At 76.1% G+C, this 57363-nt stretch carries 56 protein-coding genes and 1 pseudogene (1 of these 57 cut by a window edge); 27 read left to right on the top strand and 30 right to left on the bottom strand.

Features of this window, described 5'->3' with window-relative positions; all coding sequences use genetic code 11:
- The 6 genes from MN205_RS17970 to MN205_RS17945 all read right to left on the bottom strand — a co-directional run.
- A protein-coding gene (locus tag MN205_RS17970; RefSeq protein WP_242129716.1) for a YihY/virulence factor BrkB family protein crosses the window boundary here: on the bottom strand, positions 1–667 show its 5' portion. 332 nt of this gene lie to the left of the window's left edge; 667 of the gene's 999 nt are visible here — the first part of the coding sequence; the start codon lies at positions 665–667; its stop codon lies off the left edge, out of view.
- 66 nt (positions 668–733) lie between these two features.
- The gene (locus MN205_RS17965) at positions 734–880 is read right to left on the bottom strand and encodes a hypothetical protein (RefSeq protein WP_242129714.1); all 147 of its coding nucleotides are present in this window, start codon (positions 878–880) and stop codon (positions 734–736) included.
- Between the two features lie 70 nt (positions 881–950).
- Positions 951–1781, bottom strand: coding sequence for a DUF3618 domain-containing protein (locus MN205_RS17960; protein ID WP_242129712.1), 831 nt, complete (start codon positions 1779–1781; stop codon positions 951–953).
- Entirely contained in the window at positions 1757–2179 is a 423-nt protein-coding gene (locus MN205_RS17955; protein ID WP_242129710.1) for a phage holin family protein, read from the bottom strand. Before MN205_RS17955 ends, MN205_RS17960 begins: the two co-directional genes overlap by 25 nt.
- Complete coding sequence (locus MN205_RS17950) at positions 2176–3144, bottom strand: hypothetical protein (protein WP_242129708.1); 969 nt, start codon at positions 3142–3144, stop codon at positions 2176–2178. Before MN205_RS17950 ends, MN205_RS17955 begins: the two co-directional genes overlap by 4 nt.
- A gap of 50 nt (positions 3145–3194) precedes the next feature.
- A complete protein-coding gene (locus MN205_RS17945) occupies positions 3195–3371 on the bottom strand; it encodes an antitoxin (RefSeq protein WP_242129706.1) in 177 nt (58 codons plus the stop codon).
- Positions 3372–3514: 143 nt separating this feature from the next.
- Between MN205_RS17945 and MN205_RS17940 the strand changes: the two genes are divergently transcribed.
- From MN205_RS17940 to MN205_RS17905, 8 genes are all read left to right on the top strand, one after another.
- Positions 3515–4711 (top strand): zinc-dependent alcohol dehydrogenase, encoded by a 1197-nt coding sequence (locus tag MN205_RS17940; RefSeq protein ID WP_242129705.1) that lies wholly within the window; start codon positions 3515–3517, stop codon positions 4709–4711.
- A gap of 2 nt (positions 4712–4713) precedes the next feature.
- Positions 4714–5925, top strand: coding sequence for an aromatic acid exporter family protein (locus tag MN205_RS17935; protein ID WP_242129704.1), 1212 nt, complete (start codon positions 4714–4716; stop codon positions 5923–5925).
- Between the two features lie 92 nt (positions 5926–6017).
- Positions 6018–6236 (top strand): hypothetical protein, encoded by a 219-nt coding sequence (locus tag MN205_RS17930; RefSeq protein WP_242129703.1) that lies wholly within the window; start codon positions 6018–6020, stop codon positions 6234–6236.
- 54 nt (positions 6237–6290) lie between these two features.
- The gene (locus tag MN205_RS17925; protein WP_242129702.1) at positions 6291–7217 is read left to right on the top strand and encodes a manganese catalase family protein; all 927 of its coding nucleotides are present in this window, start codon (positions 6291–6293) and stop codon (positions 7215–7217) included.
- A 178-nt stretch (positions 7218–7395) separates the two neighbouring features.
- Positions 7396–8247, top strand: coding sequence for an EamA family transporter (locus MN205_RS17920; protein ID WP_242129701.1), 852 nt, complete (start codon positions 7396–7398; stop codon positions 8245–8247).
- Positions 8248–8345: 98 nt separating this feature from the next.
- Positions 8346–10682, top strand: coding sequence for a bifunctional diguanylate cyclase/phosphodiesterase (locus MN205_RS17915; RefSeq protein WP_308220304.1), 2337 nt, complete (start codon positions 8346–8348; stop codon positions 10680–10682).
- A complete protein-coding gene (locus MN205_RS22105) occupies positions 10679–11743 on the top strand; it encodes a GNAT family N-acetyltransferase (RefSeq protein ID WP_242129700.1) in 1065 nt (354 codons plus the stop codon). The genes MN205_RS17915 and MN205_RS22105 overlap by 4 nt, the downstream gene beginning before the upstream one ends.
- A 76-nt stretch (positions 11744–11819) precedes the next feature.
- On the top strand, positions 11820–12893 hold the full coding sequence (locus MN205_RS17905; protein ID WP_242129699.1) for an LLM class flavin-dependent oxidoreductase: 1074 nt from the start codon (positions 11820–11822) through the stop codon (positions 12891–12893).
- Here MN205_RS17905 and MN205_RS17900 read toward each other — a convergent pair.
- From MN205_RS17900 to MN205_RS17890, 3 genes are read right to left on the bottom strand one after another with little or no spacing between them, the layout of a single operon-like run.
- Positions 12836–13405 (bottom strand): metallophosphoesterase, encoded by a 570-nt coding sequence (locus tag MN205_RS17900; protein ID WP_242129698.1) that lies wholly within the window; start codon positions 13403–13405, stop codon positions 12836–12838. The two genes, MN205_RS17905 and MN205_RS17900, sit on opposite strands and share 58 nt — an antisense overlap.
- A gap of 13 nt (positions 13406–13418) precedes the next feature.
- A complete protein-coding gene (serA, locus tag MN205_RS17895) occupies positions 13419–14645 on the bottom strand; it encodes a phosphoglycerate dehydrogenase (RefSeq protein ID WP_242129697.1) in 1227 nt (408 codons plus the stop codon).
- A 33-nt stretch (positions 14646–14678) separates the two neighbouring features.
- Positions 14679–15398, bottom strand: a complete 720-nt coding sequence (locus tag MN205_RS17890) for an NAD(P)H-binding protein (RefSeq protein WP_242129695.1) — start codon at positions 15396–15398, stop codon at positions 14679–14681.
- Positions 15399–15470: 72 nt separating this feature from the next.
- On the opposite strand from MN205_RS17890, the gene MN205_RS22100 reads away from it, so the two are divergent.
- The gene (locus MN205_RS22100) at positions 15471–16292 is read left to right on the top strand and encodes a transglutaminase family protein (RefSeq protein ID WP_242129693.1); all 822 of its coding nucleotides are present in this window, start codon (positions 15471–15473) and stop codon (positions 16290–16292) included.
- A gap of 37 nt (positions 16293–16329) precedes the next feature.
- Here MN205_RS22100 and MN205_RS17880 read toward each other — a convergent pair whose 3' ends face one another.
- Positions 16330–16665, bottom strand: coding sequence for a hypothetical protein (locus MN205_RS17880; RefSeq protein ID WP_242129691.1), 336 nt, complete (start codon positions 16663–16665; stop codon positions 16330–16332).
- 111 nt (positions 16666–16776) lie between these two features.
- Between MN205_RS17880 and MN205_RS17875 the strand changes: the two genes are divergently transcribed.
- Positions 16777–17799: an NADP-dependent oxidoreductase gene (locus tag MN205_RS17875; protein ID WP_242129689.1), complete on the top strand. Its 1023-nt coding sequence runs from the start codon at positions 16777–16779 to the stop codon at positions 17797–17799.
- A 46-nt stretch (positions 17800–17845) separates the two neighbouring features.
- Positions 17846–18307: a pilus assembly protein CpaE gene (locus MN205_RS17870; protein WP_242129687.1), complete on the top strand. Its 462-nt coding sequence runs from the start codon at positions 17846–17848 to the stop codon at positions 18305–18307.
- Between the two features lie 48 nt (positions 18308–18355).
- On the opposite strand, the gene MN205_RS17865 is transcribed toward MN205_RS17870, so the two are convergent.
- The 3 genes from MN205_RS17865 to MN205_RS22095 form a co-directional block, all read right to left on the bottom strand.
- Positions 18356–19261, bottom strand: coding sequence for a proteasome assembly chaperone family protein (locus tag MN205_RS17865; protein WP_242129685.1), 906 nt, complete (start codon positions 19259–19261; stop codon positions 18356–18358).
- Positions 19262–19336: 75 nt separating this feature from the next.
- Complete coding sequence (nrdR, locus tag MN205_RS17860; protein ID WP_308220303.1) at positions 19337–19810, bottom strand: transcriptional regulator NrdR; 474 nt, start codon at positions 19808–19810, stop codon at positions 19337–19339.
- Between the two features lie 189 nt (positions 19811–19999).
- Complete coding sequence (locus MN205_RS22095; protein WP_242129680.1) at positions 20000–20473, bottom strand: LysM peptidoglycan-binding domain-containing protein; 474 nt, start codon at positions 20471–20473, stop codon at positions 20000–20002.
- A 282-nt stretch (positions 20474–20755) separates the two neighbouring features.
- Between MN205_RS22095 and lexA the strand changes: the two genes are divergently transcribed.
- Positions 20756–21487 carry a transcriptional repressor LexA gene (lexA, locus tag MN205_RS17850; protein ID WP_242129679.1) on the top strand — a complete coding sequence of 244 codons (732 nt, stop codon included), beginning with the start codon at positions 20756–20758 and terminating at the stop codon, positions 21485–21487.
- Positions 21488–21531: 44 nt separating this feature from the next.
- On the opposite strand, the gene MN205_RS17845 is transcribed toward lexA, so the two are convergent.
- From MN205_RS17845 to hflX, 4 genes are all read right to left on the bottom strand, one after another.
- Positions 21532–21960, bottom strand: coding sequence for a hypothetical protein (locus tag MN205_RS17845; RefSeq protein ID WP_242129677.1), 429 nt, complete (start codon positions 21958–21960; stop codon positions 21532–21534).
- A 160-nt stretch (positions 21961–22120) separates the two neighbouring features.
- Positions 22121–22789 carry an aspartate/glutamate racemase family protein gene (locus MN205_RS17840; RefSeq protein WP_242129675.1) on the bottom strand — a complete coding sequence of 223 codons (669 nt, stop codon included), beginning with the start codon at positions 22787–22789 and terminating at the stop codon, positions 22121–22123.
- 62 nt (positions 22790–22851) lie between these two features.
- Positions 22852–24951 (bottom strand): ATP-dependent DNA helicase, encoded by a 2100-nt coding sequence (locus MN205_RS17835; protein ID WP_242129674.1) that lies wholly within the window; start codon positions 24949–24951, stop codon positions 22852–22854.
- A 94-nt stretch (positions 24952–25045) separates the two neighbouring features.
- Positions 25046–26635: a GTPase HflX gene (hflX, locus tag MN205_RS17830; protein ID WP_242129673.1), complete on the bottom strand. Its 1590-nt coding sequence runs from the start codon at positions 26633–26635 to the stop codon at positions 25046–25048.
- 132 nt (positions 26636–26767) lie between these two features.
- On the opposite strand from hflX, the gene MN205_RS17825 reads away from it, so the two are divergent.
- Positions 26768–27409, top strand: a complete 642-nt coding sequence (locus MN205_RS17825) for a class I SAM-dependent methyltransferase (RefSeq protein WP_242129672.1) — start codon at positions 26768–26770, stop codon at positions 27407–27409.
- A 48-nt stretch (positions 27410–27457) separates the two neighbouring features.
- Here the strand turns inward: MN205_RS17825 and dapF are convergent, their stop codons facing one another.
- Positions 27458–28435, bottom strand: coding sequence for a diaminopimelate epimerase (gene dapF, locus MN205_RS17820; RefSeq protein ID WP_242129671.1), 978 nt, complete (start codon positions 28433–28435; stop codon positions 27458–27460).
- Positions 28432–29352, bottom strand: coding sequence for a tRNA (adenosine(37)-N6)-dimethylallyltransferase MiaA (gene miaA / locus MN205_RS17815; protein WP_374115981.1), 921 nt, complete (start codon positions 29350–29352; stop codon positions 28432–28434). The genes dapF and miaA overlap by 4 nt, the downstream gene beginning before the upstream one ends.
- 128 nt (positions 29353–29480) lie before the next feature.
- On the opposite strand from miaA, the gene MN205_RS17810 reads away from it, so the two are divergent.
- Complete coding sequence (locus MN205_RS17810) at positions 29481–29804, top strand: antitoxin (protein ID WP_242129669.1); 324 nt, start codon at positions 29481–29483, stop codon at positions 29802–29804.
- 284 nt (positions 29805–30088) lie between these two features.
- Here MN205_RS17810 and miaB read toward each other — a convergent pair whose 3' ends face one another.
- Positions 30089–31636: a tRNA (N6-isopentenyl adenosine(37)-C2)-methylthiotransferase MiaB gene (miaB, locus tag MN205_RS17805; RefSeq protein WP_242129668.1), complete on the bottom strand. Its 1548-nt coding sequence runs from the start codon at positions 31634–31636 to the stop codon at positions 30089–30091.
- Between the two features lie 108 nt (positions 31637–31744).
- Here miaB and MN205_RS17800 point away from each other — a divergent pair, with 108 nt between their 5' ends.
- The 4 genes from MN205_RS17800 to MN205_RS17785 all read left to right on the top strand — a co-directional run bounded on the left by MN205_RS17800 (position 31745) and on the right by MN205_RS17785 (position 35178).
- Positions 31745–32530, top strand: a complete 786-nt coding sequence (locus MN205_RS17800; protein WP_374115971.1) for an amino acid ABC transporter ATP-binding protein — start codon at positions 31745–31747, stop codon at positions 32528–32530.
- 67 nt (positions 32531–32597) lie between these two features.
- The gene (locus MN205_RS17795) at positions 32598–33506 is read left to right on the top strand and encodes a glutamate ABC transporter substrate-binding protein (protein WP_242129666.1); all 909 of its coding nucleotides are present in this window, start codon (positions 32598–32600) and stop codon (positions 33504–33506) included.
- A 104-nt stretch (positions 33507–33610) separates the two neighbouring features.
- Entirely contained in the window at positions 33611–34261 is a 651-nt protein-coding gene (locus MN205_RS17790; protein WP_242129664.1) for an amino acid ABC transporter permease, read from the top strand.
- The gene (locus MN205_RS17785; RefSeq protein WP_242129662.1) at positions 34258–35178 is read left to right on the top strand and encodes an amino acid ABC transporter permease; all 921 of its coding nucleotides are present in this window, start codon (positions 34258–34260) and stop codon (positions 35176–35178) included. The genes MN205_RS17790 and MN205_RS17785 overlap by 4 nt, the downstream gene beginning before the upstream one ends.
- An 81-nt stretch (positions 35179–35259) precedes the next feature.
- On the opposite strand, the gene MN205_RS17780 is transcribed toward MN205_RS17785, so the two are convergent.
- The 3 genes from MN205_RS17780 to recA all read right to left on the bottom strand — a co-directional run bounded on the left by MN205_RS17780 (position 35260) and on the right by recA (position 37210).
- On the bottom strand, positions 35260–35556 hold the full coding sequence (locus tag MN205_RS17780) for an antibiotic biosynthesis monooxygenase family protein (protein ID WP_242129661.1): 297 nt from the start codon (positions 35554–35556) through the stop codon (positions 35260–35262).
- Between the two features lie 62 nt (positions 35557–35618).
- Positions 35619–36080: a regulatory protein RecX gene (locus MN205_RS17775; RefSeq protein ID WP_374115980.1), complete on the bottom strand. Its 462-nt coding sequence runs from the start codon at positions 36078–36080 to the stop codon at positions 35619–35621.
- An 83-nt stretch (positions 36081–36163) separates the two neighbouring features.
- Positions 36164–37210 (bottom strand): recombinase RecA, encoded by a 1047-nt coding sequence (gene recA, locus MN205_RS17770; RefSeq protein WP_242129659.1) that lies wholly within the window; start codon positions 37208–37210, stop codon positions 36164–36166.
- 284 nt (positions 37211–37494) lie between these two features.
- On the opposite strand from recA, the gene MN205_RS17765 reads away from it, so the two are divergent.
- Positions 37495–38475, top strand: coding sequence for an SMP-30/gluconolactonase/LRE family protein (locus MN205_RS17765; RefSeq protein WP_242129658.1), 981 nt, complete (start codon positions 37495–37497; stop codon positions 38473–38475).
- A 39-nt stretch (positions 38476–38514) separates the two neighbouring features.
- Here the strand turns inward: MN205_RS17765 and MN205_RS22090 are convergent, their stop codons facing one another.
- Positions 38515–38736, bottom strand: a complete 222-nt coding sequence (locus tag MN205_RS22090) for a DUF3046 domain-containing protein (protein WP_242129657.1) — start codon at positions 38734–38736, stop codon at positions 38515–38517.
- 196 nt (positions 38737–38932) lie between these two features.
- Here MN205_RS22090 and MN205_RS17755 point away from each other — a divergent pair, with 196 nt between their 5' ends.
- The 7 genes from MN205_RS17755 (at position 38933) to MN205_RS17725 (ending at position 48875) form a co-directional block, all read left to right on the top strand.
- On the top strand, positions 38933–43690 hold the full coding sequence (locus MN205_RS17755; RefSeq protein WP_255820619.1) for an ATP-dependent helicase: 4758 nt from the start codon (positions 38933–38935) through the stop codon (positions 43688–43690).
- A gap of 27 nt (positions 43691–43717) precedes the next feature.
- Positions 43718–44617: a DNA-formamidopyrimidine glycosylase family protein gene (locus MN205_RS17750; RefSeq protein WP_242740423.1), complete on the top strand. Its 900-nt coding sequence runs from the start codon at positions 43718–43720 to the stop codon at positions 44615–44617.
- 187 nt (positions 44618–44804) lie between these two features.
- Entirely contained in the window at positions 44805–45395 is a 591-nt protein-coding gene (locus MN205_RS17745; RefSeq protein WP_242129653.1) for a hypothetical protein, read from the top strand.
- Between the two features lie 118 nt (positions 45396–45513).
- The gene (locus MN205_RS17740) at positions 45514–46191 is read left to right on the top strand and encodes a response regulator transcription factor (protein ID WP_308220302.1); all 678 of its coding nucleotides are present in this window, start codon (positions 45514–45516) and stop codon (positions 46189–46191) included.
- Complete coding sequence (locus MN205_RS22085; protein ID WP_242129652.1) at positions 46188–47603, top strand: HAMP domain-containing sensor histidine kinase; 1416 nt, start codon at positions 46188–46190, stop codon at positions 47601–47603. The genes MN205_RS17740 and MN205_RS22085 overlap by 4 nt, the downstream gene beginning before the upstream one ends.
- Positions 47600–48157 carry a GerMN domain-containing protein gene (locus MN205_RS17730; protein WP_242129651.1) on the top strand — a complete coding sequence of 186 codons (558 nt, stop codon included), beginning with the start codon at positions 47600–47602 and terminating at the stop codon, positions 48155–48157. Before MN205_RS22085 ends, MN205_RS17730 begins: the two co-directional genes overlap by 4 nt.
- A 196-nt stretch (positions 48158–48353) precedes the next feature.
- On the top strand, positions 48354–48875 hold the full coding sequence (locus MN205_RS17725; RefSeq protein ID WP_242129650.1) for a hypothetical protein: 522 nt from the start codon (positions 48354–48356) through the stop codon (positions 48873–48875).
- Between the two features lie 358 nt (positions 48876–49233).
- Here MN205_RS17725 and MN205_RS22080 read toward each other — a convergent pair.
- The 6 genes and pseudogenes from MN205_RS22080 to MN205_RS17695 form a co-directional block, all read right to left on the bottom strand.
- Positions 49234–49470 (bottom strand): annotated as a pseudogene (locus tag MN205_RS22080) (helix-turn-helix domain-containing protein); the annotation flags it as partial.
- A gap of 203 nt (positions 49471–49673) precedes the next feature.
- Positions 49674–50180 carry a CinA family protein gene (locus tag MN205_RS17715; RefSeq protein ID WP_242129649.1) on the bottom strand — a complete coding sequence of 169 codons (507 nt, stop codon included), beginning with the start codon at positions 50178–50180 and terminating at the stop codon, positions 49674–49676.
- Positions 50177–50761: a CDP-diacylglycerol--glycerol-3-phosphate 3-phosphatidyltransferase gene (pgsA, locus tag MN205_RS17710; RefSeq protein ID WP_242129648.1), complete on the bottom strand. Its 585-nt coding sequence runs from the start codon at positions 50759–50761 to the stop codon at positions 50177–50179. The genes MN205_RS17715 and pgsA overlap by 4 nt, the downstream gene beginning before the upstream one ends.
- Complete coding sequence (rimO, locus tag MN205_RS17705; protein ID WP_242129647.1) at positions 50758–52230, bottom strand: 30S ribosomal protein S12 methylthiotransferase RimO; 1473 nt, start codon at positions 52228–52230, stop codon at positions 50758–50760. Before rimO ends, pgsA begins: the two co-directional genes overlap by 4 nt.
- 54 nt (positions 52231–52284) lie before the next feature.
- The gene (locus MN205_RS17700) at positions 52285–53166 is read right to left on the bottom strand and encodes an NYN domain-containing protein (protein ID WP_242129646.1); all 882 of its coding nucleotides are present in this window, start codon (positions 53164–53166) and stop codon (positions 52285–52287) included.
- A 117-nt stretch (positions 53167–53283) separates the two neighbouring features.
- Positions 53284–55851, bottom strand: a complete 2568-nt coding sequence (locus MN205_RS17695) for a DNA translocase FtsK (protein ID WP_242129866.1) — start codon at positions 55849–55851, stop codon at positions 53284–53286.
- Positions 55852–56232: 381 nt separating this feature from the next.
- Between MN205_RS17695 and MN205_RS17690 the strand changes: the two genes are divergently transcribed.
- On the top strand, positions 56233–57363 hold a 1131-nt coding region (locus tag MN205_RS17690), incomplete at its 3' end, for a heparan-alpha-glucosaminide N-acetyltransferase domain-containing protein (RefSeq protein ID WP_242129864.1).

The raw sequence follows: 57363 nt of genomic DNA, 5'->3' as shown, positions 1-57363 counted from the left end.
ACACCACGGCCAGTGCCACCAGCACCAGGCCCAGCAGCAGCACCCAGCGCAGGACGCTGACGACGACGTTCACGACACCGCTGGCGCCGAGCGCGTTGACCAGGACCGGCGCGACGGCGATGAACCCGATGGCCAGCAGCATGAAGACGATCGCGCCGAGCGTCAGCAGCAGGGCCACGCCCTTGCGCTTGACGAAACCGCGGGTCTCGTCCTCGTCGTAGGCCATGTTCGTGGCGGCCATGAGGTTCTGCACGCCGCTGGAAGCGCTCCACAGCGCCAGCACGATGGCCAGGGCGGCGCTCCACCCGGCACTGGCCTTGTTCTCGCTGACGTGCTCGACCTGGCTGGTCACCAGGTCGCGGGCCTCCTGCGGGATCGCGGAGATCTGGTCGATCTGGTTCGTGATCTGGTCGGGGTTGCCGAACAGGCTCCACAGCAGGAACGCCGCGGTCAGCGCCGGGAAGATGGCCAGGAACGCCTTGAACGCGACGCCCGCCGCCAGCAGCGGCACCTGGTCGTCGCTGGCCTCGCCCCAGGCCCGCTTGGAGACCTGCAGCCAGCCCTTCGCGGGGATCTGCTGGGGGGACTGGGCCTTCTCGCCGTGGTCGTCGTGCTGCACGGACAGCTCGTCGCTGCCCGCGCTGTCGCGCTGCGTCGTCCTGCTCATGGTCTCCACTCTCCCGTCCCCCGCACCGGGGCGCGCGCCGAGCACGTCGGCGTCGCGCAGTGCTGCTCAGGGGATGTGCGTGCCGCCGCGGGGTTCGGACGGCGCGTCGGCGTCGTCGGTGTCCAGCGCCTCGTCGACGAGGTCGTCCGTGCTCTCCTGCACGGCGTCCTGCTCGCCCCGAGGGCGGGTGTTCTCGTCCGGTCCGGTGCTCACACGTCCTCCTCGTCCACGGCCCCGCCCCCCGGAGGGGGCGGGGCCGTCGTCGGGTCCTGCCGGGTCCAGATCAGCTGCGGGCGGTGCCGCGGACCTCGCCGGCCGCGGACTGGCCCTGGCCCTTGACCTCGCCGGCCGCGGACTGGCCCTGGTCCTTGACCTCGCCGGCCGCGGACTGGCCCTGGTCCTTGACCTCGCCGGCCGCGGACTGCCCGTGCTCCTTGACGTGGGCGGCGGCGTCCTGCGCGTCGGAGCGGACGGTGTCCACGCCCTGCTTGGCGGTGTCGGCCACCTCGTGCGCAGCCTGCGTCGCCTGCTCCTGCAGGTTCTCGCGCACGTCCGTCGCCACGCCCTTCGCGGCCTCGACCACACCGCCGCCGTGCTCCTTGGCGGCGTCGACGGCCTTCGCGGTCGCCCGCGTCTCCTTCTCGCTGGCCGGGACCAGCGAGGAGAGCAGCCAGCCCGCCCCGAAGGCGATGAGCCCGGCGGCCAGCGGGTTGCCGCGCGCCTTCGTCGTCACGGCGCCCTTGGCGTCGCCGGCGGTGCCCGCGGCGCCCTCGCGCAGGCCACCGGCCGAGTCGCCGGCGCGGTGGCGCACGTCGCCCGCCTTGCCGCGCACGTCGCCCGCCTTGCCGCGCACCGAGTCGGCCGCGTCGTGGGCGGAGCCCATGACCGAGTCGGCGGCGTCGTGGGCGGAACCCATGACGCGGTCCTTCAGCCCGGTCGCCCTGTCCTTGACCTTGTCGGCCTGGCGCTGCGCGACGTTCGAGGGGCTGAGCCGGTCGGTCAGCTCGTCGAGGTCGGCGCTCAGCGCGGAGCGCGTCCCGGCGATCTCGCTCTCGATCTGCTCGGGGCTGCCGGGTCCGGCGTGGCCGCTCAGCTCGTCGGGTGCTTGGCCCATTGCGCGTCCTCCTTCAGTGTCACGGTGGTCCGCTCCAGCGGGGGCGGGACCTGCTTCATCGCCTTCTGGCCGCTCTTGGCGAGCACGGCCGCCACGACGCCCCACACGACGGTGACGACGAGCGCGGCCCAGGCGTGGCCGATCAGGTCGCCCAGCGCCAGGATCGCCAGAGCGGTCAGGGAGGCCAGGAACAGGTGCCCCGCCACGCCCGCTCCGGCGAACATTCCCGCACCGCGGCCGGCGTTCTTGGCGTCCTGGCGCAGTTCGGTCTTCGCGAGGGCGATCTCCTGGCGCACCAGCGCGGACATCTCGGTGGTGATGCTGGAGAAGATCTCGCCGATGGAGCGCTCGCCGCCGCCCTCGGGCTCGGGGCGGGGCGCGCTCGTCGCGCCGCTCACGGCCGACGTCCGTGGGTCGGGGTGTCCGACACCGACGGGACGTCGGAGGCGATGTGGCGCGGGACGAGGTCCTCGTCGGGGTTCTCGCCGTAGCGCGCGACGTCCGCCTCGACCCCGCCGGCACCCGGGGCACCGGGCAGCCCGGTGCCGGAGGTGGTGGCCGCACCGGTCGCCGTGGTGCCCGTGCCGGTCACGCCCGCGGCGTAGGTGGACGACCGGTCGCTGCCGCGCAGGTCGAGGGTGGCGTCGGTGCCCGCCGCGGGGGTCGGCGCGGTGCTCAGGGGCTCCAGCTCACGCCCCTCGGCGCCCTTGCCCCCGGAGGAGCTGTGGGCGGCCTGCGCCCCGCGGGTGACCCGGCCGGCGAGCGCACCGGCGGCCAGGGCCCCCAGCAGGAACGCCCCGGGACGGCGGCGCGCGTAGGAGCGCACCTCCTCCAGCAGCTCGCGCGGCTCGCGGTTCGCCAGCGCCTCGCCCCACGTGCCGGCGCGCTCGCCGACCTGGCGCACCAGCTGCGTGGCCGTGCCCGAGCCCTCGCTGGCCCGGGCCATCTGCGACAGCTCGGAACCGGCCTGCTGCAGGAACGCCGCCAGCTTGTCGCGCTGGCCGGTGGTCTGCTCGTCGACCTGCCGGCGCAGCTCGCCCAGCAGGTCCCCGGCGTGGCTCTGCGCCTCGTGCAGCACCTCGCCGAGCTGCTCCTGCGCAGAGGCCGCGACGTGCCCGGCCTCCTCCTTGGCGGTGCCGGCCACGGCCCCCGCCTGCTCCTTCGCGGTGCCGGCCACGTGGCCGGCCTGCTCCTTCGCGGTGCCGGCCACCTGGCCGGCCTGCTCCTTCGCGGTGCCGGCCACCTGGCCGGCCTGCTCCTTCGCGGAACCCGCGGTCTCCTGGGCGCGCTGCTTGGCGCCGCCGGTGCCGCCGGCACCGGCGGACGGCGATCCTGCGCCGCCCGTCACGTCGTACGTCGACATGTTCGCCTCCTCGTGAGGGTGCTGACTGCGGTGACCTGGTCGGACGCCGCTCAAGCCTTCTGGTCGCCGCCGACGGCGTCGTCCGCCTTCTGCTGAGCGGTGTCGACACCGCTCGCGTGCTCGCCGCCGGTCCTGGCGTCCGCGGCGTCGCCGGCCTTGTCGATGGCCTGGTCGGTCTGTGACTCGTGGCCCTCGGCGAACTGCTGGGCCTTGTCGGCGATCCCCACGTCGGTCTCCTCGTGGCTGGACCGGCCTTCGAGACCGGTGCGGTGATCAGTTGCGGTCACGGAGGGACTACCCGGACGGCGGGAGGTCAAACACGCGACCTCCGGACGTGCCGACCGGGAGCACCCGCGCGACAGTTGAGCGCGTGAAGGCACTCACCTGGCAGGGCAAGCGGTCCGTTCGCGTGCAGGAGGTCCCCGACCCCCGCGTGGTGGAACCGACCGACGCCGTCGTCCGCATCACGTCCACCGCGATCTGCGGTTCCGACCTGCACCTGTACGAGGTCCTGACGCCGTACCTGTCGAAGGGCGACGTCCTGGGCCACGAGCCGATGGGGATCGTCGAGGAGGTCGGCCCGGAGGTCCCGAACCTGTCCGTGGGCGACCGCGTGGTGATCCCGTTCCAGATCGCGTGCGGTCGCTGCTTCATGTGCGAGCGCGGCCTGCAGACGCAGTGCGAGACGACGCAGGTGCGGGAGAAGGGGTCCGGTGCGGCGCTGTTCGGCTACACCTCGCTGTACGGGTCCGTACCCGGCGGGCAGGCGGAGTACCTGCGGGTCCCGCACGCCGACTACGGGCCGATCAAGGTCGGTGACGACCTGCCCGACGAGCGGTACCTGTTCCTCTCCGACGTCGTGCCCACCGCGTGGCAGGCGGTGGCGTACGCCGGGGTCCCGGACGGCGGCAGCCTGGCCGTCCTGGGGCTGGGGCCGGTGGGGCAGGTGGCCGCCCGGATCGGCCGGCACCTGGGGTACGAGGTCGTGGGCGTGGACCCGGTGCCCGAGCGGCGCGCGATGGCCGAGCGGCACGGCGTCACCACGATCGACCTCACCGACGCCTCGGGGAACGACGCCGCGACACAGCTGCTGGAGCGCTTCGACGGCCGCGGGCCGGACTCCGTCGTGGACGCCGTGGGGATGGAGGCGCACGGCGGTCCCGAGGGGGCGATCGCGAAGGTCGCGCAGACCGCCGCGGGGCTGCTGCCCGACGCGGCAGCGCAGAAGGTCATGGAGACCGGCGGCATCGACCGCCTGGGTGCGCTGCGGACCGCCGTGGGCGCCGTGCGCCGCGGCGGCACCGTCTCGCTCTCCGGCGTCTACGGCGGCGAGGCGGACCCGTTGCCGATGATGACAATGTTCGACAAGCAGATCCAGTTGCGCATGGGGCAGTGCAACGTGCGCCGCTGGCTCGACGACGTCCTGCCCCTCGTGGAGGACCCGGCGGACCCGCTGGGCGTGATGGACCTGACCACCCACCGGGTGGCCCTGGACGACGCCCCGGAGGCGTACGCGATGTTCCAGGAGAAGGCGGACGGTTGCGTCAAGGTCGTCCTGCGGCCCTGAGCGTGCAGCACCACGGGCACTCCCTGCGCGACACCGCCCGCGGGGCGCTGTTCGGCCGCTGGCCCCGGCTGGGGCTGGCGCTGCGCAGCGCCGTCGCCGCGGTGATCGCGTGGCAGATCGCGCTGTGGCTGCCGTTCGCGCCCGCTGAGACCTACCCCTACTACGCACCGCTGGGCGCGGTCGTCGGCTCCTACACGACGGTGCGCTCCTCGGTGCGCAACTCCTCCCAGGCCGTCGCGGGCATCGTGCTCGGCGGGGTCCTCGCCCTGGCGGCGGAGCTCACCCTCGGGTCCGGGCCGGTCGTCCTCGCCGTCGTGGTGTTCGCCGCGACCCTGCTGGCCGGCTGGCGGTCGCTGGGCGACCAGCGCAGCTGGGTCCTCACCGCCGCGCTGTTCGTGCTGGTCGTCGGCGCTTCCGACCCCGTCACGTACGTGCTGGCCTACGTCGGCCTCACCACGCTCGGCGGCGCCGTCGCCGTCGCCGTGAACACCCTGCTGCCGGAACTCCCGCTGCTGCAGTCCGACAGCGCCCTGGAGCAGCTGGGGCAGGTCCTCGCGGAGCAGCTCGGCGACCTCGCCGAGGGCCTGCGCCGCGACGACCCGCCCGACGCCGAGGAGTGGTCCCGGCGCCTGCGCTCGGTCGAGCCGGTGCGCGCGGCGGCACGGGTGACGGGTGAGGAGGTGGACGACTCCCTGCGGGGCAACCTGCGCGCGCGCTGGCACCGGAACGACCTGCGGCGCCGGCAGGAGCGCCTGCTGCTGCTGGGCAACCTCGCCGTGCGCGTGGAGGAGCTGACGTCGCTGCTGGTGGAGGTGCAGAACACCACTGAGCGGGGTGTCGCCCTGGACGAGGCCGTGCTGCGCCAGCAGGTGGCCGCAACCCTCACCGCGACGGCGGCCGTGGTGCGCGAGCACCTGGACGGCGACTCCCCCGCCGAGCGCACGAGCGCGCTGCGCGAGGAGGTGCAGCGGCTGTCGGCCGCCGTGGCCGCGGCCGAGTACACCAACGAGCGCGACCGGCAGACCGCCGGGGCCGTCGTCACCGCGGTGCGCCGCTGCCTGGGCGTGCTGGAGGGGGACCGCGCGGAGGCGGAAGCGGACCCGGAGGCCGTCGCCCCCACCCCGTGGACGCTGCCCGGGACGTCCTCCGGCGGCGGTGGGCGGCCGCGGCGGGCCGGGCCCCGGTGGCGGCACCCGTTGCGCCGGAGCGGGTGACCTCCTCGCGAGCGGCGCGGTTGAAGGCGGCGGAGGCGGGTACGGGGAACTCACGAGCGGCAACGCCGAGGAACCGATGAGAGGAGCCCTTCGTGGTCAAGTACCTGCACGACGCCGGCATCAAGTCCGAGTGGGCCTACGCGGCCGCCTTCGGCAGCATCGGGCTGTCCTTCGCGTCGTGGCTGACGTCCAAGGAGAAGGAGAAGGGCGCCGGCATCGACCGCGCCGACCGCTGGGGCATCTTCATCGGCCAGTGGGCGCCGACCTTCTTCGGCTTGGGCAACGCACTGAAGTCGTACGAGAAGAACTGACCCGACGGACCGGGTCCGGAGACGACCAGCGAGAAGGATCCAGGAGGGACCTGCGTGTACCAGCACACCCGTGAACTGCAGTTCACCGCCAAGCCGGAGAAGCCCGACGCGCTCTTCGCCGCCAAGTTCCAGGAGATCCTGGGCGGTCAGTTCGGCGAGATGACCGTGATGATGCAGTACCTCTTCCAGGGGTGGAACTGCCGCGTCCCCGGCAAGTACAAGGACATGATCATGGACATCGGGACGGAGGAGATCTCGCACGTCGAGATGCTCACCGTCATGCTCGCCCGCCTGCTGGAGGGCGCCCCGGGCGAGACGACCGAGAAGGCCGCCGCCGCCAACCCGGTGCTCGCCGCGGTCCTCGGTGGCCAGAACCCGCAGCACGCCATCGTCTCCGGTGGTGGCGCCCGGCCCACCGACAGCCAGGGCAACCCGTGGAACGCCGGCTACATCGTCTCCAGCGGCAACCTGCTGACGGACTTCCGCTCCAACGCCGCCGCCGAGGGGCAGAGCCGGCTGATGACCAGCCGCATCGCCAACATGACGGACGACCGCGGTGTGAAGGACATGCTGGCCTTCAACCTGGCCCGCGACACCTACCACCAGCAGCAGTGGCTGCTCGGCATCCAGATGCTGGTGGAGGAGGGCTACACCGAGTCCGAGATCGAGCGCTCCAACGGCGACTGGGAGAACAAGGACGCCGCCCACGTCTTCTACACCTCCACCAACGGCAGCCGCGCCGGTGAGGGCCTGTGGGCCACCGGCAACAGCGTCGTCGACGGCGAGCCGTTCCGCGCGGAGCCGCTGCGGCCGCTGACCGAGGACGACGGCGTCCTGCCCGCGCCCGACCCGCTGCAGTTCGTCACCTACGACGGCAGCCAGGGACCGGGCAAGCCCGGCAACGCCGCCGGTGCCGCGGCGCAGCAGGCCGAGAACGTGGTCACCAAGGTGAAGGACGCCATCACCGGCGACAAGCACTGAGGTCCTCCCCCGCGGGGGGATCGGGGGGCGGGGNGGGTGCCCCGCCCCTCGCCGCTCCCGGCGACGCAGCGGCCTCCGGTGCCCGGGTGGTCAAGGCCGGTCCACGGGAAACCGACACCTCGACCGTGACCTGCGCACCGACCCGGACCGAGCACCACCGCACGCGAGGGACGAGCGCGTGAGCGCGGCGCTCGCGCTGCTGGCCAGCGCCCTGTGGGGCACCTCCGACTTCCTCGGCGGGACCGTCAGCCGGCGCCTGCGCGCGGTGCAGGTGCTCGCCGTCTCCCAGGTCCTCTCGTGCGCCGTGCTGCTGGCCGTCCTCGGCGGCTCCCTCGGGGCGGGGGCGGGTGCTCCCGTCGCGTCGTGGCTGGGGTGGTCGCTGCTGGCGGGCGTCACCTGGGCCGGGGCCATGGCCGCCCTGTACACCGCGCTGGCCCGCGGCACCATGGGCGTCGTCGCGCCCATCGCCGCCGGCGGCGCCGTGCTGCCCGTCCTGCTCGGCCTGGCGGCCGGTGAGCGCCCGGCCCCGGTGCAGCTGGCCGGTGTCGCGATCGCGATCGCCGGCGTGGTGGCCTCCGCCGGCCCCGACCTGCGCGGCGGAGCCGGCCGGCAGGGTGCCGCCGTCGCGCTGGCGCTGCTGGCCGCCGTCCTGTTCGGCGTGGAGATCTGGGCGCTGGCCCGGGGCAGCGCCTCCTCCGTGCCCGCGACGCTGCTGGGCATGCGCGTCACCTCCGCCGCCCTCGTGGTCGCCGCCGCCCTGGCGCGCCGCGGCGCGCAGGGCCCGGGTCGCGTGCAGCCGCGCGACCTGCCGCTGCTGCTGGCGCTGGGCGTGCTGGACCTGGCCGCCACGGCCGCCTACGCGCTCGCCTCCCGCAGCGCGCTCGTCAGCGTCGTCGCGGTCCTGGCCTCCCTCTACCCGGCCGTCACCGTGCTCCTGGCGCGGCAGGTCCACGGCGAGCGCCTCAGCCGCGTGCAGGCGGCCGGTGTGGTCGTCGTGCTCGTCGGTGCCGTGTGCGCCGGCCTGGGCTGACCGGGTCCGGTCGCGGGGTCGCGCCGGCCACCCGTTCGGCGGTGCGGAGGAGCCGTCCCGCTGCCGATCCACCTGCTGTGTCCGAGCAGGAGGTTCCCGTGGCCGAACAGGCGCCCGCCGGCGCCCCGTCCGCCGGCTGCTCGCGGCGCTCGCGGGCGCTGCACGCGCTCCTGCTCCTGGCGCCCCTGCTGTTCTTCGTCAGCACGGTCCCCGGGGTTCGCCCGCAGGAGGGGTACCGGTTCCTGCTCGACGGCGTCCTGAACAACCTCGCCTACGGGTCCGCGGCGCTGCTGTGCCTGCTGCGGGCGCACCGCGCAGCGGTCGGGCGCTCGGGCAGCCGGCTGGCGGGCTACCTGTTGGGTACGGGGCTGGCCCTGTACGGCGGCGGGAACGTGTTCTGGACGTTCGTGGTGCGGCCGATGGCCGACCCGCCGTACCCGTCCGGCTCGGACGCGCTGTTCCTGTCCTTCTACCCCCTGGCGTTCGCGGCGCTGGTCCTCGCGGCGCGCCGCCGCGGCGACCGCTCCACCCGGGAGCTGTGGCTGGACGGGCTCCTCGCCGGTCTGGCGGTGAGCGCCACCGCGGCCGCCGCCGTCCTCGGCGAGATCCTGGACGTGCCCGCCGAGGGGTGGGCCGCCGTCGCCGTGACCACCGCCTCCCCGCTGCTGGACCTCGTGCTGCTGACGCTGCTCGCCTCGGTGCTCGCCACGCACGGCTGGCGGCCGCCGCGCGGGCTGTGGCTGCTGGCGGCCGGCCTGGTGCTGTTCGTGGTCGCCGACACCGTCTACCTGCTGCGCACCGCCCACGGCACGTACGTGTCGGGGCGGCTCGGCGACGGCGTGTGGGTCCTGGGCGTGGTCCTCATGGCGCTCGCACCGGGCTGGCCGCAGCGGCGCAGCCGGCTCCGGCTGCCGCGGTGGGCGGTCGTGGCCATCCCCCTGCTGTCCACGGTGCTGGCCCTCGGGGTGCTGGTCCTCGACCACACCCTGCGACTGCACCCGGTGGCCGTCGCGCTGGCCGCGGCGACCGTGGTGGCGGCGCTGGGGCGACTGCTGCTGACGTTCCGGCAGGTGGCGAACCTCGCCGAGAGCCGCGAGCTGGCCCTCACCGACGAGGTGACGGGACTGGGCAACCGCCGCGCCGTGTACCGCGCCGTCGAGGAGGCGGGGCGGGACCGCGACGGGCAGCCGGAGGTGGCGCTGCTGCTGCTGGACCTGGACCGCTTCAAGGAGGTCAACGACAGCCTCGGCCACCACGCCGGCGACGAGCTGCTGCGCGCCGTCGGCGAGCGGCTGCGGCGCGTCGGCCGGGAGAGCGCCGCCCGGGAGGTCGTGCGCCTGGGCGGCGACGAGTTCGCCCTCCTGCTCGGTGCCGCCCCTCCGGTCGCCGAGTCGGTCGCCGCCGCGGTGCACGCGGCGCTGGAGGCTCCGATCGCCGTCGAGGGGCTGCAGGTGCGGGTGCGGGCCAGCATCGGCCTCGCCGCGCTGCCCTCCGCCGCACTGGACGCCTCGGCGCTGCTGCGCCGCGCCGACGTCGCGATGTACCGCGCCAAGACCCGCGGCCTGGGCACGTTCACGTACGACGTGGCGGCCGACGAGTTCGCCTCCGGCGACCGGCTAGCCACCGCGGAGCTCGTGCGCGAGGCCGTGCAGCAGCGGGCGCTGACGCTGCACTACCAGCCGAAGGTGGACACCGGCACCGGCCGCGTCGGCGGCGTCGAGGCGCTCGTGCGCTGGTACCACCCCACCCGGGGCCTGCTGTACCCGGACGCGTTCCTGCCGGTCGTCGAGGGGGCCGGGCTCATGGAGGAGATGACCGTGGCCGTGCTGGAGCAGGCGCTGGACCAGGCCCGCGACTGGTACCTGGCCGGTGACGCGCTGGCGGTCGCGGTGAACCTGTCCGCCTCGTCGCTGTCCGACCCGCGCCTGCCCGACCGCGTGCAGCGGCTGCTCGCCGAGCGCGACCTGCCGGCGCACCTGCTGGAGATCGAGATCACCGAGGACTTCCTCATGGCCGACCGCGAGCGCGCGCAGGTCATCCTCGACGGGCTGCGCCGCCGCGGGGTGCGGGTGGCCGTCGACGACTACGGCACGGGCTACTCCTCGCTGGCGTACCTGCGCCAGCTGCCCGTGGACGACCTGAAGCTGGACCGCTCCTTCGTCACCGACCTGGGCTCGGACCCGAGGGCGCTGGCCATCGTCCGCTCCACGATCATGCTGGCGCACTCGCTGGGGCTGCGGCTGGTCGCCGAGGGCGTCGAGGACGCCGAGACCTGCCGCGAGCTCACCGACGCCGGGTGCGACGTGGTGCAGGGCTGGTACTTCAGCAAGGCGCTGCCCGCGGCGGAGCTGACGGCCTGGCTGCTGCGGCACCGCGCGGCGGCTCCCGCGGCAGCCGCTCCCGCCACCGCGCCCGCGGCGGGGGTGACCTCGTGAGCACACCGGTGCTGGGCACGACCCCGGTGCCGGTGCGGGTCCCGCCGGGCCGGCGCGAGGTGGGCGGGCTGCCCGGGACCGATCGGGTGGAGGGCGCCGCCGCCGTCGGGGCGGTCCTGCCGGAGGCCGACGCGCTGGCCGCGGACCTGGGGCAGCCGGTGACGGCACGGCTGCCGTGGTGGCGCGCGCGCCTGTCGGTGCGGCCGGCGGCCGCGCCGTGGGCGGTGCTGGTGCGCGACGCGGCCGGCCGCCCGCGCGCCGCCGCCGTCCTCGTCGACGAGCTCTCCCCCGCCGCACCCGGCGAGCGCCGCAGCACCCTGGCCGCCGGCGGGGACGGCTACCTCGCCGGCGTCGCCGCCGCCACGGCGGACGACGCCCGTGCGCTGGGCTGCGCCCTGACCGCGGGCGCGGCGTCCCGCGGCACCCGCCTCGAGCTGGAGGACCTGCCCGACGACGCCGTCACCCGGGCGCTGGCCGCCGGCGCGGGAGCCGGTGTGCACCCGCTGGCCGCGGTGCCGTTCGTGCGCCGCCCCGCGGACGGCGACCCGCTGGACCTGCTCAGCCACGGCACCCGGAAGACGCTGCGCAAGTCCCGCAACCGCATCGCCGCGGACGGCCTGACGGTGCGGCTGTCGTTCACGTCCGCCCCGGCGGCCCTGGAGGAGCTGCTGCCCGACCTGGAGGTCGCCCACCGCGACCGCGACGACGCCCACGGCCTGCCGTGCGTGCTGAGCACCCCGGCGGGCCGGGCGGCCTGGCAGGCGCGCGCCCGCGAGCTGGCGAGCGCGGGAGCGCTCGAGGTCGCCTCGCTGCACCTGGACGGCGAGCTGGCGGCGTACGTGCTGGGGGTGCGGGACGGCGAGCGCCACGGGGTCCTCGAGGGCAGGTTCCGCACCCGGTTCGCGCGCTACGCACCGGGGCGGCTGCTGGAGGCCGCGGTGCTGCGGCGGGCGCTGCTCACCGACGGGGTGCAGCTGCTGGACTGGATGACGGGGGTGGCGCCGGAGACGCTGCTGGCCGCCGACGGCGCCGCGGCGCGCGTGGCGGTGCGCCGCCCCTGACCCGGCCCCTCCCCAGCGCCTGCACCGGCACCGGCACCGGCCGGAACGGCCGCCGCGGTGGCCCCGTTGGCCCGGCGTGAGCCCCGCACCGCCGCCCGTCGTCCCCCTGTCCGTGCTGGACCTGTCACCGGTCCCCTCGGGCACGCCCGCGGCGACGGCGCTGCGCCGCACGGTCGAGCTGGCCCGGGCGGCGGAGCGGTTCGGGTACCACCGCTACTGGCTGGCCGAGCACCACAACCAGCCCTCGACGGCCGGCTCGGCGCCGGCGGTGCTGGCCGCGGCGGTCGCCGCCGCGACCGGTGAGCTGCGCGTCGGCGCGGGCGGGGTGATGCTGCCCAACCACGCGCCGCTGGCCGTGGCGGAGGCCTTCCGGGTGCTGGCCGCCCTGCACCCCGGGCGCATCGACCTGGGCCTGGGCCGGGCTCCCGGCACCGACGCGCGCACCGCCCTGGCGCTGCGCGGCACCCGGCCCGACCCCGGCCCCGGCCCCGGCCCCGGCCCCGACGACTTCACCGAGCGGTTCACCGAGCTGCTGGGGCACGTGGACGGCTTCGCGCCGGGACACCGCCTGGCGGGGGTGCGCGCGGTGCCGGACGGCGTGCCGCTGCCGCCGGTGTGGGTGCTGGGCTCCAGCGAGCGGGGCGCGACGACCGCCGCGCGTCTGGGCACCGGGTACGCCCACGCCGGGCACCTGGGCACCGCCGACCCGGTGGCGCTGCTGCGCACCTACCGGGAGGGTTTCCGGCCCTGCGCGCACCGGGCCGCGCCGCACGCGCTGCTGACGGTCGTGGCGATCGTCGCGGACGCGGAGGAACGGGCGCGGGCCCTGCTCCGCGCGCACGAGCTGGCGAGCGTGCGGGCGCGCCTGGGCCGCCCGGGACCGCTGCCGAGCGCGGAGGAGGCCGCCGCGCACGCGTGGACGCCGGCGGAGCGGCACGTCGCCGGGCAGCTGGCCGAGGAGCTCGACGGCCGCGTCGTCGCCGGCACGGCGCCCGAGGTGGCGCGGCGGCTGCACGCCCTCGTGGCCGCCACGGGAGCCGACGAGCTCGTGGTGCTCACGCCGGTGCACGGGCACGCGGAGCGGGAGCGCTCCTACGAGCTGCTGGCGCGCGCCTGGGGGCTGGCGCCGCGCACCGCGGCGACGCGCTGAGCCCGCGGCGGCAGCGCGTGCAGGCGCACGTCGCGCAACCGCCCGTCCTGCGCCGTCAGCGTCAGGTACGTGCACGCCGGCTGCCGGCGGCGGTCGGTGGGCGAGCCGGGGTTCAGCAGCCGCACGCCCGCCGGGGTCGTGGAGTCCCACGGCACGTGGCTGTGCCCGAAGACCAGCACGTCCAGCTGCCCGGCGAAGCGGGCGTCGCAGCGGCGCTCGCGACCGGCCGCCGCCCCCGTCTCGTGCACCACGCCGAAGCGCAGACCCCCGGCCTCGAAGGACGCGAACTCCCCCAGGTGCGCGCGCACGTCCGCGCCGTCGTTGTTGCCGGCGACGCCCACCAGCCGGCGCGAACGCTCGCGCAGCGCCAGGACGGTGGCCTCGTCGACCCAGTCGCCGGCGTGCACGACCACGTCGGCGGCCGCCACCGCGTCCCACACCGCGGCGGGCAGGTCCTTCGCCCGCCGTGGCAGGTGGGTGTCCGCCAGCAGCAGCAGCCGCGCCGCGCTCACCGCGCGCGCCGGGTCAGTCCTGCGAGCCCAGCTGGCGCACGCGCACCGTCTCCGGCAGCTCGCGCAGCCGGCGGCCGACGTCCTCGGACGCGGCGGCGGCGATGTCGGTGACCACGTAGCCGAGGTCCCCGCGCGTGGCGAGCTGCTGGCCCTCGATGTTCACGCCCTCGTCGGCGAGGACCCGGTTGATCGCCGCCAGCACCCCGGGCACGTTGCGGTGCAGGTGGGCCAGGCGCACCGTGCCCGGCGTGGTCTCCGTCGCCAGCGGCGGCAGGTTCACGCTCAGGGTCGTCGAGCCGTGCAGGGCGTAGTCGCGCAGCTTCGCCGCCACGAAGCGGCCGATGTCCTCCTGCGCCTCCTCCGTGGAGCCGCCCACGTGCGGGGTGAGGATGACGTTGTCCAGGCCCCGCAGCTCCGACTCGAACGCCTCCCCGCGGCTCTTGGGCTCCTGCGGGAACACGTCCACCGCCGCGCCGGCGATGTGGCCGGACTCGACGTGCCGGCGCAGCGCGACGTGGTCGACGACGAAGCCGCGCGAGAGGTTCAGGAAGATCGACCCCGGGCGCATGCGGGCGAACTCCTGCTCGCCGAAGAACCCGCTGTTGCTGCTGCGCCCGTCCACGTGCAGCGTGACGACGTCGGCCACCTCGAGGACCTCGTGCAGGCTGCCGCAGCGGCGCGCGTTGCCCAGCGCCAGGCGGTCGGCGGTGTCGTAGAAGAACACGCTCATGCCCAGCGCCTCGGCCACCACCGACAGCTGTGAGCCGATGTTGCCGTAGCCGACGATGCCCAGCCGGCGACCGCGCACCTCGTGCGCACCGGTGGCCGACTTGTCCCAGACCCCGGCGTGCATGAGGCGGTCCTTGACCGTCAGCCGGCGCGTCAGCGCGATGATCTCCGCCAGCGCCAGCTCCACGACGCTGCGGGTGTTGCTGTACGGCGCGTTGAACACCGCGACGCCGTGCGCGGCGGCGGCGAACAGGTCGATCTGGTTGGTGCCGATGCAGAACGCACCGATCGCGCGCAGCTCCGGGGCGTTCTCCAGCACCTTCTCGGTCACGTGCGTGGTCGAGCGGATGCCCAGCAGCTGCACGCCGTCGAGGCGCTCGACCAGCTCGGCCTCGGACAGGGCGCCGGCGACCGTCTCGACCTCCCACCCGGCCTCGGACAGCAGGGTCCGCGCGTCGGCGTGGATGTTCTCCAGCAGGAGCGCGCGAGGGGCGGGGCGCAGGGCGGGCACGGTTCCTCCAGCGGTCACGAGCGGTGTGACCGCCTAGTCTGTCGCACCCCCGGAGCCGGCCCGACCCGCCTCCACCGCGCGCGCCACCGCGTCGGGCACCGCGTCCTCGCCGCCCACCAGCTCCAGCACCCGGCCACCGGGCGGCGCCGGCCGCTCCAGCAGCGCCGCGCACACGGCGGCCACGTCGGCGCGCGGCACGCTGCCGCGCTCCACGGAGCGCTCCAGCCGCACCCGGCCTGTGGGGGCGTCGTCCGTCAGCCCGCCCGGTCGCAGCACCGTCACCCGCAACCCGTCCGGGGCGGACGCGCGGGCCAGCAGCTCCTCCTCGGCGGCCAGCTTCGCGCGCAGGTACGCCACGAACACCTCGTCGACCCCCTCGGGCACGGCGCCGTCGCGCACGGCGTCCACCCCGAAGGACGAGACCAGCAGGTAGTCGCGCACGCCCGCCCGCTGCGCGGCGTCCGCCAGCAGCACCGCCGCCGCCCGGTCCACGGAGTCCTTGCGCGCCGCGCCGCTGCCCGGACCGGCGCCCGCGGCGAACACCACGGCGTCCACCCCCCGCAGCTGCTCCGCCACCTCGTCCGCGGTGGCGGACTCCAGGTCGGCGAGGACGGCGCGGGCGCCGTCGGCGGTGACGTCCGCCACGTGGTCGGGGTTGCGGACCAGCCCCGTCACCCGGTCGCCGCGCTCGGCGAGCGCTCGGGTGAGGAAGCGGGCCACCTGTCCGTGGGCTCCGGCGATCGCTGCGTGCACGACTCCGACGCTAGGCCGCGGCGCGCGGGCCCGCACCCGGGGCGGCGCACCGGCGTCGGGCACACTGCCCGCGTGCCGGACCGCGCCGCCCCCACGACCTCCGTGCGCGCCAGGCTGCACCTCGCGGCGGACACACCGTCCGAGGCGGCGCTCGGCGTCGCCGTGGCCCGCCGCCCCGGGGTGCGGGTGCTGACCGAGTCGCTGCGCGTGGACGGGCCGGACGGCGCCGTGGGAGCCACCGCCCTCGAGGCCGGCGGCGGCACGCTCCTGCACGGGCTCACCCTCCCCGCCGGCCGCACGACGGTGGAGTACGCCGCCACGGTGCGCGTGGAGCGGCGCCGCGCGCAGCCGCTGACGCCCCTGGAGCGGTGGGAGCTGACCCGCCCCAGCCGCTACTGCCCCGCCGACCTGCTCGGCACCCTCGCCGCCCGCGAGTTCGGCGCCGTGCCGCGCGAACGGCTGCCCGCGGCGGTGGCCGCCTGGGTGCACGGCGCCCTGGAGTACGCACCCGGCTCCAGCAGTCCCGCGGACACCGCGGTGGACACCCTCGTGGCGCGGCGGGGCGTGTGCCGGGACTTCGCCCACCTGACCGCGGCCCTGCTGCGGGCCCTGGACGTGCCGGCCCGGGTGTGCGCCGTCTACGCGCCCGGCCTGGCCCCGATGGACCTGCACGCCGTGGTGGAGGCGGCCCCGGTGGACGCCTGGGAGGTCGTCGACGCCACCCGGCTGGCGCCGCGCCAAGGGCTGGTGCGCATCACCGGGGGCCGCGACGCGGCCGACACGGCCTTCCTCACCACCTCCGGGCCGGTGCGCCTGGAGGCGCTGGAGGTCCTGGCCGCCGTGGACGGCGGACCGCCCGGCGACGACCTGGCGCCGGGCGCGGTCCTGCCCTGACCCCGGTGCCGCCCCCGGCGGGGCGGGACCCCGCCCCTCAGAGCTCCTCGTCCGCCAGCGTGACGGCGTCCGGGCGCGCCTCGAGCCGCTCGTCCGGGATGGGCTTGCCGGAGACCACCGAGACGCCGTAGGTGCCGTCCTCGATGCGCTTCAGGGCGTCCTCCACGCTCTGAAGGCGGCGGCGCGCGCCGTCCAGCAGGCCCTCCTGCTCCGCGGCCTGCTGCTCGTGGGCGCCCTCGTCGCCGAAGTCGTGCCCGCCGGTGGGCAGGTCCGCCGTGACGCCGTTCTCCATGCGGGAGGTGACGCCCTCGATCGTCTCCTGCAGCTCGCGCCGCAACTCGAGCAGCCGTTCGCGCGCGACCTGCGTGTCCATCGTCGTCCGTCCCTCCGTCGTGCCTGCCGGTCCCGCCGGCGGCGGGACCTCGTCCGGGGACGTGTCTACCCCGCCGCGCGCCGAGCGGCACGGCGGGGAGAGGCTGGGGGTGTGAACGCCCGAGAGATCCGCCTGGTCCGCCGCCCGCACGGCGAGCCCGTCCCCGACGACTTCGACCTCGCCACCGTCGAGCTGCCCGCCCCCGGCGAGGGGCAGCTGCTGGTGCGCACCCTCGTCATGTCCGTGGACCCCTACATGCGCCCGCGCATGGACGACGTGCCCAGCTACGTGCCGCCGTACCAGCTGGGCCGGCCCCTCGACGGCGCGGCCGTCGGTGTCGTGGAGGACTCGCGCGCGGACGGCTTCTCCCCCGGCGACCTCGTGCTGCACGGGCTGGGCTGGCGCACGCACGCGGTGCTGCCCGCCGCGGCGGTGCGCCGCCTGGACCTGCCCGCGGGCGTGCCCGAGACGGCCGCGCTGGGCCCGCTGGGCATGGTCGGCATGACGGCCTGGGTGGGGTTGCTGGACGTGGCGTCGATGCGCGAGGGCGAGACGGTGTTCGTCTCCGGCGCCGCCGGCGCCGTGGGCAGCCTCGTGGGGCAGTTCGCGAGGCTGCGCGGCGCCGGGCGCGTCGTCGGCAGCGCGGGCGGGCCGGAGAAGGCGCGGCACCTGACGGAGGACCTCGGCTTCGACGCGGGCCTGGACTACCGCGAGCGGCCCGTCCTGGACTCCCTGGCCGAGGCCGCGCCCGGCGGGGTCGACGTCTACTTCGACAACGTCGGCGGCGACCACCTGGAGGCGGCGATCGCGGTGGCCAACGACTTCGCCCGCTTCGCGCTGTGCGGCAGCGTGTCCGCCTACAACTCCCCGCGCGACCTGGGCTCCGCGCCGCCCGGGCCGCGCAACCTGTTCTCCGTGGTCGGCAAGCGGCTGCGGCTGCAGGGCTTCATCGTCGGCGACCACGCCGAGCGCCGAGCGGACTTCGAGCGCGAGGTCGGCGGCTGGCTCGCCGACGGCAGGATCGTCTTCCGCGAGACCGTCCGCGAGGGCGTCGAGGCCGCACCGGCGGCCCTGATCGGCCTGCTGCGCGGGGAGAACACCGGCAAGATGCTGGTGCGCCTCTCGCAGCGCTGACTCCCGCCGCCTCGCGCTCGCGGCGGCCGGGGGCCATGCTTGACCGGTGATCTCCGTCGATCTCGCGCTGCAGCTGAAGGACGCCGGACTGGAGTGGCACCCGGCCCCGGGCGACAGGTTCCTCATCCCGCACCGGGGCATGGACGAGGACGTGTTCACGCTCAGCGAGATGACCGCGGAGGTGCACGAGCACCCCTCGGGCCGGATCATCGGCTTCAACGGCACCACCGAGTGGGCGCTGGACTCCGTGGAGCAGCCCGAGGCGTGCTGGCTCCCGGCCGAGCACCAGCTGCGCGAGCTGCTGGGCGAGCGCTTCACCCGCCTCGAGCGGCGTGACGTGGGCGACGGTGTCGTGCACCGCGTGCTGCTGCTGGACGAGCGCGGCGCCGACGCCTTCGAGGCGCCCGACCCGGCGGACGCGTACGGGCGGGCGCTCCTGCACCACCTCTCGGGCGCGCCGGGCGGCAGCACCGGCACGGCCGGCACCACCCGCACCGCGGCCGGCTGAACGAGCGGCGGAGCGGCCGGGCGCCGCGCGGCGCCCGGCCGGACCGTCTCAGTCCTCGCCGGGCTCCTGCTCGCGCCCCGCCAGGAAGCGCTCGAACTCCGCGCCGAGCTCCTCGGCGGTGGGCAGGAAGGCGCTGGCCGCCCCGGTACCCGACCCCTCCTCGCCCTGCGCGTCGTACTGCTCCTCGAGCGCGTGCACGACCGCGGCGGCCTCCGGCGAGTCGGCGACCTGCGCGTCGACCTCCACCCGGGTGGCGGAGGCCGCCTCCAGCAGCGGCTCGACGGGCAGCTGCAGGCCCGTCTCCCCCGCCAGGGTGCGCACGAGCACCGCCGCGGCGTCGGGGTAGTCGTTGCCCGCCAGGTAGTGCGGCACGTGGGCCAGCACCGAGAGCACGTCGTGGCCGGCCTGCGCCCCGCGCAGGTGCAGCAGCGCCGCCGCGTTGCCGGGCACCTGTGCCTCCACGTCCCACGTGCGGTAGCCCTCCAGCAGCTCGGGCCGGCTGGCGCTGGCCGTCACGCCGCTGGGGCGGGTGTGCGGCACGGCGGTGGGGGCGGCGGTGAGCACGATGGTGCGCCCGACGCCGAGGTCGTCGGCCAGCAGCCACGCGGCGCGGGTGAACCGCTCCCACTGCACGTCCGGTTCCGGCCCGCTCAGCAGCAGCAGCGCCGAGCCCTCGGCGTCGCGCAGCACCTCGAGCTGCAGGACCGGTGCCGCGTAGTCCGCCCAGTGGTCGCCCGCGAACGTCATGGTCGGCCGCCGGGCGCGGTAGTCGTGCAGCTGGTCGACGTCGAAGACGGCGACGACCTCGGAGGTGCACACCTCGCGCAGGTGCTCCACGGCCAGCCGCACGGCGGCGCCGGCGTCGATGAAACCGGACAGCGCCACGACGAGGTGCGGCTCCACCAGCACGGGCGGGGTGCCCTCGAGCGAGTACAGCGACCTGGGATCCAGCATGGGCCCATTCTCGCCCGCCATCCCGCGCACCCGGTGCCGGGTGGCGCCGGCTGGCGCTGACGCGGGACCCTCGGGTCAGCCGGTGGTGCGCTCCAGCTGCGCGAGGCGCTCGGCGCGCAGCTGCTCGATGGCGGCCTCGAAGTCGGCCAGCGAGTCGAACGCCTGGTACACGGAGGCGAAGCGCAGGTAGGCGACCTCGTCCAGCTCCCGCAGGAACGGCAGGGTCGCCAGGCCGACCTGGTGGGCGTCGATCTCCGCGGCGCCCTGGGCGCGCACGGCCTCCTCGACCCGGTGCGCCAGCAGGGCGATGTCGTCCTCGCTGACCGGGCGTCCCTGGCAGGCCTTGCGGACACCGCTGGCGATCTTCGCGCGGCTGAACGGCTCGGCGGCGCCCGAGCGCTTCACCACCGACAGGCTCGCGGTCTCCAGCGTGGTGAAGCGCTTGGAGCAGTTCGGGCACTGGCGGCGCCGGCGGATGCTGCTGCCGTCCTCGGTCGTCCGCGAGTCGACCACGCGCGAATCGGCGTGCCGGCAGAACGGGCAGTGCACCCCAGGTCCCTCCCACGCGGCGCCCGGCGGCGGGCCGGGGTCCTGATCGTGGGGTGACGGTACGTCGCCGGTGTCGGCGTCGGCAAGCCGCACCGGGGCGCTGTGGACGCGACCCCGGCCGCTGCGGGGCCCGGGCAGGGCGCGCTGCGCGCCTCGGCCCTCCGCTGGGCCCACCGCTCGGCCCTCCGCTCAGTCCACCGCGGGCAGGGTCAGCCGCTGGCCCGCGCGCAGGGCCTGGGAGGGCAGTCCGTTGACCTCGGCGATCTCGGCGGCGACGTCTCGCCAGTCCTCCCCCGGGGCCAGCTCGGCGGCGATCTGCGAGAGGGTCTGCCCCGGCAGCACGGTCATCACGAGGGGCGCGGGGGCCGCGGCACCGCCGGGACCGCCGGCGGCGGCGGGCTCTCCCACCGCGGCCGCCACCGCCAGCGCCACCCCCGCCAGCGCACCGGCCGCCGTGCAGGTCACGCCCAGGCGCCCGCGGCGGGTCAGCCGCAGCGGCCGCCGGACCGGGGCGGCGGCCGGACGGCGTCGCGGCACGGGCGGGCTGGTGCGGGCACCCGCGCGGGCCGCGGCGCGGCGGGGGTGCGGCACGAGGCGGGCGGGGCGGCGGGCGGACCGGCGGGACGGTGCCGCCGGGACGGGGGCGAGGGCGGTGCTGCTCACGGGGAGGACCTCCGGCTCGGGAGCCGGTTCGAACGGGTGTTCGACCCGGCGGGGCTGTTCTACACCGCCACCCGCACCGCGCACCACCCCTGCGGGCGACCGCGGCGACCCGGGGGCGCGGCGTGCGGCGCGCACGCTGCCACCCGCCGCCGACACGCACCTCGACCGCGCGGGCCGCACGCGCGGCATCGACGCGTTCGAACACGTGTTTGAGGTCGGCGTCCGCCACCGGTAGCGTGATCGCAGCCGCGGGACGCCGCGGCCGCGACGACGGGAGCGGACGTGACGGACGTGCTGGACGGGGCGGACCACGACGGCCGGGACGGGGCCGCGGCGTCCGCGCGCCCCCTGCCCGACGGCCCGCTGGACGGGACGGGCCTGACGCCCCGTCAGCGCCGGGTGCTCGAGACGATCCGCGAGGCGGTCGAGCGCCGCGGGTACCCGCCGAGCATGCGCGAGATCGGGCAGGCCGTCGGGCTGACCAGCCCCAGCAGCGTCGCGCACCAGGTCAAGACGCTCGAGCGCCTGGGGTACCTGCGCAAGGACCCCCGCCGCCCGCGCACGCTGGAGGTCGTCGGCCCCGGTCCTGCGCACGGCGTGCTCACCGGGGGCGAGGACACGGCCGCCGACGAGCGCCCCGCCACGGCGTACGTGCCGGTGGTGGGGCGCATCGCGGCCGGCGGGCCGATCCTCGCCGAGCAGCTGGTGGAGGAGGTCTTCCCGCTGCCCGCGCAGCTGGTGGGCGCCGGCCAGCACTTCATGCTGCGCGTCGTGGGCGACTCCATGGTCGACGCGGCCATCTGCGACGGCGACTGGGTCGTGGTGCGCCAGCAGCCCACCGCCGAGAACGGCGACGTGGTCGCGGCCATGATCGACGGGGAGGCCACGGTCAAGGTGCTCCAGCGGCGCGACGGCCACGTCAAGCTGCTGCCGCGCAACGACCTCTACGAGCCCATCGACGGCGACGAGGCCGTCGTCCTCGGGCGCGTGACGGCGGTGCTGCGCAGCCTGTAGGCGCCCGCACCACCGGTCGCGCCCCGGGGGGGGGCGCCGGCCACTCAGCCGGCGAGCGGGCCCTCCCCGCCGGCGCCCACCTCGCACCACACCTGCAGGGCTCCGGGGACGCGGTACCAGCCCCAGTCCCGGGTCAGGGCGGACAGCAGCGCGGCCGCCTCGTCCCGCACGAGCACCTCCTCCAGACCGGCGAGGTCGAGGACCACGGTGATCCCGTCGGGGAGCTCACGCACCTCCACCGCCTGCAACTGCTCCACGGCACCCTCCGCGCCGAGCAGCTCGGCGGCGGCCTGCACGAGGTCGTCCGCGCGCTCCTCGTCCACCCCGCACTGCTGGGCGTACAGGCGCACGAAGCGACGCGCCCGGCCGAGCGCCTCGGCGCCCGCCGGCAGGGCCAGCCGGACGCGGTCCCCGGGGAGCACGCGGGCACCGCCCGGTTCGAGGCGTTCCGGGCGAGCAGCAGTGGGGTCCACGGGTCCTCCTGGGCGGCTCGGTGCCGCGGTGCTCGGGGGGACGGCCGTAGGCGACCGTGGGGTCCGCTCCGCGGTCCCCAGTCCTCAGCTACCCGGTGCACCGCGCACCGAAACGCGCCACAGGGCGCCTGCGCGCGACCGGCCCCGGCGGCCGGTGCACCTAGCGACCGATGGGGACCACCATCTCCACCACCGCCTCGACGGCCAGGCGCGGGGAGGTGAGGACGGGCAGGTCCAGGTCCCGCAGCAGCGGAGCGGCACCGATCATGCTGGCCTGCGCCAGCACGACGACGTCCACCGGCGGCCGGAGGGCGCGCACCTCGCGCCGCACGGTGTCGGCGACGCTGGCCGAGTACGTCTCCAGGTCCCCGGACTCGAAGGAGGGCCACGCGTCCAGGCAGCGGACCTCGACGAGCTGCACCTCGCGGCCGGTGGCGGCCGCGGACTCGTGCAGCAGCGGCCGCAGCGCGGCGGCCGCGTCGTCCAGGGAGCTGACGAGGGCGATGCGCCGTCCGGCCAGGACCGCGGCCTCGGCCATGGGCCGGTCCACGCGCAGCACCCGCACGCCGACCTCGGCCCCGACGCGCTCGGCCTCGGGGCCGGTCTCCGAGCACGTGGTCAGCACCAGCTCGGCGCCCTCGGCGACCAGGCGGCGCAGGCGGTCCGCCAGCGCGTCCCGCACGCTCGCCGCGCCGCGTGCGCGGGCGGCGGCGAGCAGCCCGGTGTCCACGAGGTGCAGGCCGGCGACGGTCTCGTCGCGCTGGTGCAGGAGGTCCCTGAAGGTGCGCACGTGCGCGTGCGCGGTGTGGAGGAAGCCGACGGTGGCCACGGGGTGAGGATGCCAGGCGCGGGTCCTCGGGGCAGCACCCACCCCCGGTACGGCGGCGAGCGTCACCCGGCCGGTGCAGCGGCGGCCGCGTCCAGCCGGTGCAGGGCCCGCCTCACCACGTCGGGGGAGTCCGTCACCCAGAAGGCCGGCAGGCTGCCGCGCAGGAAGCCGCCGTAGCGGGCGGTGGCCAGCCGGGGGTCGAGGACGGCCACGACGCCGCGGTCGCCCGCGGCGCGCACCAGGCGCCCCGCGCCCTGGGCCAGGCGCACGGCGGCGTGGGCGGCGGAGACGGTGAGGAACCCGTTGCCGCCGGCGCCGTCCACGGCGCGTGCGCGCGCGGACATCAGCGGGTCGTCCGGGCGCGGGAAGGGGATGCGGTCGATGACGACGAGCTGGCAGCTGGCGCCGGGGACGTCGACGCCCTGCCACAGCGACAGGGTGCCGAACAGCGACGTCGCCGGCTCCTCGGCGAAGCGGCGCACCAGGCGCGGCAGCCGGTCGTCGCCCTGGCACAGCACGGTGCGCCCGGTGCGCTCGCGCACCCCGGCGGCGGCCTCCTCCGCGGCGCGGCGGGAGGAGAACAGCCCGAGGGTGCGCCCGCCGGCGGCGTCGACGAGGGAGGCCAGCTCGTCGAGGACGGCGTCCGGCGGGCCGGTGCGCCCGGGGGGAGGCAGGTGCCGGGCCACGTAGAGGATGCCCTGGCGGGGGTAGTCGAAGGGGCTGCCGACGTCGAGCCCCGTCCAGCCGGACCGCTCCCCCTCGCCCCGGCGCAGCCCGAAGGAACCGGCGACCGGGTCGAAGGAACCGCCGAGGGTGAGGGTGGCGGAGGTGGCCACGACGGTGCGGTCGGTGAACACGCGCTCGCGCAGGAGACCGGCCACCGACAGCGGCGCCACGTGCAGCGAGGGGCCTCGTCCGCCGGGGCCGCCCGCGGTGATCCAGGCGACGTCGTGCTCGGAGCCCTCCGCGAGGCGCTCGGCGACGGTGAACACCTCCTGCACGGCCGCGCGCGCCAGGTGGCGGGCACCGCGGGTCTCGGCGTCCTCCTCCTTCGCGGCGCCGTCGGAGGCGACCTTGAGGTCGCTCAGGGCGGTGCGGGCGCCGTCGCGCACGGCGGTCACGGCGGTGGCCAGGGCCGCCGGCCAGGTGTCCAGCCGCCCGGGGGCGCTGTCCTGCAGCGCGGCGTCCAGCGCTACCCCGGCGTCCTCCAGCGCCTCGCCGACGACGCCCGCCGAGCGCCGCAGCCGGCGGGCCGCGGCGCTCAGGACCGTGCCGGAGAGCTCCGCGGTGGCGACCGCGGTGACGCGGTCGGCGAGCTCGTGGGCCTCGTCGACGACGAGGACGTCGTGCTCGGGCAGCAGCTGGCCGGAGCCCTCCAGGGCGTCGATCGCCGTCATGGCGTGGTTGGTGACGACGACGTCGACCTCCCGCGCCCTCGCGCGAACCCGCTCCGAGAAGCACTCGGCGGCCACGGGGCAGCGCTGCCCGCCCAGGCACTCGCGCGCCGAGACGGACACCTGCCGCCAGGCGCGGTCGCCCACGCCGGGCTCCAGCTCGTCGCGGTCACCGGTGCGGGTGGTCGCGGCCCACTCGCGCAGGCGCACCACCTCCCGTCCGAGCCGGCCGGAGTCGGAGCTGCCCGCCCCGGGCTCGCCCGCGGGGGCGGCCACGTCGAAGAGCGCGGCCTCGTCGGCGGGGAAACCGCCGTCGAGCTTGTTGCGGCACACGTAGTTCGCGCGGCCCTTCAGCAGCTCCCAGGTGGGCTCCCGGCCCAGCTCGGGAGCCAGGGCGCGCGCCAGGCGCGGGAGGTCCCGTTCGACGACCTGCGCCTGCAGGGCGAGGGTGGCGGTGGTGACGACCACGCGGGAGCGCTCGCGCACGGCGTGGGCGACGGCGGGCACCAGGTAGGCCATGGACTTGCCGGTGCCGGTGCCGGCCTGCACGAGCAGGTGCCGCTCGTCGCGCACGGCCTCGGCGACCGCGCGAGCCATCCGGGCCTGCCCGTCGCGGCGCTGCCCGCCGAGCGCGTCCACGACGACGCCCAGCAGCTCGGCGGCGCCGGCACCCCCGGCCTCGCCGGACGCACCGGCCTCGCCGGACGCACCGGCCTCGCCGGACGCACCGGCCTCCTCGTGGACCTGCTCGGTGCTGGGCGCGCTCACCGGACCATCCTCGCCGACGAGGGGTGGTCCTCCCGCCACCGTCCACACCGCGCGCCCGGGGTCCCCGGGCGCGCGGTGCTGTGGAGAGCGCGGCTCAGGCGCGCGCGGCGCTGAGCCGGTACGGCCCCAGCTCGGCGGCCAGGCGCGGTCGCACCCGTGCCCGGAGCCGGGTGCCGGAGGCGGTGTGCTCCTCCACGAGGACCTGGCCGGTGGTGTGCACCCGGTGCACCAGCTCGCCGCGGTCGTACGGCACGCACACCTCGACCTCGACGTCCGGCACGGGCAGCAGCTCCGCGATGCGCTCGCGCAGCTGCTCGACCCCCTCGCCGGTGCGGGCGGAGACGACGACGGCGCCGCGCTCGCGGGCGAGCAGGCGCTGCAGCACCTCCGGGTCGGCCACGTCGCACTTGTTGACCGCCACCAGCTCCGTCACCTTGTCGGCGCCCACCTCGGCGAGCACCGTGCGCACCGCCGCCAGCTGCCCCTCGGGGTCGGGGTGGGAGCCGTCGACGACGTGCAGGACGAGGTCGGCCTCGGCGACCTCCTCCAGGGTGGAGCGGAACGCCTCCACGAGCTGGTGCGGCAGCTGCCGCACGAAACCGACGGTGTCGGCCAGCGTGTAGGGCCGCCCCTCGGGCGTCTGCGCGCGCCGGACCGTGGGGTCCAGGGTGGCGAACAGCGCGTCCTCCACGAGCACCCCCGCCCCGGTGAGGCGGTTCAGCAGCGAGGACTTGCCCGCGTTGGTGTAACCGGCGATCGAGACCGACGGCACCGCGCGCGCCACGCGCAGGGAGCGCTTGGCGTCGCGAGCCGTGCCCATGCCGCGGATCTCCCGGCGCAGCTTGGCCATGCGGGAGCGGATGCGGCGGCGGTCCAGCTCGATCTTCGTCTCACCGGGACCGCGCGAGCCGATCCCCGCACCGCCGGCGACGCGGCCACCGGCCTGGCGGGACATCGACTCGCCCCAGCCGCGCAGGCGCGGCAACAGGTAGTCGAGCTGGGCGAGCTCGACCTGCGCCTTGCCCTCCCGGCTCTTGGCGTGCTGGGCGAAGATGTCGAGGATCACGGCCGTGCGGTCGACGACCTTGACCTTGACGATGTCCTCCAGCCCGCGCCGCTGCGACGCGGTCAGCTCGCCGTCGCACACGACGGTGTCGGCGCCCTCGGCGGCGACGAGGTCCGCCAGCGCGGCGGCCTTGCCCGCGCCCAGGTAGCTGGCGGGGTCGGGGTTGCTGCGCCGCTGCAGGACGCCGGCGAGGACGTCGGAGCCGGCGGTCGCCGCGAGCGCCGAGAGCTCCTGCAGGGAGACCTCCGCCTCCTGGCGGCTGGAGTCGGCGCTGGACCAGACCCCGGCGAGGACGACGCGCTCCAGGCGGAGCTGCCGGTACTCGACCTCGGTGACGTCGGCCAGTTCGGTGGACAGCCCGGCGGCGCGGCGCAGCGCGCGGCGGTCGGCCAGGTCGAGCTGGTCGCCGTCGTAGTCGCGCTCGTCCGCCGCCTCGCCACCACTCGTCGGGACCGCCGTGTCGTGGCCGGCGAGGATGCGGGCCAGGGCGCGGTCGAAATCGGTGTCGCGGTCCACCTCGCGCGCGTCGCCCGGCACGGTCTCGTGCAGGTCGTCGTGCGCGGTGCCCGGCGACTGCTGCGTCGCGGACGGGCGGGCCGGCGAGGAACGGTGGTTCATGGACCTCCCAGGTCGTGCGGTCCCTCACGGGTCGAGGTACCAGCATCCAGCTCAACGACCCGGGGGTCCACGCAATTCCGCGCGGCGCGCCGGGGCTCCGGGACGGCCCCCGCCGCGCCCTACCCTCGTCGCGTGGTCAGCAGCGGGACGCAGCAGCAGGACGGCGAGCACTACTTCACGGCCCGGCCGGCCGCCCCGGACGAACGGCGCGAGGTGCGTGTGCGGCTGGCGGGGCGGGAGGTGGCGGTGCAGACGGCGCCGGGCGTCTTCAGCGCCGAGCGCGTCGACCCGGGCACCGCGGTGCTGCTGCCGCTCGTGCCCGACGAGCCGGACGCCACCGGCGACGTGCTGGACCTCGGCTGCGGGTGGGGACCGGTGGCGCTGACGCTGGCGCTGCGCCAGCCGCGGCGGCGGGTGTGGGCGGTGGACGTCAACGAGCGGGCCCTGCACCTGCTGCGGGGCAACGCGCAGCGCCTGGGCGTCGAGGTGCGCGCGTGCCTGCCCGACGAGGTGCCGGACGACGTGGCGTTCGAGCGGGTGTGGTCCAACCCGCCGATCCGGGTGGGCAAGGAGGCCCTGCACGCGCTGCTGCTGCGCTGGCTGCCGCGCCTGGCCCCCGGCGGCGAGGCGCACCTGGTGGTGCAGAAGAACCTCGGCGCGGACTCCCTGCACCGGTGGCTGGACGCGCAGCTGCCGTCCGTGCTGCCGGGGGCGGGGACGACGCGCACGACGTCCTCGAAGGGCTTCCGGGTGCTGACCGTGCGGCGCGGCTGAGCGAGCCCGTCCGGGTCCGGTCGGGGTCCGGTCGGGCCCCGACGGACCTCAGGCGGGTTCGGTCAGCAGCTGCGGCGCCAGCCTGCCCGTCGCGACCAGCACGGCCGGCCCGGTCAGCCAGACGGTGCCCTCCACCAGGGTGGAGCCCCGCCCGACGGTGACGACGACCTCGCCGCCGGGCACCTCCACCCGCCACACGTCCGGCGAGCCGGGCCCCGCCCAGGCGCGGGTGGCCAGCGCCGCCGCGCACGCGCCCGTGCCGCAGGAGCGGGTCTCCCCCACGCCGCGCTCGTGCACCCGCATGCGCACGTCGCCGATGTCGGCGACGTGGTCGCCGGTGACGTCCACCGCGAGCAGCGGCACGACGAGCTCGACGTTGGTGCCGTGCGGGGGCGCGGGGTCCACCTGCGGGGCGTGCACGAGGTCGGCGTGGACCAGTTCCGAGGCCTCGGCGAGCGCGACGACGGTGTGCGGGTTGCCCAGGTCCACCGACAGCGCCGGGCGCACCACGCCGTCCAGGCCCGCCACGGCGACCCGGGCGTCGGAGCCGTCGGCCAACGCGCGCTCCCCGCCGGTCAGGCGCCAGGGGCCCATGTCGGCGGTCCAGCGCCCGTCGGGTTCGCGGCGCAGCCGCTTCAGCCCGGCCCGGGTGCCGACGCTGAACCAGCGACCGTCCCCCGCCTCGGCGGGCAGGTGACCCTCGGTGAGCAGGAACTCGGCGAACACCCGCACGCCGTTGCCGCACATCTCGGCGACCGAGCCGTCGGCGTTGCGGTAGTCCATGAACCACTCCGCCTGACCGGCGAGGTGCACGCCCGCGGGCAGGGCGGCGCAGCGCACGGCGCGGATCAGGCCGTCGCCGCCGATCCCGGCGCGCCGGTCGCACAGGCGCGCGACGACGTCCGGGGAGGGGTCCCAGGTCCCCTCGGGGTCGGCGACGAGGACGAAGTCGTTCTCGGTGCCGTGGCCCTTGGTGAAGGCGCTGCCGCTGGTGCCGGCGCCGCCGGCGGGGCTCTGCTCGCTCACGCGGCCGACTCTACGGCCAGCAGGTCGAGCACCCGCTCGGCCAGCTCGCGGGGGTCTGCGCCGTCGGGGGCGTCGAGCCAGCGCACCCGCCCGTCGCGGCGGAACCACGACTCCTGCTTGCGGGCGAAGCGGCGCGTCAGCCGGGCGGTCAGCTCGGCGGCCTCGGCCTCGGTGGTGGTGCCGTCCAGGGCGTCGAGGACCTGCGCGTAGCCGAGCGCGCGGGATGCGGTCAGGCCCTCGCGCAGCCCGGCGGCCTCCAGCCGGCGCACCTCCTCGACGAGGCCGGCGTCCCACATGCGCCGCACCCGGGCGTCGATGCGGGCGTCGAGCTGCTCGCGCGGCACGGCCAGACCGACCTGCACGGCCGGGCGCACGTAGCGCTGCTCGGGCAGGGACGCGGCGAACGGCTCGCCGGTGATCTCCCCCACCTCCAGCGCGCGCACGATGCGGCGGCCGTTGGAGGGCAGGATCGCCGCCGCAGCGGCCGGGTCGCGCGCGGCCAGCTCGGCGTGCAGCCGCTGCGGCCCCACCTCGGCCAGGCGCGCCTCCCACCGGGCCCGCACGGCGGCGTCGGTGCCGGGGAAGCGCATCTCGTCCAGGGCGGCGCGCACGTACAGCCCCGACCCGCCGACCAGCAGCGGGGTCCGGCCACGGGCGGCGATCTCCTCGAACGCGGTGCGGGCCAGGCGCTGGTAGCTGGCGACGTCGGCGGCCTCGGTCACCTCCAGCACGTCGAGCAGGTGGTGCGGCACGCCGCGCATCTCCGCGGCGGTCAGCTTGGCGGTGCCGACGTCCATGCCCCGGTACAGCTGCATGGCGTCGGCGTTGACGACCTCCGCCCCACCGGGCAGCAGGTGCGCCAGCGCCACCGCGACGTCGGACTTGCCGGAGGCGGTGGGGCCGACCACCGCGACCACGGGCGTCGCGGTCGGGTGCGGTGATCTCGACTGGCCCACGGGCCGATGGTGGCAGACAGTGGACGCGGCACGGACGCTGCACGGACGCTGCACGGACGCTGCACGGACGCGAGGAACGAGGAGGAGCCGTGGGCACCATGAAGTACCTGGGGCTGAAGCTGGACGAGGCCGTGGAGCAGGCCCGCGTCGCAGCGGAGCAGGCCCGCACCCGGGCGGGGGAGTTCGCGGGACAGCACTCCCAGCAGGCCGACACCGTCTTCCGCAGGGCCACGACGTTCGTCAACGAGCGCACCGAGGGCCGCTACGCCGGCCCGCTGGACCGCGCGACGAAGGTCGCGCAGACGGGCTGGCAGCGAGCCGCCGGTGTGCGTCCCGGCTTCGAGGGCTGGGGCACGCCGATGCGCGGCGGCACGCGCACCGACGGCACGCCGATGTCCGGTCCCGCCCGCTGAGGCGAGCGCACCGGGAGCACGATCCGCACGGGAACGAGCACGTCCGACACCTCGGGAGGACGAGATGACGATCCCCACCACACCGCCGACCACGCCGCAGCCGCCGAGCCCGGTTCCGCAACCGGGCACGCCGGGCCAGCCGCCGCAGCCGGACCCCGGCCCCACGCCGGGCCCGGACCCCGAGCCGGGCCCGGCCACGCCACCGCCGATGTGACACCGGCAGGACGCGCACGAGGGCCCCGCACCGTCCGGTGCGGGGCCCTCGTGCGTCGGCGGGCTCGGCCTCAGCGCCGGCGGATCGTGGGCAGCCCCAGCCCGACGGGCCGCGGGCCGGTGGCCGCAGCGGGCTCGGGTCGCGCCTGGCGGGCCTCCCACGCGTCCCCGGCGCGGGTGCGCCGCACCGCGAAGGTCTCGGTGGCGTCGGCCTCGAGGTAGTGCGGGGCACCGCGGCTGATCGTGACCGTGGCGACGTCCCCGGGGCGGGGCGCGGTCGTCCCCTCGGGCAGCGAGAAGTGCACGAGCCGGTTGTCCGGGGCGCGCCCCGACAGCCGCTGCGTGGCGGCGTCCTTGCGGCCCTCGCCCTCGGCGACGAGCACCTCGTAGGTGCGGCCCACCTGGGCGCGGTTCTCGGCGTAGGCGATCTCGTCCTGCAGCGCGGTGAGCCGCTCGTAGCGCTCCTGCACCACGGCCTTGGGCACCTGATCGCCCATGGTGGCGGCCGGCGTGCCCGGCCGCGGGGAGTACTGGAACGTGAAGGCGCTGGCGAAGCGGGCCTCGGCGACGACCTCCAGCGTCTGCTGGAAGTCCTCCTCCGTCTCGCCGGGGAAGCCGACGATGATGTCGGTGGTGATCGCCGCGTCGGGGATGCGCCCGCGCACCTCCTCCAGGATGGAGAGGAAGCGGGTGCGCCGGTACGAGCGGCGCATGGCCTTGAGCACGCGGTCGGAACCGGACTGCAACGGCATGTGCAGGCTCGGCATGACGTTGGGCGTCTCGGCCATGGCGTCGATGACGTCGCTGGTGAAGCTGGACGGGTGCGGGCTGGTGAAGCGGACCCGCTCCAGGCCGGCGATGCCGCCGGTGGCGCGCAGCAGCTTGCCGAAGGCGAGCTTGTCGCCGAACTCCACACCGTAGGTGTTGACGTTCTGCCCCAGCAGCGTCACCTCGAGCACGCCCTCGGACACCAGCGCCTCGACCTCGGCGAGCACGTCGCCGGGGCGGCGGTCCTTCTCCTTGCCGCGCAGCGACGGCACGATGCAGAAGGTGCAGGTGTTGTTGCAGCCCACCGAGACGGACACCCACGCCGCGTAGGGCGACTCGCGGCGGGTGGGCAGCGTGGAGGGGAAGACCTCCAGCGACTCCAGGATCTCCACCTGGGCCTTCGCGTTGTGCCGGGCGCGCTCCAGCAGCGCCGGCAGCGAACCCACGTTGTGGGTGCCGAAGACGACGTCCACCCACGGCGCCTTGCGGACGATCTCCCCGCGGTCCTTCTGCGCCAGGCAGCCGCCGACGGCGATCTGCATGCCCGGGCGGCGCTCCTTCACGGGCGCCAGGTGACCGAGGTTGCCGTACAGCTTGTTGTCGGCGTTCTCGCGCACCGCGCACGTGTTGAACACGACGACGTCCGGTTCAGCCGGGCCGTCGCCGCCCGCTTCGTCGAAGCGGACGTAGCCGGCGTCCTCCAGCAGCCCGGACAGGCGCTCGGAGTCGTGGACGTTCATCTGGCAGCCGAAGGTGCGCACCTGGTAGGTGCGGGGCGCCTGCTCGGGCGCGGCTGCCCCGACCGGCGCGTCGAGCGGGCCGGTCGGGCGGGGGACGGTGGGCGTGCTCATCGCCGTCCAGGGTAGGTCAACGCCCGGAGATCACGCTCGGGTCACGATCTGCCCGCATCCGTGGGCGTCCGGTGGGCACCGTGCACGGTGCCTGTACGTTCTGGCCGCATGAGTGACCCCTCCGCGGCCACCACCCCGTCCGGCGCCGCCGGCGCGCGCCGGCCGCTGGTGCGACTGGAGCACGTGGACAAGCACTTCGGCGCCCTGCACGTGCTGCGCGACGTGGACCTGACGGTCGCCGAGGGCGAGGTCGTCGTCGTCATCGGGCCCTCCGGCTCGGGCAAGTCGACGCTGTGCCGCACGATCAACCGGCTCGAGACCATCGACTCCGGCCGCATCACCATCGCCGGCGAGGACCTGCCGCAGGAGGGCAAGGCGCTGGCGAAGCTGCGCGCCGACGTCGGCATGGTCTTCCAGTCCTTCAACCTGTTCGCCCACAAGACCGTGCGCGAGAACGTCACCCTGGGGCCGGTGAAGGCGCGCGGGGTGAGCGCAGAGCAGGCCCGCAAGCGCGCCGACGAGCTGCTCGAGCGCGTGGGCGTGGCCAACCAGGCCGACAAGTACCCCGCGCAGCTGTCCGGCGGGCAGCAGCAGCGCGTGGCCATCGCCCGGGCGCTGGCCATGGACCCGAAGGTCATGCTCTTCGACGAGCCGACCTCCGCCCTGGACCCCGAGATGATCAACGAGGTCCTCGACGTCATGACGGGGCTGGCGAAGTCGGGCATGACCATGATCGTCGTCACGCACGAGATGGGCTTCGCCCGCCGGGCCGCCGACCGCGTCGTCTTCATGGCCGACGGGCAGATCGTCGAGGACGCCGAGCCGGAGACCTTCTTCACCGCCCCGAAGCACGAGCGCGCCAAGGACTTCCTGTCCAAGATCCTCACCCACTGACGTCCGGGCCGGTCACGACCGGCCCCGCAGCGGCGACCGCACGACCGACACGACCCAGGAGGACCCCATGAGGAAGACCCGCAGCGCAGCGTTCGCCGCCACGGTGACCGCCCTGCTCACGCTCACCGCCTGCGGTGGCGACGACGCCTCCACCGGCGCCGAGGGCGAGGTCGCGCAGCCGGAGGTGGACACCAGCGCCACCTTCGAGGCCGGCACGACGATGGCCGAGGTCCAGGAGGCGGGCACCGTCACCATCGGCACGAAGTTCGACCAGCCCGGTTTCGGCCTGGCCGACCTCGAGGGGACCCCCGCCGGCTTCGACGTCGAGGTCGCCGAGTACGTCGCCGCGCAGATGGGCGTGAGCCCGGAGGACATCGAGTGGGTGGAGGCGCCCAGCGCCCGCCGCGAGGACCTCATCGCCAACGGCGACGTCGACATGGTCGTGGCCACCTACACCATCAACGACAAGCGCAAGGAGCGGATCACCTTCGCCGGGCCGTACTACGTGGCCGGGCAGCAGATCATGGTGAACGCCGACAACACGACGATCACCGGCCCCGAGGACCTCGCGGCCAACCCGGACGTGAAGATCTGCTCGGTGACCGGCTCCACCCCGGCGGAGAACATCCGCCAGTACCTGGCCAGCCCCGACCAGCTCGTGACCTTCGAGGTCTACGACGACTGCGTCTCCGCGATGCAGAACGGCCAGGTCCAGGCGCTGACGACCGACAACGTCATCCTCACCGGCTACGTCGCCGAGAACGAGGGCGAGTTCAAGCTCGTCGGCGAGCAGTTCACCGAGGAGCCCTACGGCATCGGCATCGAGAAGGGGAACACCGCCTTCTGCGAGTTCATCAACGAGTCGCTGACCGAGATGGCCGAGAGCGGCGCCTACGAGGAGGCCTGGACGGCGACGGCCGGCCAGTACGAGGGCACCGAGGTGCCCGAGCTGCCCGAGCTGGACCCCTGCGCCTGACCCTCCGGGTAGACGCCCCCTGATCGCACGGAGGGGGACGAGGGCCCCGACGACGTGGCCGCCGTCCTCCTCCGTGTCCCACCCCACCCCGGAGGCCCTCACCCGTGGACCCCGTCCTCGAGAACCTCGGCCTGTTCGCCAGCGGGTTCCTGCGCTCCCTCGGCATCGCCGCCTGGGGGCTGCTGGGCAGCCTCGTCTGGGGCACGGTGCTCGCCGTCTTCCGCATCTCCCCCGTGCCGGTGCTGCGGGCCTTCGGCACCTTCTACGTGACCTGGCTGCGCAACACACCGCTGGCGATCGTGCTGTTCACCATGGCCTTCGGCATCCCGGCGGTCGGGATCAACGCCTCCTACTACGTGTTCGGCGTGGTGGGCCTCGTCCTGTACACCTCGGCGTTCGTCTGCGAGGCCGTGCGCTCCGGGGTGGCGACGGTGCCGACCGGCCAGGCCGAGGCGGCCCGCTCCATCGGGTTGACGTTCTCGCAGACGCTGGGGCTCATCGTGCTGCCGCAGGCGCTGCGCGCGGTGGTGCCGCCCGTCGGCAATGTCCTCATCGCGATGATCAAGAACTCGGCGGTCGTCGGCGCCCTGGGCGTCGGCGGGGACCTGTTCAGCGTCTACAACCGCCTCACCAGCGCCCAGGGGTACGCGGCGCTGCCCGTGCTCACCGGTGTGGCGATCGGCTTCCTCGTCATGACCCTCACGGCGAGCGCGCTGCTGGCGCTGTTCGAGCGGCGTGCGGCGGTGGCCCGGTGAGCGAACCCACCGCCGTCCTCTTCGACGCACCGGGCCCCAGGGCCCGGCGGCGCGCGTTCATCGCCAGCGTCGTGGCGGGCCTCGTGATCGCGGGCGTGGTGGCGCTCATCGTGCTGCGCCTGGCGGAGCGCGGGCAGCTCGACGCCGAGCTGTGGAGCCCGCTGGTCGACCCCTCCGACGAGCAGTTCGACGCGGTGTGGCAGCGCATCGGCGAGGGGCTGCTGGTGACGCTGCGCGCGGCGTTCTTCGCGGTGGTGCTGTCCCTGGTCATCGGCCTGGCCCTGGCCGCGGCGCGACTGAGCCTGGGCCGGGTGGCCCGGATCCCGCTCATCGGGGTCATCGAGCTGCTGCGCGGTCTGCCGGTCATCGTGTCGATCCTGTACGTCGACGTCCTGATGCGGGCGCTCGACGTCTACCAGGGCTCGGTGACGACCCTGGTGATCGCTCTCACCCTGTACAACTCGGTGATCATCTCGGAGATCACCCGGGCGGGGATCCTGTCCCTGCCCAAGGGGCAGGTGGAGGCCGGCCTGGCGGTGGGTCTGACCCGCGGTCAGGTCATGCGCACGATCCAGCTGCCGCAGGCGGTGCGCGTCATGCTGCCGGCGATCATCAGCCAGCTCATCGTCATCCTCAAGGACACGGCGCTGGCGAGCATCGTGCTCAGCCAGATCGAGGACCTCCTGAAGATCGCGGACCAGCTCGGCGGCTTCCTCGACAACCGCCTGCAGTCGTACTTCGTCATCGGCCTGATCTACATCGCGATCAACCTGCTGCTGGAGCAGCTGGCGAAGCTGGTGCAGCGGCGGATGTCCGGGCAGGGCCGCAGGCGACGGACCCGCGCGTCCACCGCCCCGGACGCGGAGCAGCAGACGGACACCGACGCCGCGGACCGGACGACCGGCACACGTCCCTGACTGCTCGCCCAGGCACGGCAGGAGGGCCGCCNGTGACGGGGTGGCGGCCCTCCTGCCGTGAGCCCCGTCCGGGGCCCGGGCTCAGATGCCGGGGTCGGTGGTGAACCGCGTCAGGACGGGCGGTGCGCTGAGCAGCTCACCGAGACGCGAGGCGCCCTCGGGGGTGGCGCGCCAGGCGCGGTAGGCGTCGTCGGCCTCCAGGGACTCCCAGCGCTCCAGCACCAGCACGTGCGCCTCGTCGGCGGCGTCGCGCAGGACGTCCACCCCGAGGTTGCCCTCGAAGGCGCGGGTGGCCTCGAGGGTCTCGGTGAGGACGGCGGGGGCGTCGGCGACGGCCTCCGGCTTCAGGTGCAGGTCCAGCAGGGACGTGATGCTCACGGGTCCTCCTCGTCGGGGCTGCGGGGAGGCTAGCCAGGTGGCGCGAAGAGCGCCCGCCGGGGTCAGTCGAGCGGGTCGGCGTCCACAGCGGCCTCGTCCTCCCCGATCGCCTCGCGCACCAGGCGCATGACGAGGCCCGGCGGGTAGCCGCGCCGGGCCAGGACACCGGCGAGCCGGCGCTGGCGCGCAGCGCGGTCCAGCCCTCGGGTGGCGGCCAGGGGACGGCGCAGGAGCTCGCGCGCCGCCTGCTCCTCGGTGGCGTCGTCGACGCCCTCCAGGGCGTCGCGCGCGGTCTCCTCGTCCACGCCCTTGCGGCGCAGCTCCTGCGCCAGGGCGCGCTTGCCGCGGCTGCGCGAGCGGGAGTGCACGTACGCCTCGGCGTAGGCGCCGTCGTCGACGAGGCCGACCTCCTCGAAGCGGTCGAGGACGTCGGTGGCGACCTGCTCGGGGACGTCCTTGGCGGCCATCTTCTCGGCCAGCTGGGCGCGCGTGCGCGGCGCCATCGTCAGCTGGCGCAGCGCGATGGCGCGGGCGACGTCGTGCGGGTCGGCCTCCCGGTCCGGGTTCTCCTCCGGACCGGGAGGCCGCTGACCGCGGGCACCTCGGCTCAGAACGCCACCGCGGGTTCGGCTTCGCCCTCGGCGGGGGCGTCGAGGCGGGCGCCGATGCCGAGCTTCTCCTTGATGCGCTTCTCGATCTCGTCGCCGAGGTCGGGGTTGTCGCGCAGGAAAGCGCGGGCGTTCTCCTTGCCCTGGCCGAGCTGGTCGCCCTCGTACGTGTACCAGGCGCCGGACTTGCGCACGAAGCCGTGCTCGACGCCGAGGTCGATCAGACCGCCCTCGCGGGAGATGCCGTGCCCGTAGAGGATGTCGAACTCGGCCTGCTTGAACGGCGGGCTGACCTTGTTCTTGACGACCTTGACGCGGGTGCGGTTGCCGACGGGGTTGGTGCCGTCCTTCAGCGTCTCGATGCGGCGCACGTCCAGGCGCACCGAGGCGTAGAACTTCAGCGCCTTGCCGCCGGTCGTGGTCTCCGGCGAGCCGAACATCACGCCGATCTTCTCGCGCAGCTGGTTGATGAAGATCGCCGTGGTGCCGGAGTGGTTCAGCGCACCGGTGATCTTGCGCAGCGCCTGCGACATCAGGCGGGCCTGCAGGCCGACGTGGCTGTCGCCCATCTCGCCCTCGATCTCGGCGCGGGGCACCAGGGCCGCCACGGAGTCGATGACGATGATGTCCAGCGCGCCGGAGCGGATCAGCATGTCCGCGATCTCCAGGGCCTGCTCACCGGTGTCCGGCTGGGAGACGAGCAGCGCGTCGGTGTCGACGCCCAGCTTGGCGGCGTAGTCGGGGTCCAGCGCGTGCTCGGCGTCGATGAAGGCGGCGATGCCGCCGGCCTTCTGCGCGTTGGCGACGGCGTGCAGGGCGACGGTCGTCTTGCCGGAGGACTCCGGCCCGTACACCTCCACGACGCGCCCGCGCGGCAGGCCGCCGATGCCGAGCGCGACGTCGAGGGAGATCGAACCCGTGGGGATGACCTCGATGGGCGGGCGGCTCTCGTCGCCCAGACGCATGACGGAACCCTTGCCGAACGACTTGTCGATCGCGGCCAGGGCGGATTCGAGGGCCTTCTCGCGGTCCGCAGGAGCGGGCATGTCCTCACCTCGGGTAGGGGTGGCCGACAGCTTCGGCCCGGTGTGTTCTTCCGACCCGGGGAACGCTACGACCCGCCTCCGACACGACCCGTGCACGCGGCCCGGCGTGTGGAGAGCGGGGCCGGACGGCCCCCTGTGGAACGGACGCGATCCTATCCGTACACGTGTTCGATTCCCAGCCCTCCGCCCGCCGGGTCGCTGTGGCCGGGGCGCTCCCCCTCCTAAGCTGCGCGTGCCCGCCGGCCGGTCGCCCGGCCGGACCACCGAGCAGCGACGGAGCGCACGTGAGCAGCAGCCACCCGACGGGCCGAGCACGGTTCCTGGACCAGCGCGGGCACGACCTGCTCGACCGCCACGCGCACCTGGAGCGCCTGGGCACCGGCAGCACCTGGGCCGAGGGCCCGCTGTGGCTGCCGCAGGAGCGGGCGCTGGTGGTCAGCGACATCCCCGGGGACCGGGTGCTGCGCTGGGACGAGGCGGGCGGGCTGCGCGTGGACCGCGAGCGCGTCGGCTTCACCAACGGGCGCACCCTGGACCACCAGGGCCGGGAGGTGTTCTGCTCGCACGGCCGGCGCTCCGTGGAGCGCCGCGAGCACGACGGTTCCACCACGGTGCTGGCCGACCGCTACGGCGGGGCGCGGCTGAACTCCCCCAACGACGTCGTCGTGGCCTCCGACGGCGCCGTGTGGTTCACGGACCCCCCGTACGGCATCAGCGTGCCCGAGGAGGGGCACGAGGGCTTCCGCGAGTACGGCGACAACCTCGTCTTCCGCCTCGACGCCGGCACGGGCGAGCTGCGGGTGGTCGTGGCGGACGTGGAGGAGCCCAACGGGCTGGCGTTCTCCCCCGACGAGTCGCTGCTGTACGTGGCCGACACCTCCGCCGCCGCGACGCCCGGCGGCGGCTCGAACCGGCTGGTCCGGGTCTACGACGTGCGCCGCGGCACGCCCGGCGGGCGCGGGCCGGACGCCCGGCCGGGCGGGCCGGTCGCCAAGAACGGCCGCGTCTTCGCGTCCATGGACCGCGGCCTGGCCGACGGCTTCCGGGTGGACACCGCCGGGAACGTGTGGACCTCGAACGGCGACGCCGTCACGGTCCTCGCGCCGGACGGGACGCGGCTGCTGGAGGTGGTCGTCGGCGAGGTCGTGGCGAACCTCTGCTTCGGCGGGCCGGAGGGCACCGACGTCTTCGTGGCGGCGTCCACGAGCCTGTACCGGCTGCGCACCCGCGCCACCGGCGCCGGCCTGTGGTGGCTGGGCGGCTGACCCCGCGAGCCGCCGCCCCGGCCGCCGCACCGGGGTGCGTCAGCGCTTCGGGGGCCGGTCCCTGCCCAGGCGCCGCTCGGGCGGCACGTCCATGGCGTCGCACAGCGCCAGCCACACCCGCTTGGGGTCCTCACCGGCGTCCAGCGCCTGCAGCGGCGTGCGGTCGTCCAGTGCCAGCAGCACCTGGTCGTGGGCGAGGGAACGCCCGTAGGCGCTGCCGAACTCGTCCTCCACCAGGGTCCAGAACTCGCTGACTCGCACGCGGGCAGGGTGCCACGCCGGCGCGGGCGCGAGCACGGCGGGCGAGGGCGGGCACGTGTCGGAGGCGGGTGCTGTGATGTGCCTCGTGTCCCCCCGCGCCGCGCGACCCGCCCCCGTGAGCACCACCGCGCAGGGCGCCGGCCGCGGCGCGGGGCCGGACGAGCCGCCCGGCGGGGTACCCGGCGCCGAGGAGGTCCTGGGGCGCTTCTCACCGGCGACCCGCGCGTGGTTCACCGGTGCCTTCGAGGCCCCCACACCGGCCCAGGTGGGCGCGTGGGACGCCGTCAGCCGCGGCCGGCACGCGCTGGTGGTGGCCCCCACCGGCTCGGGCAAGACGCTCTCGGCGTTCCTGTGGGCGCTGGACGGCCTGGCCGCCGAGCCGGTGCCGGAGGACCGGGACGTGCGCTGCCGGGTGCTGTACGTCTCGCCGCTGAAGGCGCTCGCGGTGGACGTCGAGCGCAACCTGCGCAGCCCCCTGACGGGCATCCGGCAGGCCGCGCAGCGCCTGGGGCTGCCGGTGCCGGACGTGCGGGTGGGCGTTCGCTCGGGCGACACCCCCGCCGACGAGCGCCGCTCCTTCTCGCGCACCCCGCCGGACGTGCTCATCACCACGCCCGAGTCGCTGTTCCTGCTGCTGACCTCCAAGGCGCGTGAGCAGCTGCGCGGGGTCCGCACCGTCGTGCTCGACGAGGTGCACGCGATGGCCGGCTCCAAGCGCGGGGCGCACCTGGCGCTGTCGCTGGAGCGCCTGGACGCCCTGGTCACCGCGGCCGGCGGCGAACCGGCGCAGCGGGTGGGCCTGTCGGCGACGGTCCGCCCCGTGCAGACGGTCGCCGAGTGGGTCTCCGGCGGGCGGCCGGTGACGGTGGTGCAGCCGGAGTCCACCAAGCGCTTCGACCTGCGCGTCGTCGTGCCCGTGCCCGACATGAGCGAGCTGGACTCCTCCGGCCGCGGCCCCGCCGACGAGGACGACCTGACCGGTCAGGCCGCCGGCGACCCGCGGCGGGCCAGCATCTGGCCGCACGTGGAGGAGCGCATCGTCGACCTGGTGGCCGGACACCGCTCCACGCTGGTGTTCGCCAACTCGCGGCGGCTGTCGGAGCGGCTGACCTCGCGCCTGAACGAGGTGTGGGACGAGCGCCTGGCCGCCGACGCGGAGACCGGCGAGGACGGCGGGGAGGGCGGCGGGGCGCCGGGCCCGGACGGGGTCGTGCGCCGGGCACCGGCGGAGTTCATGGGCGGGGCGGGGAGCGCGGCGGGCGCCCCGGCGGTGCTGGCGCGCGCCCACCACGGCTCCGTCTCCAAGGAGCAGCGCGCCGTCATCGAGGAGGAGCTGAAGGCGGGCCGGCTGCCCGCGGTGGTGGCGACCTCCAGCCTGGAGCTGGGCATCGACATGGGCGCGGTCGACCTCGTGGTGCAGGTGGAGTCCCCGCCGAGCGTGGCCAGCGGCCTGCAGCGCGTCGGGCGCGCCGGGCACCAGGTCGGCGCGGTCTCGCGCGGCGTGCTGTTCCCGAAGTTCCGCGGCGACCTGCTGCAGACGGCGGTCGTCGTCGAGCGCATGCGCGACGGGCGCATCGAGGAGCTGCGGGTCCCGGCGAACCCGCTGGACGTGCTTGCCCAGCAGGTCGTGGCGATGGTCGCGATGGACGAGTGGTCCGTGCCGGAGCTGCACGAGCTGGTGAAGCGGGCCGCGCCGTTCGCGACGCTCTCGCGCCCGGTGCTGGAGGCCGTGCTGGACATGCTGTCCGGCCGCTACCCCAGCGACGAGTTCGCCGAGCTGCGCCCGCGGCTGGTGTGGGACCGCGTCGCCGACACCCTCACCGGCCGTCCCGGCGCTCAGCGCCTGGCCGTGACCAGCGGCGGCACCATCCCCGACCGCGGCCTGTTCGGCGTGTTCCTGGCGAGCGGGGAGGGCCCGGGCCGGCGCGTCGGCGAGCTGGACGAGGAGATGGTCTACGAGTCCCGCGTCGGCGACGTCATCACCCTGGGCTCCTCGGCGTGGCGGGTGGAGGACATCACCCACGACCGCGTGCTCGTGACGCCCGCACCGGGCCAGCCCGGCCGGCTGCCGTTCTGGCACGGCGAGGCGCTGGGGCGGCCCGCCGAGCTGGGCCGGGCGCTGGGTGCCTTCGTGCGCGAGCTGGGCTCGATGGACGGCGGGTTCACCGGCGCGGCGGCCCGCGAGCGGGTGCTGGCCTCCGGCATGGACGAGTGGGCCACCGACAACCTCGTGGCGTACCTGGCCGAGCAGCAGGAGGCCACCCGGCACGTCCCCGACGACCGCACGATCGTCGTCGAGCGCTTCCGCGACGAGCTGGGCGACTGGCGCGTGTGCGTGCACTCCCCCTTCGGCGGCCAGGTGCACTCCCCCTGGGCGCTGGCGCTGGGCGCGCGGCTGCGCGAGCGCTTCGGGGTGGACGTGCAGGCCATGCCCGCCGACGACGGCATCGTGCTGCGCCTGCCCGAGGTGGACCTGCCGGAGGGTCAGACCCCCGACGTCGCCGACGTGCTGGCCCTGGAGGCCGACGAGGTCGCCGAGCTGGTGACCGCCGAGATCGGCGGCTCGGCGCTGTTCGCCGCGCGGTTCCGCGAGTGCGCCGCGCGGGCCCTGCTGCTGCCGCGGCGCCAGCCCGGCAAGCGCCAGCCGCTGTGGCAGCAGCGCCAGCGCGCCGCCTCGCTGCTGCAGGTGGCCAGCCGGTTCGCGAGCTTCCCGATCGTGCTGGAGACGGTGCGCGAGTGCCTCTCCGACGTCTTCGACGTCGCCGGCCTGGAGCAGCTCATGCGGGACGTCGCGGCGCGCAGGGTGCGCGTCGTGGAGGTGGAGTCGCAGCAGCCGTCGCCGTTCGCCCGGGGGCTGATGTTCGGCTACGTCGCGCAGTTCCTCTACGAGGGCGACTCCCCGCTGGCCGAGCGCCGCGCCGCCGCCCTGGCCCTGGACCCGGGCCTGCTGGCGGAGCTGCTGGGCCGCGGGGAGGGCGCGGCGCTGCGCGACCTGCTGGACCCGGAGGCCGTGGAGCGCACCGAGGCGGAGCTGCAGCGCCTGGCACCCACCCGCCGCTGCGCCGACGCCGAGGACGTCGCGGACCTGCTGCGGGTGCTCGGGCCGCTGACGACCGCGGAGGTGAGCGCGCGCAGCGGCCGCTCCGCACCCGACGAGGAACCGGTGGTCGTCGCCGAGGGGGAGGTGGCCCGCTGGCTGGTCGCGCTGGAGGAGGCGCGCCGCGTCATCCGGGTGCGCGTCGCCGGTGCGGAGCACTGGGCAGCCGTCGAGGACGCCGGCCGGCTGCGCGACGGCCTGGGCACCCCGCTGCCGGTCGGCGTGCCGGAGGCGTTCACCGAGCCCGTCGCGGACCCCCTGGCCGAGCTGCTCGGCCGGTACGCGCGCACCCGCGGGCCCTTCACCGTCGCCGACGCCGCCGCCCGCTTCGGCATCGGGCGGGCGGTGGCGCACGACGCGCTGCGCCGGCTGAAGACCACGGGCCGGCTCGTCGAGGGCGAGCTGCGCCCCGGCGGCAGCGGCCTGGAGCTGTGCGACGCCGACGTGCTGCGGGTCCTGCGGCGCCGGTCGCTGGCGGCGCTGCGCGCCGACGTCGAGCCCGTCGCACCGCGCGACCTGGCCCGCTTCCTGCCCACCTGGCAGGGCGTGGGCACGGGCCTGCGCTCGCGGTTGCGCGGGGTGGACGGGGTGCTGCGCGCCGTGGAGCAGCTCGCCGGGGCCGTCGTGCCGGCCAGCGCGCTGGAACCGCTGGTGCTGGCCGCCCGCGTGGAGGGCTACTCCCCCGCGATGCTCGACGAGCTGACCGCCGCCGGGGAGGTCGTGTGGGCCGGGCACGGCAGCCTGCCCGGCGACGACGGGTGGGTCTCCCTGCACCCGGCGGACCTGGCGCCCCTGACGCTGCCGGACCCGGAGGACTCCGGCGTCGACGTGGACACCGAGGTGCACCGCGCCGTGCTGGACGCCCTCGGCGGCGGCGGCGCCTTCTTCTTCCGGGCGCTGTCCGACGCCGTCGGCTCCACCGACGACGTCGCCCTGGCCACGGCCCTGTGGGACCTGGTGTGGGCCGGGCGCCTGACCAACGACACCCTCGCGCCGCTGCGCAACCGCCTCGGCGGCGGGCGCGCGGCGCACCGCACCCGGCGGGCCGCGCCCCGCTCCCGCTACGCCCGCCCCGGCTCGGTGCGCCGCCCCGGCGCCGGGCTGCGCGGCGTCGAGGTGCCCTCGCGCAGCGGGCCGCCCGCGGCCGCCGGCCGCTGGTCCCTGCTGCCCGATCGGGAGGAGGACACCACCGTGCGCGCGCACGCGGCCGCCGAGGTCCTGCTCGACCGGCACGGGGTGCTCACGCGCGGGGCGGTGACCGCCGAGCGGGTGCCGGGCGGGTTCGCCGCCGTCTACCGGGTGCTGGCCGCCTTCGAGGAGGCCGGGCGGGCCCGGCGCGGCTACTTCGTCGAGGGGCTCGGCGCCTCCCAGTTCGCGAACGCCGGTGCCGTCGACCGCTTGCGCGACACCGCACGCCCCCTGGGCGGCCGCAGCCCCTCCCAGCGCCGCGACGAGCAGGCCGAGGCGCGTCCCGGGGCGCTGGTGCTGGCCGCCACCGACCCGGCCAGCCCGTACGGCGCGGCGCTGCCCTGGCCGGAGCGGCCCGAGGCGTCGGCGGGCGCGAGCGGGCACCGGCCCGGCCGCAAGGCCGGTGCGCTGGTCGTGCTCGTCGACGGCGACCTCGTGCTCTACGTCGAGCGCGGCGGCCGCTCGCTGCTGTCCTGGAGCCCGGACCCGCAGGTGCTGCAGCCCGCCGCGGACGCGCTCGCCCTCGCCGTGCGCGACGGCGCCCTCGGCAAGCTCACCGTCGAGCGGGCCGACGGCGCAGGGGTGCTCACCTCCACCTCCCCGCTGGGCGCCGCGCTGGAGGCCGCCGGCTTCCACGCCACCCCCCGCGGGCTGCGGATCCGCACGTGACCGGCCGGTCCCGGCCGGGAGGCACCCGTGCCAGAGGGTGACGTCGTGCGGCGCACCGCGCGGCGCCTGCACGCCGCCCTGGCCGGCCGGGAGCTGGTCGGTTGCGACCTGCGCTGGCCGGACCTGGCGACGGCCGACCTGTCCGGCCGGTGCGTGCTCGAGGTCGCCAGCGCCGGCAAGCACCTGCTGACCCGCCTCACCGCGGGCGAGGGCGGGGAGCCGCTGACCCTGCACAGCCACCTGCGCATGGAGGGGTCCTGGTACGTCGAGCGCACCGGCTCCGACGGGCGCGGGCGACGTTCCGACGCGGGCGTGCGGGCCGTGCTCGTCACGGACACGTGGACGGCCGTGGGGCACCGGCTGGGGATGCTCGACCTCGTGCCCACGGCCGCCGAGGGCACCCTCGTCGGGCACCTCGGCCCCGACGTGCTCGGGCCCGGCTGGGACGCGGCCGAAGCCGAGCGCCGCCTCCTCGCCGACCCCGTCCGCCCCGTCGGGGAGGCGCTGCTGGACCAGCGGGTGCTGGCCGGGGTGGGCACCTTCTACATGGCCGAGGCGTGCTTCCTCACCGGCCTGAGCCCCTGGACGCCGGTGGGCGACGTACCCGCACCCGGCCGCCTCGTCGCGCTCGTGCACCGGTTGCTGCACGCCAACGCCGAGCGCACCGAGCAGGTCACCACCGGCGACCTGCGCCGCGGCCGCCGCACCTTCGTGCACGCCCGCTCCGGCCTGCCCTGCCTGCGCTGCGGCACCGCCGTGCGCGTCGCGCTCATCGGCCCGCCGGCGAAGGAGCGCACCGCGTTCTCCTGCCCCCGCTGCCAGTCCGGCCCCACCCCCACCGACGACGGCCGCCCGCAGGCGCCGCTGGGCGCCCGGCCCCGCCGCCGTGCGCCGGTCCGCGCGGCGGACGGCTCCGCGAAGCGCTGACGGGGTCGAACGTCCGGCGCCGGATCGTCACGCGCGCGTCATGGACAGCAGCCCCGGATGACGCTCTCGTGACAGCAGCGGTGAGGCCCCCGTCCCGCCGCGCGGGCCCACCGGGCACTGGTCACGGTGGACGTGCAGCGCCCGCCCCGGGGGCGCGAGGAGGACCACCGACGCACTGGAGGAAGCCGTGTTCAGCCGATTCCGCACCCGTCCCACCGCCCGCACCGCCGCCGCGGGCATCGTGGCCTTCGCCGCCTTCGGCGTCGCCGGCTGCAGCGACACCGCCGGCGAGGAGGAGGGCACCACCGTCGAGGACATCCAGGAGGCCGACGACGAGTCCCTGGAGGGCGAGGCCGCGGCCACGCCGTACGAGGGCGCCTACGACGGCACGTTCTACGACGACGTCAACACCTACGTGGGCCAGGAGGTGACCGTCTCCGCGGAGATCGACAGCATCGTGTCGCCGCAGGCGTTCATCATCGCCGGCACCGCGGACACCACCGTGGACCCGATGCTCGTCGTGGGTGCCACCGAGGTGACCGGCCTGACCGAGGGCGCCGTGGTCGAGGTCACCGGCACGGTGCACGAGGCCTTCGACCTGCCGCAGGTCGAGGAGGACACCGGCGTGGACTTCCAGGACGACCTGTTCAACGACTACGACGCCGAGCCGTACATCACGGCGACGTCCGTCGAGGTCGTCGAGGACGGCGGGGGTGACGCGGCCACGGACGTGGAGACCGCCACCGACTCCCCCACCAGCACGCCGACGGCGTCCTGACGCCTCCCGGCACGACCTCACCACCCGCCGCGGGCCGGTGAGGACCGGGCGGGGACCATCCCCGTGCCGCCGGNCCGGTGCGGGTGCGTCGCACCAGCACCGGCGGCAGGATAGCGCCGTGTCCCGGTCGGTGCTGCTCGTCGAGGACGACCCGCTGGTCCGTCGGGTCGTCCGCATGACGCTGGCCGCCGAGGGCTACGAGGTGACCGAGGCGGAGACCGGCGAAGCGGCGCTGGAACGGCTCGGCGAGGGGGGCGTGGACGCCGTCCTGCTGGACCTGATGCTCCCCGGCGCCGACGGGTTCGAGACCTGCCGGCGCATCCGGCGCACCAGCGACGTGCCCGTCATCGTGGTGACGGCCCGTGCCGACAGCCACGACGTGGTCGCCGGCCTGGAGGCCGGTGCCGACGACTACGTCACCAAGCCGTTCGTGCCCAAGGAGCTGACCGCGCGCCTCCGCGCGGCCCTGCGGCGCTCACCCGCCGAGGACCCCTCCCCGCGGGTGGAGGCCGGGGACCTCGTCGTCGTCCCCCGGGACGGGCTGGTGCTGCTGCACGGCGAGCCCGTGGACCTCACCCGCACCGAGCTGCGCCTGCTGTGCGAGCTCGCCGCCGTCCCCGGCCGCGCCACGACCCGCGAGGAGCTGCTGGAGCGCGTGTGGGGGTACGGGTACTTCGGGGACAGCCGGCTCGTGGACGTCCACGTGCGCCGGTTGCGCACCAAGGTCGAGGACGACCCGGCCCACCCCCGGCACGTCGTCACCGTGCGCGGGATCGGCTACCGGCTGCAACCGTGAGCCACCCCCCGCCGCGGGCGCACGACGGGCAGCGAGCCACCCGCCCCCGCGCGGTCCGCTGGCGCAGCCTGCGCGGACGCGCCACCGTCCTCATCACCGGCCTCGTGCTCGTCCTGTCCGCCGTGACGACCGTCGCGGTGTGGACGGCCGTCTCGCAGTACCTGCTCGTGCACCGCCAGCGTTCGGCGGTCGCGCAGGCCAGCGCGAACGCGGCGCAGGTCGAGCGCGGACTGCGCACCCGTGGCCTGCCGGCCCCCGACCTGCTGGCCCAGCTGCCCCGCGAGTCGGGCTCCACGTCGCTGCTGCTGCAGCGCGGCGAGTGGACCACCACGTCCCTGACCGTGGGGGCCGACGACCTGCCCACCGGCCTGCGCCGGGCGGTCGTGGACGGCAGCGCCTCCTCGCAGCGCGTCGAGGTCGACGGCGGCGTCGCCCTGGTCGTCGGCGTCCCGCTGGCGGGCATCGACGACGCCTACTTCGAGGTGTTCGGCCTGGGGGACCTGGACCGCACCTTCCGCGCCCTGAGCACCGGCATGCTCGCAGGGGCGGCACTGCTGCCGTGCGCCGCGCTGCTGCTCGGCCGCTGGCTCGCCCGGCCGGCGCTGCGCCCCCTGGAGGAGGTCTCCACCGCGGCCGCCGCCATCGCCGCCGGTGACCTGGGCGCGCGCATCGAGCCCCACGGGGACCCGCTCCTCGTGCCGCTGGCGACCTCCTTCAACGGCACCGCCCGGGCGCTGGAGCGCCGGGTGCTGGCCGACGCCCGCTTCGCCGCCGACGTGGCGCACGAGCTGCGCACCCCCCTGACCACGATCACTGCCGCCCTGGCGATCGTGCAGGCCCGCCGCGAGCACCTGCCCGAGGACGCCCGGGAGGGCCTGGACCTCCTGGGGCACGAGCTGGACCGCTTCCACCGGCTGGTGCTGGACCTGCTGGAGATCTCCCGCTCCAGCGGTGACGGCACCCTCGCCGCCGTGGAGGGCGTGCTCCTGCCGGACCTCGTGGAGCGCTCGCTGCCCGAGGCCGCGCGCCACCTGCTCGTCGTGGAGCCGGAGGCCCGCCGGGTGCGGGTGTGCGCGGACAAGCGCCGGCTGCGGCAGGTCGTGGTCAACCTCGTGGAGAACGCCGAGCAGCACGGCGGCGGCGCGACCCGCGTCACCGTCTCCTGCACCGCGGAGCACGGCCTCGTCGCCGTCGACGACGCCGGGCCCGGTGTGCCCGTCGGTGATCGGGAACGGGTCTTCGAGCGCTTCGCCCGCGGCCGCAGCGGGGACCGGGCCTCCACCGGGGGCGCGGGGCTGGGCCTGTCCCTCGTCGTGCGCCACCTGGAGGCCATGGACGCGCGGGTCGCCGTGACGGACAGCCCCGACGGCGGGGCGCGCTTCGTCGTCTCGCTGCCCCGCGAGGACGCGTGAGGGGCCGGCGCACCGCGGCGGTCCTCGTTGCGGCGCTGGTGGCCGCGACGGCGGGCTGCGGCGTGGGCGCGCAGGACGAGGCAACCACGGTGGCGCTGCCGGTGGTGACCACTCCCGCGCGGGCCGGGTCGTCCAGCGGTGCGTTCGTGCTGCAGGTGTACTTCGTGCGCGGCGACGAGCTCGCCGCCGTGGAGCGGCGCACCGCCACCGCCACCCCCCAGACGGCGCTCGACCAGCTCCTGGAGGGCCCGCGCCGCACCGAGGTCGCGGACGACGTGCGCACCGCGGTGGCCCCGCAGGAGCTGGTCGCGTCCGTCGGCCCGGGCGGCGAGGTCGTCGTCGCCGCCGGGCGCGACTTCGCCAGCGTGGGCGGCGCCAACCAGCTGCTGGCGGTCGCCCAGCTGGTGTGGACGCTGACCGGGCTGCGCGGTGTGGAGCACGTGCGCTTCACGGTGGAGGGCCGCCAGGTGGAGGTTCCGACCGACGCCGGCCTGACCAGCGCGCCGGTGCAGCGCGACGACTACGAGTCCGTGACCCCGCCCACCGGTCCCTGATCCTCGCGGGCTCCGTCGCCGCGGCGTCACGGCGGCGTCACGCGGCACCGGGCGGGGTGACGGTCTCGTGACAGGACCGTCGCCGGGCCCGTCCCGGCGAGCACGGCCGGGCGCACCCGGCCACGGTGGGTGGTGCGGACCCCGGCTCGCCGGGGCCGCCCCGGACAGGAGCACCACCGACGCTCAGGAGGACGCCGTGCCCAGCCGCCACCGCCACCACCGGTCCTTGCGGACCGCCGCCGCCAGCGCCGTCGCCCTCACCGCGGTGGCGCTGGGCGGGTGCGGTTCCCAGGAGGACGACCTGGTGGACGCCGCCCCGGACGACGTGCAGGAGGCCGCGGTCGACGCCGGGGACGGCGCCGCCGGTTCGCCGGGCGTCTACGACGGCGTCTTCGACGGCACCTTCTACGAGCAGATCGAGGACTGGGACGGGCAGCAGGTGGTCCTGTCGGCCGAGGTGGACGAGATCGCCTCGCCCCGGGCGTTCGTCCTGGCCCCGGCGCCGGGCACCGAGGTCGACCCGCTGCTCGTGGTGACCGCGACGGAGGTGGAGGGCCTGGAGGTGGGCAGCTCCGTCGAGGTGACGGGCACCCTGGGGGCGGCCTTCGACCTGCCGGGGGTCGAGGAGGACACCGGCGTGGACCTGGAGGGCGACCGCTACGACGACTTCGACGCCGAGCCGTACCTGGTGGCGACGTCGGTGGAGCTCGTGGACTAGCGGGGCGGGAGCGCGCCCGCCGCCCGCGGGCGGCGGGTGGCGGCTCTCAGGCCGCGGGCAGCAGCCGGCGCCGCAGGACCAGTTCGAGCTCCTCGGGCAGGCCGTCGAGGTCCACGGGGAACTCCCGGCCGCGACCGGCGAGGAGGTCCTCCAGCGCGGAGTCGACGATGGCGTCGACGGCCTGGTCCACGACCTCGTCGGCCACGGACGCCACGCGCTGCTCGTGTCGGGCCCCCACCGCTGCGGGGGCGGCCTCGACGACGGGCAGGCGCGGCGCGGTGGCCACGGTGCCCGCCGCCTTCGGGGAGGTCCGCGGCGCCCCGGGCACCAGCCCCTCGGCGGTGAAGCCGCGGTGGCCGCCCTCCTCGTCGGCGATGCGGCGGGTCACCTCGCCGAGCACCTGCGACAGCGGCACGTCGAGGGCGGTGCAGATGGACGCCAGCAGCTCGCTGGACGCCTCCTTCTGGCCGCGCTCCACCTCGCTGAGGTACCCCAGGGACACGCGGGCGGTCGAGGAGACCTCGCGCAGGGTCCGCTGCTGGCCGCGCCGCTCGTCGCGCAGCACGTCACCGATCGTCCGGCGGAGCACGACCATGCGGCGGCCTCCCTCAGGGAGTCGAGGGGGCAGCCCTCGGAGGACCGGTCGGCCGTTCGGTGCTCCTCGGTCGCTGCCCGTGGTGGAACCACCACCGTACCCCGCGGGTCGTTCGGAGGGCGTGGTGGGAACGGGGTTGCGCACGTCCTGCTCAACTCCCCGGACGCGGCCGGTGTTCCGCCCCGGCGCCGTTGCGAGGAGCGTCACGCCGGCGGGCGCAGCAGCGCGGCGAGGTCGGCGAGCACCGCCTCCACCGCCGAGCGGCGCACCGCCGCCCGCTCCCCCGGCGACCGCAGCAGGCGGGCCGCGGCACCGCCCGGCAGCGCGTCGGCGGCCACGGCCACGAACACCGTGCCGGCCGGGTGGCCGTCGGCCGGTCCGGGACCGGCGACGCCCGTGGTGGCCAGGCCGACGTCGGCACCCAGGCGGGCGCGCGCTCCGCGCGCCATCTGCCGGGCGACCTCGGCGTCCACGGGCCCGGTGCGGGCCAGCAGCTCGCCGTCCACGCCCAGCACCGACTCCTTCAGCTCGGTGGCGTAGGCCACCACGGCGCCGCGCACCACGGTGGAGGCACCGGGCACGTCCACGAGCGCCGCGCACACCAGCCCGCCGGTCAGCGACTCGGCCGTGGCGACGGTCAGCCCGGCCGCGCGCAGCGCGGCGACGACCCGTGCCGCGGCGGGCTCGCCGCTGGTCGCGGAGCCGTTCACCCGCGCAGCAGCTTCAGGCCGGCCGTGAAGTAGCCGCGGGCGCTGGTCAGGGTCAGCACCACGGCGGCGAGCATCACCAGCCAGGACGGCCAGTGCGCCCAGTCCGGCAGCGGCAGCACGAACAGCGCCACCGCGGCGATCTGCACGACCGTCTTGACCTTGCCGCCGCGGTCGGCGGGCAGGATGGTGCCGCGGCGGATGAGGAGGAAGCGCAGCAGCGTGACCAGCACCTCGCGGGCCAGGATCAGCGCGGTCATCCACCACGGCACGCGGCCCTGCAGCGAGAGCACGACCAGCGCGCTGCCGATGAGCGCCTTGTCGGCCAGCGGGTCGGCGACCTTGCCGAAGTCGCTGACGGTGCCCCAGCGGCGGGCCAGGTGGCCGTCGTAGCGGTCGGTGATGCTGGCGGCGGCGAACACGGCCGCCGCGGCCAGGCGCCAGCGCCAGTCGCGGCCGCCGTCCTCGGCGAGGAACCACACGAACAGCGGGACGAGCAGCAGCCGCAGCACCGTCAGCGCGTTCGGCAGGTGCGCCCGGTGAGCGGTGCGCCAGCCGCCGGAGCCGCCGGTGCGGGCGCTCACGCCGGCACGGGCGCCCCCGCGCCCACCAGCGGCTCGGCGAGCAGGTCGGCACCGGACACGCCCGTCACGCGGGCGCGCACCACGTCCCCGACGGCGGCGCGGGCACCCGGTGGCAGGTCCAGCTCCGTCTCGCCGTCGACCTCCGGGCCCTGGTGGGCGGCGCGGCCCACCACGTGCGGGTCGCCGTCCTCGTCGACGACGGACTCCACGAGCACCTCCACCACCTCGCCGAGGCGCTCCTCGGCCCGCTGGGCCACCAGCTCCTCCACGAGCCGGCCGACGCGGTCGGCCCGCTCGGCGACGACCTCGGCGGGCAGGTGCCCGTCCAGGCCCGCGGCCTCGGTGCCGTCCTCGTCGGAGTACCCGAAGACGCCGACGACGTCGAGGCGGGCGCGCTCGAGGAAGGAGCAGAGCTCGTCGACGTCGTCCTCGGTCTCGCCGGGGAAGCCGACGATGACGTTGGAGCGGACGCCGGCGAGCGGGTTGCGCTCGCGCACCTGCTCCAGCAGCGCGAGGAACGGGTCGGTGCCGCCGAAGCGGCGCATGCGGCGCAGCACGGCGGGCGCGGAGTGCTGGAACGACAGGTCGAAGTACGGCACGACACCGGGTGTGCCGGTGAGCGCGTCCAGCAGGCCGGGGCGCACCTCGGCGGGCTGCAGGTAGGACACCCGCACCCGCTCGATGCCGTCGACGGCGGCGACCTGCGGCAGCAGCGCCTCCAGGGCGCGGATGTCGCCGAGGTCCTTGCCGTAGCTGGTGGTGTTCTCGCTGACGAGGAACACCTCCTTCACACCCTGCTCGGCCAGCCAGCGGGTCTCGGCGAGGACCTCGTCGGCGGGGCGGGAGACGAAGGAGCCGCGGAAGGCGGGGATGGCGCAGAACGTGCAGCGGCGGTCGCAGCCGGCGGCGATCTTCACGGGCGCCCAGGGCCCGGAGCCGAGGCGGCGGCGCACCACGCGCGGGCCGCTGGCGGGTGCCAGCCCGGCGGGGAGGTCGGGCAGCTGCACGGCGGCGCGCGCGGCCTGGCGCTCGGCGGGTGCCAGCGGCAGGAGGGTGCGCCGGTCGCGCGGCACGTGGGAGGCCGGCTTCTCGCCGTGCAGGATCGCCTCGAGGTGGCTGGACAGGTCGGTGTAGGAGTCGAAGCCGAGGACGGCGTCGGCCTCGGAGAGCGACTCGGCGAGGTCCTTCCCGTACCGCTCGGCCAGGCAGCCGACGGCGACGACGGCTCCGGTGCGGCCGGAGTCCTTCAGGTCGGCGGCGGCCAGGACGGTGTCGATGGAGTCCTTCTTGGCCTGCTCGACGAAGCCGCAGGTGTTGACGACGGCCACGTCGGCGCCGTCGGGGTCGTCGACGAGGTCCCAGCCCGCGTCGGCGAGGCGGCCCGCCAGTTCCTCCGAGTCCACGTCGTTGCGGGCGCACCCGAGGGTGACGAGGGCGACGGAGCGGCGTTGCGCGGGAGTGCCTGGCACGTGCCCAGGGTACGCAGTCGCAGCCCCCGGCTCGCGCCCCGCGGGCGCGGACCCTCAGCCGGCGCGCAGGCGCGAGGCCGGCGGGCCGGGGTGCGGCACGCGGGCTGCCTCGCGGGCCGGCGGGGCGGGCACCCCGTCGCGCTCCGGGTCGGCGGTGGGTCCCGCGGTCGGTTCCGCGGCCGGCCCGGCGACCGGTTCGGCGGACGGCCCGGCGGTGGTCCCGGCGTCCCGCGCCTGCGCACCGTCGTGCTCGGCGGGGGTGGCGGCCGTGTCCGCGGCCGTGTCCGCGGCCGTGTCCGCGGCGGTGGGCGCCGGGTGGTCCTCCAGCAGCGCCCGCATGGACCGGGTGGGCCGGAACCAGCCGCCGCCGGGCGGCAGCGCCGACAGGCGGGTGCGCCCCAGCGAGACCTGGAACGCGCCCGGCACGTCCTCCAGGTCCACGAACTCGATGTGCGGGGACTCCTGCGCGTAGCCGGCCACCTCGGCGAAGGAGAGCACGACGCAGCGCACGCCGGCGCGGTGCAGCTCCTCCAGCGGCGCGAGGAAGTTGCGGCCGTCGCCGCTGGCGACGACGAGGCGGCGCAGCCGGTGGCTGGCGGCGCGCTCGGTGATGTGCTGGAGCATGGCGTCGTCGACGTCGTCCTCGGGGTGCAGCTTCGGGCGGGCGAAGACGGCGTACCCGAAGCTGCGCAGCGCCTCGATCCAGCCGCGCAGGGAGACGGCGGCGGTGGGCTGGACGTTGGTGAACACGCAGCCCTCCACCTCGTGGTCACCGGCCCCCGTGAGGAACCAGCGGGCGATGGCGTCGAAGCGGGGCCGGTCGGAGGAGGCCGGGCGCGAGCCGAGGATCGCCGACAGGGTCATGTCGATGTTGGGCGCGTCCCACACGAGCAGGTCCAGGTCACGGGCGGGCTCGTGGGGTCGCGGCGAGTCCATGACCCCAAAGTTACACGGAGAGTCACCGAGGTGCGACGCAACGCACCGTCCGTTGTGACGCCACGTAGAACTGGTTGCGACTGGCCGCCATCAGCCGGTGAACGGCCGGGCACCGCGTCAGCGCTGCGTCAGCTCCCAGGCGTCCTCGGACCCCTCGGCCTCGACCTCCTCCGGCACCGACCCGGCGCCGGGCTCCACCGCCCGCGGCGGCTCCTCCCCGCGCATCAGGGCCAGCGTGGCCGGCAGGTCCTCCGGGCGCACCAGCACGTCGCGCGCCTTGGAGCCCTCGCTGGGCCCCACCACGCCGCGCGACTCCAGCAGGTCCATGAGCCGGCCCGCCTTCGCGAAGCCGACGCGCAGCTTGCGCTGCAGCATCGAGGTGGACCCGAACTGCGTGGTCACCACCAGCTCGGTCGCCTGCAGCAGCACCTCGAGGTCGTCGCCGACCTCCTCGTCGATCTGCTTCTTCTGCGCGGGCGCCACCACGTCGTCGCGGTAGCTGGGCGCCAGCTGCGACTTCACGTGCGAGACGACGGCCTCGATCTCGCTCTCGGTGACCCACGCCCCCTGCACGCGCATCGGCTTCGAGGCGCCCATCGGCAGGAACAGCGCATCGCCCTGCCCCACGAGCTTCTCGGCGCCCGGCTGGTCCAGCACGACCCGCGAGTCCGCCAGCGAGGACGTCGCGAACGCCAGGCGGGAGGGCACGTTGGCCTTGATCAGGCCGGTGACGACGTCCACCGAGGGGCGCTGGGTGGCCAGCACCAGGTGGATGCCGGCCGCGCGCGCCAGCTGCGTGATGCGCTGGATGGAGGCCTCCACGTCCCGGGGGGCGACCATCATGAGGTCGGCGAGCTCGTCGACGATGACCAGCAGGTACGGGTAGGGCTGCAGCACCCGCTGCGATCCCTCCGGCGGCTTGACCTTGCCCGCCCGCACGGCCTTGTTGAAGTCGTCGATGTGCTTGAACCCGAAGGCGGCGAGGTCGTCGTAGCGCAGGTCCATCTCGCGCACCACCCACTCCAGGGCCTCGGCGGCCTTCTTGGGGTTGGTGATGATCGGCGTGATCAGGTGCGGGATGCCCTCGTAGATCGTCAGCTCCACGCGCTTGGGGTCCACCAGGACCATGCGCACCTCGTCGGGCGTGGCCCGCATGAGGATGGAGGTGATCATGGAGTTGACGAAGCTCGACTTCCCGGCGCCGGTGGCACCGGCCACCAGCAGGTGCGGCATCTTGGCGAGGTTGGCGATCACGAAGCCGCCCTCGACGTCCTTGCCCACACCCATGACCATCGGGTGCTCGCTGCGGGTGGACACCTGGCTGCGCAGCACGTCGCCCAGCGAGACGGTCTCGCGGTCGGTGTTGGGGATCTCGATGCCGATGGCGGACTTGCCCGGGATCGGCGACAGGATCCGCACGTCGGCGCTGGCCACCGCGTAGGCGATGTTCTTCGACAGCTGCGTGACGCGCTCGACCTTCGTGCCGGCGCCCAGCTCCACCTCGTAGCGGGTGACCGTCGGGCCGCGCGAGAAGCCGGTGACGCGCGCGTCGATGCCGAACTGGTCCAGCACCCCCGACAGCGCCTCGACGACGCGGTCGTTGGCGGCGCTGCGCTCCTTCGGCGGGGTGCCGGGGTTGAGGCTGGCGGGCTCGGGCAGCGCGTAGGTGACGTCGCCGGCCAGCGCGAGCTGCTCGACGCGCGGGGGCATCGGGGTGTGCGGCGGCGCGGGCAGGTCCTTGGGCTTGGCCGCCGGGACCGCCGCGGCGTCGACGGCCGGCGTCGCAGGCCCGGCCGCGGCGGCACGCGCGGAGGGCGGGTCCGAGGGCACGGGCCGGCGCTCCCCCGGCCGGGGGCGGGGCGCACCCGCGGCCTCCTCGTCGGCGGCGGCCCCCGGGGGCACCTCCTCGCGGGGGACGGTGGTCACGGCCGACTCGAACGCCTCGTCGCCGACGCGGGCCTCCAGCTCGCGCTCGCGGCGGCGCTTGCGCGCCCGGGTCTCCTTCGGCTCCGCCTCCTCCCCCTGCGCGGCGGCGCGCGCCCGGGCCAGCGCCGAGGCGGGCAGGTCCCTGCGGCGCCGGGACGCGGTGCCCGCCGCGTCCGCGGCCGGGTGCGGGCGGTGCGTCAGGCGCTCGTACACCTCCCGCAGCCGTGCCGGGATGGCGTGCACGGGCGTGGCGGTGACGACGAGCAGGCCGAAGAAGCCCAGCAGCAGCAGCAGCGGGACGGTGACCCAGCCCGTCAGGGCGGAGGAGAGCGGCCCGGCGACGAGGAAGCCGACCATCCCGCCGGCGTCGGTGACGACGTCGGCGCCGGCGGGCCCGGTCGGCGAGGGCGCGTCGGCGGCCAGGTGCACCAGGCCCGCGGCGGACAGCGTCAGGGCGGTGGTGCCCACGACGGCGCGGGTGGTGGTCTGGGTGCGGTCGGGGTGGCGCAGCAGGTGCACGGCCAGGCCGAGCAGCGCGAGGGGCAGCGCCAGGGCGACCTCGCCGAACGTGCCGGCGGCCACGGTGTGGATCACCTCGCCGGCGCGGCCGGGCAGCCCCCACCACTCCCGGGCGGCGACGACGAGGGCGAGGCCCAGCAGGGCCAGGCCCGCGCCGTCGCGGCGCAGCTCGGGGTCCAGGTCCCGCGCACCGGTGCCGACGCGGCGGGCGGCGCCGCCGACGACGTGGGCGCAGCCCATCCAGGTGGCCGTCAGGGCCCGCACGGGCCAGCTCGGGCCGGTGCGGACCGGCCCGGCGGGCGCGGGCCGCTTGGCGGGGGTGCGCCCGGCGGCGGGGCGGGCGCCGCCGCGGGTGCGCGCGGGCGTGGTGGACGACCTGCCGGACGTCTTGGCGGTCCCTGCCTTGGCCACCGTCGAACCCCTCCCCTGGGGCGTGCGCGTGGATGCGGAGCGGGGTGCGGGCGTGCGCCCCCCGCTCCCCCTGGTCCCCTTCTCCGGCGCGGTGGAGCGTGCGTTGGTGCGGGGGGCCATGCGCCTCACCGTACCCAGGCCCGGCGCGCGCGGCCGGGCGGCGCGCCAGCACCCGGGCGCGGGGCGGGGCCGGCGGGCCAGACTGTGCCCGTGGCGTCCCCCTCCCCCACCCCGCCCCCCGTGCCCGCGCCGGCCGCGGCGGCAGCCGCCGCGCGCGTGGTGGGCGTGGACCTGGCCCGGGCGGTGGCGATCGCGGGGATGGTGACCGTGCACGTGCTGCCGGAGACGGCGCCGGGGGTGCCCGGCGCCCTGTACGACCTGGCCGACGGGCGCGCCTCGGGGCTGTTCGCCGTCCTGGCCGGGGTGTCGCTGGGGTTGTCGACCCGCCGCACCCCCGCGGTGGCGCGCTCGCGCACCGCGGCGCGCACGGGGATCGCGGTGCGCGGGCTGCTGGTGGCGCTGCTGGGGCTGGTGCTGGTGAGCGCCGGCAGCCGCATCGCGATCATCCTCCCCTACTACGGGGTGGCGTTCCTGCTCGTGCTGCCGGTGCTGTGGTGGCCGGCGCGGCGGCTGGCGGTGCTGGCCGCCGCCTGGCTGGTCGCGGGCCCGCTGGTGGGCTTCCTGCTGCGCGACGCGTACGCGCTGGAGGCGGTCCACCAGCAGCCGACGCTGCTGGACCTGGTGCACCCGGGCCACCTGCTGGGCACGCTGCTGCTGACGGGTTACTACCCGGTGATCGGCTGGACGGGGTACCTGCTGCTGGGGCTGGCGGTGGCGCGCGCGGGCCTGACCGGGGCGACGGCCGCGCTGCGGCTGCTGGGGACGGGCCTGGTGCTGGCCGCGGGGGCGTGGACGGTGAGCGCCCTGGTGCTCGGGCCGGGCGGTGGCCTGGCGCGGCTGGCGGAGCTGGGGGTGGCGCCGGGCACGCCGTGGTGGACGTTCCACGGCACGGTGCCCACGGCCTCGCCGTGGTTCCTGGCGCTGGCGGAGCCACACTCGGGCACGCCGCCGGACCTGCTGCACACCTCGGGCACAGCCCTGGTGGTGCTGGGCGCGGCGCTGCTGCTGCCGACGGCCGTGACGCGGTTCCTGCGCCCCGTGGCGGCGTTCGGGTCGATGCCGCTGTCGGTCTACACCGGGCACGTGCTCGCGCTGGCGGCGCACCCGGGCGACAGCCCGGCGCTGCTGGCGGGGCACGTGCTGGTGGGGGTGGCGCTGGCCACGGCGTGGCAACTGGCGGCCGGGCGCGGCCCGCTGGAGGAGGCGTTGTCCTCGGCGGCG

The organism is Kineococcus sp. TRM81007 (assembly GCF_022669155.1).
Classification (GTDB): Bacteria; Actinomycetota; Actinomycetes; order Actinomycetales; family Kineococcaceae; genus Kineococcus.
The sequence above is the reverse complement of the archived record's forward strand: the minus strand, read 5'-3'. Positions and strand labels throughout refer to the sequence as shown.

What these genes read in the sequence shown, in the direction of transcription:
- MN205_RS17960 (WP_242129712.1), bottom strand. Translation starts at nt 1,781, where the DNA reads ATGGGCCAAGCACCCGACGAGCTGAGCGGCCACGCCGGACCCGGCAGC.
- MN205_RS17950 (WP_242129708.1), bottom strand. Translation starts at nt 3,144, where the DNA reads ATGTCGACGTACGACGTGACGGGCGGCGCAGGATCGCCGTCCGCCGGT.
- MN205_RS17880 (WP_242129691.1), bottom strand. Translation starts at nt 16,665, where the DNA reads ATGGACACGCAGGTCGCGCGCGAACGGCTGCTCGAGTTGCGGCGCGAG.
- MN205_RS17865 (WP_242129685.1), bottom strand. Translation starts at nt 19,261, where the DNA reads ATGCTGGATCCCAGGTCGCTGTACTCGCTCGAGGGCACCCCGCCCGTG.
- hflX (WP_242129673.1), bottom strand. Translation starts at nt 26,635, where the DNA reads ATGAACCACCGTTCCTCGCCGGCCCGCCCGTCCGCGACGCAGCAGTCG.
- miaB (WP_242129668.1), bottom strand. Translation starts at nt 31,636, where the DNA reads ATGAGCACGCCCACCGTCCCCCGCCCGACCGGCCCGCTCGACGCGCCG.
- MN205_RS17800 (WP_374115971.1), top strand. Translation starts at nt 31,745, where the DNA reads ATGAGTGACCCCTCCGCGGCCACCACCCCGTCCGGCGCCGCCGGCGCG.
- MN205_RS17795 (WP_242129666.1), top strand. Translation starts at nt 32,598, where the DNA reads ATGAGGAAGACCCGCAGCGCAGCGTTCGCCGCCACGGTGACCGCCCTG.
- recA (WP_242129659.1), bottom strand. Translation starts at nt 37,210, where the DNA reads ATGCCCGCTCCTGCGGACCGCGAGAAGGCCCTCGAATCCGCCCTGGCC.
- MN205_RS17700 (WP_242129646.1), bottom strand. Translation starts at nt 53,166, where the DNA reads ATGGACTCGCCGCGACCCCACGAGCCCGCCCGTGACCTGGACCTGCTC.
- MN205_RS17695 (WP_242129866.1), bottom strand. Translation starts at nt 55,851, where the DNA reads ATGGGCTGCGCCCACGTCGTCGGCGGCGCCGCCCGCCGCGTCGGCACC.